This window comes from Enterococcus sp. DIV1444a (assembly GCF_051712125.1).
Taxonomy (GTDB): Bacteria; Bacillota; Bacilli; order Lactobacillales; family Enterococcaceae; genus Enterococcus; species Enterococcus faecalis.
This window is the reverse complement of record NZ_JBIOOG010000001.1, coordinates 2695858-2753528: the sequence shown is the minus strand read 5'-3', so window position 1 is coordinate 2753528 and position 57671 is coordinate 2695858. Positions and strand designations below refer to the sequence as shown.

General features: G+C 38.1%; 42 protein-coding genes, 1 pseudogene and 1 riboswitch (2 of these 44 only partly in view). Of the genes and pseudogenes, 28 read left to right on the top strand and 15 right to left on the bottom strand.

Annotation, left to right across the window (positions count from 1 at the left end):
* The 5 genes from folK to IGI87_RS13180 all read left to right on the top strand — a co-directional run.
* A protein-coding gene (gene folK, locus IGI87_RS13200) for a 2-amino-4-hydroxy-6-hydroxymethyldihydropteridine diphosphokinase (RefSeq protein WP_002365443.1) crosses the window boundary here: on the top strand, positions 1–136 show its 3' portion. The gene continues 350 nt to the left of window position 1, outside the view; the window shows 136 of its 486 coding nt (coding positions 351–486); the start codon falls outside the window, past its left edge; it ends in the stop codon at positions 134–136.
* Positions 130–699 carry a GTP cyclohydrolase I FolE gene (folE, locus tag IGI87_RS13195; protein WP_438737340.1) on the top strand — a complete coding sequence of 190 codons (570 nt, stop codon included), beginning with the start codon at positions 130–132 and terminating at the stop codon, positions 697–699. The genes folK and folE overlap by 7 nt, the downstream gene beginning before the upstream one ends.
* 3 nt (positions 700–702) lie before the next feature.
* A complete protein-coding gene (locus tag IGI87_RS13190) occupies positions 703–1296 on the top strand; it encodes a non-canonical purine NTP pyrophosphatase (RefSeq protein ID WP_242366028.1) in 594 nt (197 codons plus the stop codon).
* Positions 1289–2080: a dihydropteroate synthase gene (folP, locus tag IGI87_RS13185; RefSeq protein WP_242366029.1), complete on the top strand. Its 792-nt coding sequence runs from the start codon at positions 1289–1291 to the stop codon at positions 2078–2080. Before IGI87_RS13190 ends, folP begins: the two co-directional genes overlap by 8 nt.
* Before the next feature lie 252 nt (positions 2081–2332).
* Complete coding sequence (locus IGI87_RS13180) at positions 2333–4411, top strand: MucBP domain-containing protein (protein ID WP_438737337.1); 2079 nt, start codon at positions 2333–2335, stop codon at positions 4409–4411.
* Between the two features lie 1229 nt (positions 4412–5640).
* Here IGI87_RS13180 and IGI87_RS13175 read toward each other — a convergent pair.
* The 4 genes from IGI87_RS13175 to IGI87_RS13160 all read right to left on the bottom strand — a co-directional run bounded on the left by IGI87_RS13175 (position 5641) and on the right by IGI87_RS13160 (position 9820).
* Entirely contained in the window at positions 5641–6627 is a 987-nt protein-coding gene (locus IGI87_RS13175; protein WP_104854356.1) for a polyprenyl synthetase family protein, read from the bottom strand.
* 37 nt (positions 6628–6664) lie between these two features.
* Positions 6665–7222, bottom strand: a complete 558-nt coding sequence (locus tag IGI87_RS13170) for a Gx transporter family protein (RefSeq protein WP_002354743.1) — start codon at positions 7220–7222, stop codon at positions 6665–6667.
* Positions 7223–7233: 11 nt separating this feature from the next.
* Positions 7234–7656, bottom strand: coding sequence for a NusG domain II-containing protein (locus tag IGI87_RS13165; RefSeq protein WP_104884636.1), 423 nt, complete (start codon positions 7654–7656; stop codon positions 7234–7236).
* Positions 7657–7873: 217 nt separating this feature from the next.
* Positions 7874–9820 carry an NAD(P)/FAD-dependent oxidoreductase gene (locus IGI87_RS13160; protein WP_104884637.1) on the bottom strand — a complete coding sequence of 649 codons (1947 nt, stop codon included), beginning with the start codon at positions 9818–9820 and terminating at the stop codon, positions 7874–7876.
* 277 nt (positions 9821–10097) lie between these two features.
* Here IGI87_RS13160 and pplA point away from each other — a divergent pair, with 277 nt between their 5' ends.
* The 6 genes from pplA (at position 10098) to IGI87_RS13130 (ending at position 20507) form a co-directional block, all read left to right on the top strand.
* Entirely contained in the window at positions 10098–11027 is a 930-nt protein-coding gene (gene pplA, locus IGI87_RS13155; RefSeq protein ID WP_047648933.1) for an extracellular electron transfer flavoprotein PplA, read from the top strand.
* A 277-nt stretch (positions 11028–11304) separates the two neighbouring features.
* Positions 11305–12372 (top strand): FAD:protein FMN transferase, encoded by a 1068-nt coding sequence (locus tag IGI87_RS13150; RefSeq protein ID WP_104884639.1) that lies wholly within the window; start codon positions 11305–11307, stop codon positions 12370–12372.
* A 13-nt stretch (positions 12373–12385) separates the two neighbouring features.
* Entirely contained in the window at positions 12386–13333 is a 948-nt protein-coding gene (gene menA, locus IGI87_RS13145; RefSeq protein WP_104854357.1) for a 1,4-dihydroxy-2-naphthoate polyprenyltransferase, read from the top strand.
* A 345-nt stretch (positions 13334–13678) separates the two neighbouring features.
* Complete coding sequence (locus IGI87_RS13140; protein ID WP_438737334.1) at positions 13679–14047, top strand: LPXTG cell wall anchor domain-containing protein; 369 nt, start codon at positions 13679–13681, stop codon at positions 14045–14047.
* A complete protein-coding gene (locus tag IGI87_RS13135) occupies positions 14028–17918 on the top strand; it encodes a WxL domain-containing protein (protein ID WP_104854359.1) in 3891 nt (1296 codons plus the stop codon). The genes IGI87_RS13140 and IGI87_RS13135 overlap by 20 nt, the downstream gene beginning before the upstream one ends.
* A gap of 603 nt (positions 17919–18521) precedes the next feature.
* Complete coding sequence (locus tag IGI87_RS13130; RefSeq protein WP_104854360.1) at positions 18522–20507, top strand: pectate lyase-like adhesive domain-containing protein; 1986 nt, start codon at positions 18522–18524, stop codon at positions 20505–20507.
* A 113-nt stretch (positions 20508–20620) separates the two neighbouring features.
* Here the strand turns inward: IGI87_RS13130 and IGI87_RS13125 are convergent, their stop codons facing one another.
* Positions 20621–21445 carry a hypothetical protein gene (locus IGI87_RS13125; RefSeq protein ID WP_438737332.1) on the bottom strand — a complete coding sequence of 275 codons (825 nt, stop codon included), beginning with the start codon at positions 21443–21445 and terminating at the stop codon, positions 20621–20623.
* 224 nt (positions 21446–21669) lie between these two features.
* Positions 21670–23202, bottom strand: a complete 1533-nt coding sequence (locus IGI87_RS13120) for a helix-turn-helix domain-containing protein (protein ID WP_104854362.1) — start codon at positions 23200–23202, stop codon at positions 21670–21672.
* Positions 23203–23426: 224 nt separating this feature from the next.
* On the opposite strand from IGI87_RS13120, the gene IGI87_RS13115 reads away from it, so the two are divergent.
* Both IGI87_RS13115 and IGI87_RS13110 read left to right on the top strand, forming a co-directional pair.
* Positions 23427–25412 carry a pectate lyase-like adhesive domain-containing protein gene (locus IGI87_RS13115; RefSeq protein ID WP_104884640.1) on the top strand — a complete coding sequence of 662 codons (1986 nt, stop codon included), beginning with the start codon at positions 23427–23429 and terminating at the stop codon, positions 25410–25412.
* 75 nt (positions 25413–25487) lie between these two features.
* Entirely contained in the window at positions 25488–26789 is a 1302-nt protein-coding gene (locus IGI87_RS13110; RefSeq protein WP_438737330.1) for a glycosyltransferase family 2 protein, read from the top strand.
* A gap of 293 nt (positions 26790–27082) precedes the next feature.
* Here the strand turns inward: IGI87_RS13110 and IGI87_RS13105 are convergent, their stop codons facing one another.
* Positions 27083–27526 (bottom strand): thioredoxin family protein, encoded by a 444-nt coding sequence (locus IGI87_RS13105; protein WP_113794720.1) that lies wholly within the window; start codon positions 27524–27526, stop codon positions 27083–27085.
* A 247-nt stretch (positions 27527–27773) separates the two neighbouring features.
* Here IGI87_RS13105 and IGI87_RS13100 point away from each other — a divergent pair, with 247 nt between their 5' ends.
* Positions 27774–29045, top strand: coding sequence for a lytic polysaccharide monooxygenase (locus IGI87_RS13100; protein ID WP_438737328.1), 1272 nt, complete (start codon positions 27774–27776; stop codon positions 29043–29045).
* 164 nt (positions 29046–29209) lie between these two features.
* On the opposite strand, the gene IGI87_RS13095 is transcribed toward IGI87_RS13100, so the two are convergent.
* Together IGI87_RS13095 and IGI87_RS13090 are read right to left on the bottom strand one after the other, a co-directional pair.
* Complete coding sequence (locus tag IGI87_RS13095) at positions 29210–30007, bottom strand: GH25 family lysozyme (protein WP_317095915.1); 798 nt, start codon at positions 30005–30007, stop codon at positions 29210–29212.
* Between the two features lie 226 nt (positions 30008–30233).
* Positions 30234–31850, bottom strand: a complete 1617-nt coding sequence (locus tag IGI87_RS13090) for a phosphatase PAP2/LCP family protein (RefSeq protein WP_104854368.1) — start codon at positions 31848–31850, stop codon at positions 30234–30236.
* Positions 31851–31941: 91 nt separating this feature from the next.
* Positions 31942–32108: riboswitch (M-box (ykoK) riboswitch) on the bottom strand.
* A 428-nt stretch (positions 32109–32536) separates the two neighbouring features.
* Here IGI87_RS13090 and IGI87_RS13085 point away from each other — a divergent pair.
* Positions 32537–33175, top strand: a complete 639-nt coding sequence (locus IGI87_RS13085) for a lytic polysaccharide monooxygenase (protein ID WP_104854369.1) — start codon at positions 32537–32539, stop codon at positions 33173–33175.
* Between the two features lie 263 nt (positions 33176–33438).
* On the opposite strand, the gene IGI87_RS13080 is transcribed toward IGI87_RS13085, so the two are convergent.
* Entirely contained in the window at positions 33439–34431 is a 993-nt protein-coding gene (locus IGI87_RS13080; protein ID WP_438737325.1) for a biotin--[acetyl-CoA-carboxylase] ligase, read from the bottom strand.
* Positions 34432–34569: 138 nt separating this feature from the next.
* Here IGI87_RS13080 and IGI87_RS13075 point away from each other — a divergent pair, with 138 nt between their 5' ends.
* On the top strand, positions 34570–34785 hold the full coding sequence (locus IGI87_RS13075; protein WP_242365863.1) for a zinc ribbon domain-containing protein: 216 nt from the start codon (positions 34570–34572) through the stop codon (positions 34783–34785).
* A 274-nt stretch (positions 34786–35059) separates the two neighbouring features.
* On the opposite strand, the gene IGI87_RS13070 is transcribed toward IGI87_RS13075, so the two are convergent.
* Both IGI87_RS13070 and IGI87_RS13065 read right to left on the bottom strand, forming a co-directional pair.
* Positions 35060–36718, bottom strand: coding sequence for a hypothetical protein (locus tag IGI87_RS13070; protein ID WP_438737323.1), 1659 nt, complete (start codon positions 36716–36718; stop codon positions 35060–35062).
* On the bottom strand, positions 36702–37430 hold the full coding sequence (locus IGI87_RS13065) for an ABC transporter ATP-binding protein (protein WP_104854372.1): 729 nt from the start codon (positions 37428–37430) through the stop codon (positions 36702–36704). The genes IGI87_RS13070 and IGI87_RS13065 overlap by 17 nt, the downstream gene beginning before the upstream one ends.
* A gap of 450 nt (positions 37431–37880) precedes the next feature.
* On the opposite strand from IGI87_RS13065, the gene rpoB reads away from it, so the two are divergent.
* Both rpoB and rpoC read left to right on the top strand, forming a co-directional pair.
* A complete protein-coding gene (gene rpoB, locus IGI87_RS13060) occupies positions 37881–41495 on the top strand; it encodes a DNA-directed RNA polymerase subunit beta (RefSeq protein ID WP_010712913.1) in 3615 nt (1204 codons plus the stop codon).
* 166 nt (positions 41496–41661) lie between these two features.
* A complete protein-coding gene (rpoC, locus tag IGI87_RS13055) occupies positions 41662–45315 on the top strand; it encodes a DNA-directed RNA polymerase subunit beta' (protein WP_104854374.1) in 3654 nt (1217 codons plus the stop codon).
* A gap of 47 nt (positions 45316–45362) precedes the next feature.
* On the opposite strand, the gene IGI87_RS13050 is transcribed toward rpoC, so the two are convergent.
* A complete protein-coding gene (locus IGI87_RS13050) occupies positions 45363–46055 on the bottom strand; it encodes a prepilin peptidase (RefSeq protein ID WP_317095770.1) in 693 nt (230 codons plus the stop codon).
* A gap of 108 nt (positions 46056–46163) precedes the next feature.
* On the opposite strand from IGI87_RS13050, the gene IGI87_RS13045 reads away from it, so the two are divergent.
* From IGI87_RS13045 to rpsI, 5 genes are all read left to right on the top strand, one after another.
* Complete coding sequence (locus IGI87_RS13045; RefSeq protein WP_438737321.1) at positions 46164–47684, top strand: gluconokinase; 1521 nt, start codon at positions 46164–46166, stop codon at positions 47682–47684.
* 83 nt (positions 47685–47767) lie between these two features.
* Complete coding sequence (locus IGI87_RS13040; protein WP_438737319.1) at positions 47768–48487, top strand: DUF5105 domain-containing protein; 720 nt, start codon at positions 47768–47770, stop codon at positions 48485–48487.
* A 127-nt stretch (positions 48488–48614) separates the two neighbouring features.
* A complete protein-coding gene (locus IGI87_RS13035) occupies positions 48615–49082 on the top strand; it encodes a Dps family protein (protein ID WP_002354782.1) in 468 nt (155 codons plus the stop codon).
* Between the two features lie 236 nt (positions 49083–49318).
* Positions 49319–49747, top strand: a complete 429-nt coding sequence (gene rplM, locus IGI87_RS13030) for a 50S ribosomal protein L13 (RefSeq protein ID WP_048670019.1) — start codon at positions 49319–49321, stop codon at positions 49745–49747.
* Positions 49748–49760: 13 nt separating this feature from the next.
* The gene (gene rpsI / locus IGI87_RS13025; protein WP_002354786.1) at positions 49761–50153 is read left to right on the top strand and encodes a 30S ribosomal protein S9; all 393 of its coding nucleotides are present in this window, start codon (positions 49761–49763) and stop codon (positions 50151–50153) included.
* Between the two features lie 51 nt (positions 50154–50204).
* Here the strand turns inward: rpsI and IGI87_RS13020 are convergent.
* Positions 50205–50347: pseudogene (locus tag IGI87_RS13020) on the bottom strand (site-specific integrase); the annotation flags it as partial.
* Positions 50348–50816: 469 nt separating this feature from the next.
* Between IGI87_RS13020 and IGI87_RS13015 the strand changes: the two are divergent.
* The 5 genes from IGI87_RS13015 (at position 50817) to IGI87_RS12995 (ending at position 55557) form a co-directional block, all read left to right on the top strand.
* The gene (locus IGI87_RS13015; RefSeq protein ID WP_438737317.1) at positions 50817–51005 is read left to right on the top strand and encodes a YlcI/YnfO family protein; all 189 of its coding nucleotides are present in this window, start codon (positions 50817–50819) and stop codon (positions 51003–51005) included.
* 140 nt (positions 51006–51145) lie between these two features.
* Entirely contained in the window at positions 51146–52003 is an 858-nt protein-coding gene (locus IGI87_RS13010) for a DNA adenine methylase (RefSeq protein ID WP_438737315.1), read from the top strand.
* Between the two features lies 1 nt (position 52004).
* A complete protein-coding gene (locus IGI87_RS13005) occupies positions 52005–53789 on the top strand; it encodes a hypothetical protein (RefSeq protein ID WP_438737312.1) in 1785 nt (594 codons plus the stop codon).
* Positions 53790–54080: 291 nt separating this feature from the next.
* A complete protein-coding gene (locus IGI87_RS13000) occupies positions 54081–54407 on the top strand; it encodes a hypothetical protein (RefSeq protein ID WP_438737310.1) in 327 nt (108 codons plus the stop codon).
* A gap of 589 nt (positions 54408–54996) precedes the next feature.
* Positions 54997–55557 (top strand): hypothetical protein, encoded by a 561-nt coding sequence (locus IGI87_RS12995; RefSeq protein ID WP_438737308.1) that lies wholly within the window; start codon positions 54997–54999, stop codon positions 55555–55557.
* Positions 55558–55704: 147 nt separating this feature from the next.
* Here the strand turns inward: IGI87_RS12995 and IGI87_RS12990 are convergent, their stop codons facing one another.
* Positions 55705–57671, bottom strand: partial view of a sigma 54-interacting transcriptional regulator gene (locus tag IGI87_RS12990; protein ID WP_438737306.1) — the 3' portion only. Its footprint extends 553 nt past the window's final position; 1967 of the gene's 2520 nt are visible here — the last part of the coding sequence; its start codon lies off the right edge, out of view; its stop codon occupies positions 55705–55707.

Here is a 57671-nt window from a genome sequence, read left to right as displayed (position 1 = left end):
AACAAAACGGTCATTTGTTTTGATTCCCTTAAGTGATGTTTACGCAGAGGAACAACTATTGGGCGCGCCAATAGCTACGTGGATTCAGCGCAGTGGCAATCAAGAAGAAGTGCGAGTAAGCGAAAAGGAATGGTAGAGATGGAGCAGGAAAAACAAGCGCAAATTGAGCAGGCAGTTACCACAATCTTAGAAGCAGTGGGGGAAGATATTCAACGGTCAGGACTCATTGATACACCCAAACGAGTAGCTAAAATGTATGCAGAAGTTTTTAGCGGATTAACCGAACCTGAATTTCAAGATTATAAATTATTTGATAGCTTAAATGAAGGCGAAATGGTTTTAGTAAAAGATATTGCCTTTTATTCAATGTGTGAACACCATTTATTGCCATTTTATGGGAAAGTACATGTCGCTTATCTGCCAGAAGGTGGCAAAGTATTGGGACTAAGCAAGTTACCAAGGTTAGTGGAACATTGTGCCAAACGTCCTACAGTTCAAGAAGATTTAACGGTGACAATTGCCCGCAAACTCCAAGAAAATATTCCCGTCAAAGGCATTGCAGTAGCCATTGAAGCGGAACACATGTGTATGACGATGCGCGGCGTGAAAACACCACAAAGTAGCACCAAAACATTTCAATTTACCGGTTTATTTAAAGAACAAGAGTGGAAAAATCAATTTTTAATGGAGATACGTTAGAAAATGGAAATCATTGTTGGCACGAATAACCAAGGTAAGTTAAAAGAAATGCAATCAGGGCTTAAGGACCCAACTATTCAACTCGTCTCTTATCGAAAGTATACGACCAGTCAAGAACAACCAGCAGAAACTGGCACTACTTATGCAGAAAATGCTTATCTAAAAGCTCGCTTTTTCCAACAATTAATTGGCCGCCCAGTGTTAGGTGATGATGGCGGCTTAACGTTAACTGCTTTTCCTGATTTATTAGGTATTCATACAAGCCGCTTTTTCCATTCAGCCAATCCGGAAGAACAGAACCGCGAACTGTTGCACTTATTTGAAGGGCGACGGTCGACCCGAGAGTTAACCTTATCAGCCACGCTGGTCTATGTACTCGATGACGACAAATTATTGCAAACGAAAGCCACTTTGACTGGTGAATTGGTTGAACCGCGCGGTACAGGCGGTTATGGCTTTGACCCGATTATTTATTTACCAGACCGAGGCAAAACCTTAGCGGAGTTGTCCACGAGTGAACGAATGAAAATAAGTCCTAGAATGCGGGCTTTACGAAAGATGATTCAGCAGATAAAGGAGCAATGTGACAATGATTGATTTAAAAAAGAATTATCAAATTATGGGGATTGTCAACACAACTCCCGACTCTTTTTCTGATGGCGGTAGTTACACAACGGTCGACGTGGCCTATCAACATGCGCTTCATCTACTAGAAGCGGGGGCCGATATTTTAGACATTGGTGGTCAATCCACACGTCCCGGCTACGAAGAAGTTTCTCCGCAAGTTGAGGCAGACCGAGTATTACCGTTAATTAAAAAAATACGTGACACTTCTCTAGCGCCGATTTCTGTGGATACCTACTATCCCGAAGTAGCGGAAGCCGCTATCCAAGCTGGCGCCACAATGATTAATGATATCAAAGGATTAGACACTCCAGGGATGGCAGAAGTCCTCGCACAATATCCTGAAATCCAAGTTGTGATTATGCATTCCAGAAAACGCCAATCTCTTTCTTTAAAAGAAGAGTTGCACCAATTTTATACAGAAAAAATTGAACAATGCCAAAAATATGGGCTTTCCTTAGAAAAAATTTGTTTCGATCCAGGGATTGGCTTTCATAAAACTGTCGCAGAAAACCTTCAACTGTTAAAAGATCCTAACGCCTTTCGCTACCAAGATTATCCGTTACTATACGGCGTTTCTCGCAAACGAACCATTGGCGCTTTAACGAACGAGCCAGAACCAGCCCAGCGTGATTTTGGCTCAGCCGCTGCTTCCCTGTATGCAGCGCAACAAGGCGTAGAAATTTTACGCGTTCATAATGTCCAAGGATTAAAACAAACATTTGATGTCTGGCGCGCGTTGTCGGAGAAAGAATAAGAGACCCGTTTATCAGGTTTTGAGCGTGGAGCAAAAATCCAAAGTGATTTTTGTTCCACGCTTTTCGTGTTTATTATGCTAAGTTGGAACGGAGGAGTCAATTGGTCAAGAAACCTTCGTTTTTTAGGAGTTTTTTAGAAATAATTTAAAATAGATGTAGCATAGGGTTTCTATTATAATCATCTTTGGAATGTAACGATTGTTATTTAATATTTATTTATCTAATTAAAAGCAAGGGGGTTGTAATCTCAGTTGAAAAAACATAACTATTTATTGATTTTGCTATGGCTAATTGGAGGGGTCTTTTTAGGAGTTAAAAAAGTAGAAGCTGCTCCTAGACCGTTAACAGAACTGGGCTATTTCCATTGGGCAAATCAATCGGTTACACCAGCGGCAAACACGTTTATCATGCATTATGGTGAAAATACCTCCGTCCAACCAATTGAAGGTGAAGTGTCTTCAAACTACATCGCAGTTAGTCGAACGACAAATAAAAGTAAAGCATTAGTAAAAAATGTGGGGTTCTATGAAGGAAAAGCAGTTAATTTACTGGTTACACTAGAGCGGAATAAAAGTAATTTGGATGGAGGATCAATTAGTTTTACTGAAAGCTATTTTTTAGGAATTACGATTAAAGGCGAAATGCTGGTTACCTATGATTTTGTTGATAATGATGGTCAGCCCTTAACGATAAAAACAGCGTTTAATTACTATGGGTTAAATTCAAACAAATATGTTGGCTATAAAAACCCCGGAACGGTAATTGATGCCTTATATGCGGAAAATCCCACACATATTCTTTATGATACGTGGGATGGTGGAGCCGATGATTACTGGTTATACCTAAAAAATGTCACTGCAGGAATACCTTGGCGGGATCCTCGCCAGCGTTTTGAAGTGACAACTAAAAGCATTTCTACTATTACATTTGTCGTTCACAACAATGACACAACGCCGTCATCTATTGTTTACTTTACGGATTTTTTGGCAAAACCAGAATTTCCCCCAGCCTACGCAATGGATACCTATTTTGAAAATGCAGAGAAGGCTGTTTGCTTAAATGTGCAACAGACCATCCCCAATATTGATCAGTGGACAAAACCTAGTCAAATGGCTGTAAATATTAACCTGAACCAAGTAAATCAAACAAAGCAATATCAATTTGACAAAGTCTTAGTTACTGACTTTAAAGGAGAAGATTTAACGGATTTATTTACTAGCCAAACAGATGGTGAAAATGTCCAAATTGTGACAAAAAATCTGTCAGATAGCCGTCTTTATGATACCGTATTACAATATAAAGTTTACTTGAAATGGCAAGGCACTCAAAATCCAGTCGACACGGCGCTCATATCAAATGGAAAATTAGACTTGCCGTTTAGTGCGAAAACCCTTTTAGATGGAGAAAATTTAGAGGAAACGACGGCTACATCCAGTGTGAATTATGTGGGGAAAGTAACGACTGTGTTTTTAAATGAACAAGATAATGCTATTCATGAATCAGTCACAAAAGAAGGGCTTTTAACCACGCCTTTTGACTTATCTAATCAGTATCCCGAAATAGCTGGTTATGAGCCAATTAAGACCCAACAAGATCAAGGGTTGTTTCTTCCAGAGGAGCAAACAATTATTCATCGTTATCGTGAAAAGAAGTTATTACAATTCAAATTGATGGATGAAGAAAATCCGCTATTGGTCTCACGTTTTACAAATCAGCGAGAGATTACTTTTTCATTTTCACATGATCCATCAACTAACGTAACTTTAATGGCGCAGTGTGGCACGGAAGAAAAAGAATTAAAAAAATATGTAGATACGCCAGAATCGGTTGTTGATAAAGTTACGTATACTTTTCCTGAACAGTGGTTGAATCGAGAGGTTTTCTTTTATATCAAAGATGAGAACAATCAAGAGTCAGAAAAAGACAGTCGTACTCTTCAAAAAGAAGCTGGGCCCAAGCTCATTTTACCTGATACGATCAATTTTGGTGTGAATGAAATTCCCGCAACAGAGACAATGATTTCTTCTACTACAAATAAAGAAATCCGCATTGAAGATACAAGCAAACTTGATAAAAGTCGGTGGACAATTAAAGTAAAAGAAGAACAACCGTTAAAGAACGAAAATGGCGAGTTGCTCGACAAAAGAATAAGTTATGGCGAGAAGAATCAGCGTGTTCTAATTAATACAGATAGTCAACCTATTTTGCAAGGAAGCGGCAACGCTACCGCTAATTTGACCAAACAACTTCAGTTGACGATTTTTCCTTCTGATCCAGTCGGAAAGTATACTGGAGTGATGCGATGGTCTCTGGAAGATGCACCAGAATAAAAGCTTCGTTTGATAAGTAAAAAGTGTCTCATTATCTAGCAATAGATAATGAGACACTTTTTTCTAGATCGCTTTAGGTCTCCTACTTTTTTAAAGAAAGCGCCTTCTAATAAAGAGTAAATGTGTTATACTACACAAGTAGGAAGTTTATGACGGTGGCAATTTCTCAAAAAAGGGGGACTGCCAATGTTTTTGCTTGTTTGCTCTTTCCCTAGAAAGGAATAGCATTGACTGTCTTTGAAGCATTGATGCTTGCGATTGCTTTCGCAACATTAATTGTCAAAATCAGTAATAAAAACGACAAAAAATAAACCCGTCATAACTTTTAGCGAAGATTGACGGGTTTATTAACCAATAAATTAAAGCTACCGTCTTAAACGGTCTACCCGAGAGCGTATGACTAGTACGCTCTCTTCGTGTTTATTATAGCAAGTTAAAACGGAAAAGTCGAATAGTAAATAAAAAAAGAAAGCGCCTTCTAATAAAGAGTAAATGTGTTATACTACACAAGTAGGAAGTTTATGACGGTGGCAATTTCTCAAAAAAGGGGGGCTGCCAATGTTTTTGCTTGTTTGCTCTTTCCCTAGAAAGGAATAGCAGTGACTGTCTTTGAAGCATTGATGCTTGCGATCGCTTTCGCAACGTTAATTGTTAAAATCAGTAATAAAAACGAAAAAAAATAAACCCGTCATAATCTTTAGCCAGGATTAACGGGTTTATTTCCGTATTAAAATCAAGCTACCGTCTTAAACGGTCTACCAGAGAGCGTATGACTAGTACGCTCTCTTCGTGTTTATTATAGCAAGTTGAAACGGAAAAGTCGAATAGTAAATAAAAAAAGTAAGCGTATTCTAGCAAGGCATAAATGTGTTATACTACACAAGTAGGAAGTTTATGACGGTGGCAATTTCTCAAAAAAGGGGGACTGCCAATGTTTTTGCTTGTTTGCTCTTTCCCTAGAAAGGAATAGCAGTGACTGTCTTTGAAGCATTGATGCTTGCGATCGCTTTCGCAACGTTAATTGTCAAAATCAGTAATAAAAACGACAAAAAATAAACCCGTCATAATCTTTAGCCAGGATTGACGGGTTTATTTCCTAATTAATTCAGCTACCGTCTTAAACGGTCTACCAGAGAGCGTATATCTAGTACGCTCTCTTCGTGTTTATTATACCAAGGTATCACCTAAAAAGCTAGCTGCTAAATCCTCTTGAGGATTTAGCAGCTTCATTAATTCTCTCTTGTTAAAATCGTTTGTGTAATTTCATACAATTGTTCTTTCGCTTGGACCGTTGTTTCAGGAAGTTTGCTGATTTCTTTCAGCGCTTTTTCCGTGTAATGAGTGGCTAATTGTTGGGCCTTTTCTACGCCACCTAGTTCATGGACAAGACGATAAATTTCCTGGGTTTCTTCATCGGTCAAGGCTTCTTTTTTCATTAAAAGTGGCAACAAGACTTCACGATTAGCTTCAAGTGCATAAATCAAGGGCAAGGAATACACGCCTTGACGCACGTCTTCTAACACGGGTTTGCCGATGGCATCGGCGGTTTGTGTATAGTCTAAAATATCATCAATAATTTGAAAAGCCAGTCCGATATTTTCGCCGATTTCACCACAACGTTTGGCAAAACGTTGGGAGGTGCCACTTTCATAGGCACCGACAAAACAACTTAGCGCAAATAATTCCGCTGTTTTCCCGGAAATATTTTTTAAATATTGGTCAATCGTCACCTCGAAATTATAGCGATTGTCCATTTGGCCCAGCTCACCAGTCAGGACTTTTTCCATACTGCGAGAATTTAATTGAATGCTTTTTAATGAAGAAGAATAATCAGATAAGAGCTTGAAACAGCAAACAAAAAGATAATCGCCTGTATACACGGCTGTGCTATTACCAAAGCGCGAACGCAGTGTTGGCAAGCCACGACGCGTATCAGCTTCATCGACAATATCGTCGTGAACTAACGTGGCGGTATGCAGTAATTCAATGGAAGCCGCTAGCGCTGTCGCCTTTTTAGGGTCCCGCTGTTCACCAAAATAAGAGAACAACAGTTGGTAGGCTGGACGTAGCAATTTGCCGCCAGAGTGAATCATGTCATGGACAGCAGATTGAATCTCTTGATTATCGATTTGAACCGCTTGTTCCATCAAGCGAAGAGTAGTTGTTAATTCTTTTGATAACGTAGGATAGGTATTCCACATAGGATGTATATTCATAAGATGACTCCTTTAATTGTGGCGGACAGGTTTTCAATTAGAAAAATTGACTCCACTTATGTTTCGTTGTTTGTTCATAATTCAGTTGGAATTTTCGTAACGTCTGAACATGTTGTAGTAAATAGTTAGCGGCAATCCCAATGGCAATTCCCGAGAGTAACCCAAACAGAGATAAAAATGGTAAGTACAGCATTGGCGCCCACGAATGAGCAAAGAAAGAGGTCGTTAGCAACTGACCAACGTTGTGTAAGAAACCACCAACGGCACTAATCCCAATAATGCTGACCCGTTTTGGCCCCAGCTGCTTGACGAGCAACATGCCGAAATAACTTAATAAGGCTCCGCTGGCACTATAGAAAAAGGTCGAAAGTGTACCGCCTAGTAATGTCGTTAAAATCAAACGTAAACAGACCAGAAAAAAACTATCACGCTTACGCATGGTGAAAATCGCAATAATGGTAATTAAATTTGCTAGACCGAGCTTTGCCCCAGGAGCAAATGCGAAAGGGTACGGAATCATATTTTCGATTAAACCAATAATGACCCCTTGGGCAACGAGCATAGCAATATAGATATTCTTGTGTAATTTGCTCATAGTTGTCGTGCTTAATAAATTAAGCTACCGTCTTCACTCCCATCAGAAGCTTCCACGGTGATAAACAAATTGTGGGGCAGACAGGCAATCGGGGTTTCACCAGGTTTGGAAATCCAGCCTCGCCGAACATCCACTAAGTCAGCACAGTTGGCTTCCTTCACGCGGATACGATCACCATCTACTTCAATCAGGTTGTAATCACCGTCTTTTGCTTCGTATTTATATGTATAATGCGGGCCGTCCTTTTTTAAGTCAAAGACTTTGATTACTTTGTTGTCTACTTTCAAGACTGCTTGATAGGTAGCCGCTTCTTGACCACGGTTTTGCATGGCAAAAACAACAAGGGGCAGAAAAGAACCAAGAACTAAAACAGCAATAATAATAACGTCCCATGTTTTCAAGCGACTTTTTTTAATAAATTCTTTGACCGTCATTTTCTTCTCTCTCCTTTGGTGTTTTTTTCTTGTCTATCATAACATAATGAACGGAAAAGAAGTATTCTTTTCCAGTTGAGCCACCATATTATATAAAAGAAAATATGTGGGACAAAAGTCATGCTTGACTGCTGTCCCACATACTAAATCCTATGATAGTCAGCTGGAGACATGTGTCTCAGCTTTTGCTCGTAGTTGTCAATCGATAATCGATTGCTTACTTACCGCCGTATCTAGCTTTCGGGGTACCATACCACGCTTTACCAAGTTTGCGTTGAATCCATGGAATTACCCAGCGGTCTAAACCGACAGCACGGCCTGAACCGTTCATCAAAGCAAAAGCGACAAAGATAAACCAGATATTTACCCAATAGAACATGCCAGACAAACAGAAGGCAATTGTTAAACCAATTGTAGCAGCACTTGATAACCAAGTGAATAAACCAGCAATCAATGCTAAAGCAATACATACTTCAACGATTGTCATAAATTTTTGCATGAACAAAGCAACTTCTTGGTTTGGCATCATAAATTTCATTACGCTTTCGAACCATTTAGGCATGTGATCAAACACTTGCATTGGTGTTTCGCCGTAAGCGTAGCTTAAACCAAAGTGCGCTGCTTGTGTTGCCGCATCGGCACCACCGCTTGCCGCCGCATCCGCCGCACCACTTGCCGCAGTTGTTGCTGTATCAGTTGCTTGAGAAGCACCTGTTGTTACTTGTTCTTGTAACCAAGGGAATGGGAACACGACTTTATCTGTGAACCAAGAACCATCACCAAACCAAGTGCTTGGTTTCAAGTAATCGCCGTTGCCGACAATTTTCTTCATTGATTCGACTAACCAAACCATACCATAGAAAACACGTAGCGGAACACTCCACAAGACATTGCCGTAACGAGACGTATGTCCGCGAGCAACAGAACGATCATCTTTAATATGGAAGATTTCGTGCATAATGTATTGGAACATGTAGTAACCAGAACGAATATCAAAGAAGTATTTCAAGTTAACGATATGTTTCATAATGATGGCTAAGAAACCACTCAAATGAATTTTATCGAATAAGTTGGCAACGCCCCATTTCGCGCCGATGGAAACCATGAATCCTTGGTAGTTTCCTTTAAAGGCGTGTTTTTCGCCACCTTTAATATCTGCAACGATGTTGGCAGCCGCCGTATGACCTGTTTGTTCAGCTGCTTGAACGATTTGAGGAGTTGGTGTATTTGGTGTTTCTTCGTAATAAACCAAGTCACCAATGATATAAATGTTTTTGTCTTCGTAGCCTTTTGCTTGCATGTATTCATTCGCAACTAAACGACTACCACGTGCTGCTTCTAAACCAAAGTCAGCGGCATCAGAAGTTGCTTTCACACCAGCTGTCCAGATTAACGTATGCGTTGGTACTTCAGAACCATCTTTTAATTTAATGTGATCTGCTGCAACTTCAACGATTGGTGAGTTCAATAATAATTGAACATTTTTCTTTTCTAGATAACGTTCTGCTTTGGCAGCATCGTTACGAGATAACATGTTTAAGATGGTTGGCATTGCTTCAACAACCATTAATGTAATTTCGTCTGGATCAATTTTGGCATCTTTCGCTAAACGATCTTTCCAGTCGATTAATTCGCCGACCATTTCGATCCCAGTAAAACCAGAACCACAGACAACAAATGTTAACATTGCTTTGCGTACTTCAGCATCTGGTTCGATGGCTGCTTTAGCAACAGTTGCTTCAATGTGATGACGAATTTTCACTGCATCATCAAATGACCATAAGGTGAAACCATTTTCTTTCACGCCTGGTGTTCCAAAGTCGTTTGGCTCGCCGCCCATACCCAGAATTAACTGGTCAAATGGATAAGAACCTGCTAAAGTTTTCACAACTTTGTTTTCTTTGTCGATTCCAGTAACAGTATCTGTTACCAATTTTACGTTTTTCTTGCGTGAGAACAAACGTTGTAAGTCGTATTGAATTGCTTCTGGTTCAACACGTCCGCCTGCTACTTCATGCAATTCGGTCATCATAGTGTGGTAAGAATGGCGATCAATCAACGTGATTGTTACGTCCGTATCTTTTTTAAATTTCTTTGCTAGAAATTTAGTAGCTGAAACGCCAGCATACCCAGCACCTACAACGACAATATTTTGCTTTGTCATTGACAATCCGCTCCTTAATATTGTAAGTAGTAAAATAGTGATAATGATTAATAAGTACACAATCGACTAACATTATATAAGTATTTCACGAATTTGTCTAATATAAATTTTAATTGTCAACAAATTTACTCCGACGATGAGTTTTTGATGAAAAAAAGACCGAAATGTAAATATTTTTAAGGGATGGTCTTGACAACGTTTTTAAAACCATTATAATGTGTAATGTATCACAAACTTTTGATGTTTGTGAAAATCATGAAAGAAAAGGTGACTATCAATGAAAGTGAATAAATTTGTTAAAGGTTTTGCAGCAATTGCATTATCAAGTTTAGTATTAGCAGCATGTGGCGCAGACAAGAAAGACAACACAACGAACTCTTCTAGCGCAGCATCTTCAGAAACGAAAAAATCAACGGAATCATCAGCACCAGCGAAAAAAGTTGCCGGTGGCGATTTAAAAGATGGTACGTATAAATTAGAAGAAAAAAATGAAAAAAATGGTTACCGTGCAGTCTTTGAAATGACTGTAAAAGACGGCAAAATCACTGAATCTAAATATGACAACATCAATGCTGACGGCAAATCTAAAACAGAAGACACTAAGTATGAAGAAAGCATGAAAGCAAAATCTGGTGTTGGACCAAAAGAATACATCAAACAATTAAACGATTCTTTTGTTAAAGCACAAAGCGCAAGCGGTGTGGAAGTAGTAACTGGTGCGACTCACTCATCTGAATCATTCCAAAACTACGCACAACAATTAATCCAAGCAGCCCAAGCTGGTAACACAGACACAATCGAAATCGACAATGGGGCAACATTGAAAGATGGTACGTACTCATTGAAAGAAAAAAATGACTCAAACGGCTACCACACAACATTCTCAATGACTGTGAAAGATGGTAAAGTCACTGAATCTAACTACGATAACGTGAACGCTGACGGCAAATCTAAAAAAGATGACACTGAATACGAAAGCAAAATGAAAGACGTTACTGGCGTTGGACCAAAAGAATATATCGAAACATTAAACAAAGAATTTGTTAAAGCAATGGGCGAAGAAGACGGCTCACCTGCAGGTGTTGAAGTGGTAACTGGTGCAACACACAGCACACATTCATTCATCAACTACGCACAACAATTAGTGAACGCTGCTGAAAAAGGCGACACAACTGAAATCGTTGTTGACAACATCGTAACAAAATAATTAATAATAAATCATTAGGCTGAGACAAAAGCGTTTAACTCCGAGAAATAAGAAGGAGTTGCTTTTGTTCAGCGGATTATCATTTGAGGGGTTGGGAAAAAGTCGGTTGGCTGACTTTCCCGCCCCTTTTTCTTCGCTAGTTCTGTCCATCATTTCACAAATTTTTTTCACAGAAATTTGTGAATTTCCAAGAGAAAGACTTTTCATTTTTTCCAAAAAAGGCTACTATGCAAGAGAACTTATTTTTTAATTAAAGAAGGAAAGAAGAGGGAATCCTATGAAAAAGAAACTTCTGCTCATGGTAAGTGTTCTAGCAGTGCTGTTTGTGGCAGCTGCTTGTTCCTCAAAACCAGAAGCGAAAATTAATACAGAACCATACTCTGATCGTCAAACAATGCTAGGCACCTACGTTCAAATTCGTATCTATGATGATGGTAAAGAAGACGTCTTACCGAAAGCCTTTGCTCGTGTCAAAGAACTAGGCGATAAAATCACAGTTAACCAATCAGGTTCAGAAATTGATGAAATCAACCAAGAAGCAGGCGTGAAACCGGTCAAAGTCTCAGATGACCTGTATCCTTTGTTGAAAAAAGCCTATGAATACAGCAAAGACTCCCGCGGTGGTTTCGACATGGCGATTGGCCCAATCACCTCTATGTGGCACATTGGCTTCGATGATGCCCGCAAACCAAGCCAAGCCGAAATTGATCAAGCCTTGAAACTTGTCGATTACACGAAAGTCAAATTCAACGACAAAGAGCAAACCGTTTACCTTGAAGAAAAAGGCATGCAACTAGATTTAGGCGCAATTGCCAAAGGCTTCATCACCGACGAAGTCGTGAAAGTTCTGAAAGACAACGGCGTTACCACCGCTATCGTCGATTTAGGCGGGAATGTTTACGTCTTAGGACACAGCCCACGTGGCAAAGACATGGACTGGACAGTCGGCATTCAAGACCCGAATAAAGCCCGCAACACCGTTTTAGGTCAAGTTAAAGAAAGCAACAAGACTTTAGTCACATCAGGAATTTATGAACGCTACTTAAAAGTCGATGGCAAAACGTACCACCATCTCTTCGATCGTGAAACTGGCTATCCGTTTGATAACGACATCGCAGGTGTCACCATTATCACCGACAAATCTATCGATGGTGATGGTCTCTCAACGGCCGTCTTCTCAATGGGCGTCAAAAAAGGTCTAGAATACGTCGAAAGTCTGAAAGGAACCGATGCCATTTTCGTCACAAAAGACGACAAAGTCTACATCAGTAAAGATATCGAAGGTAACTTTGAAATTGGCAAAGACTCTGGCTATACGATGGGGAATCGGGCCGATTTGAAATAAGGAGCGACTAAAAATGTCTTTAAATGTGTTTTTAAAAGTAGTGGAAATTCAGACGAAGCTTGCCAGTCTCTTTCCCTTTATTATCGGGGTCTTGTTTTCAATGACCTATTTCGGGGAAGTTCAGTGGGGCAACACGCTGATTTTCTTCATTGGCATGGTGGTCTTTGATATGGCCACTACCGCCATTAATAATTACATGGACTTCAAAAAAGCCAAATCGGACGTCTATAAATATGAAGAAAATATTATCGGACAATCAGGCGTTTCACCACAACTAGTTCGCAACATGATTTTCGCCATGATTGCCTTCACTGCCGTCGTGGGTGCGTACTTAACGGTTCAAACCGGCTGGCTCTTCCTCGTGTTAGGGGGGATTTGCTGCTTCATCGGTATTTTCTACACCTATGGACCGATTCCGTTATCTCGCATGCCCTTAGGAGAAATTTTCAGTGGCTTCACGATGGGCTTAGGCATCTTCGTCTTAACGGTTTACTTGAACGTCGTCACCAATCCACCGTTTTACTTAACGGTCGATTTCGCCAGTGGCGCCTTTCGCTTAGACGGCAATTTCTGGGCAGTGCTTGCGATTGTCGTGGCTTCCTTGCCCTTGGTCTGTTCGATTGCTAACATCATGCTTGCCAACAATTTACGGGACTTAGATACGGATATTGAGAACCACCGTTACACGTTAGTCTATTATATTGGTCGGCCAGCGGGGATTGTGCTCTTTCAAGTCTTAGCGTTAGCTGGTTATCTGGTGATTTTATTCGGCTTCATTAGTGGGATTTATCAATGGCCTGTGTTAATTACGTTTGCCACCTTGCCGATTATTTGGCAAAATCTTCAAACATTTAAACAAGAATTGCCACAGCCGAAAAGTTTCCGTCATTCGATTAAAAACTTACTGGTTTTCAATGGCACCTATGCCTTGGGGCTATTAATTAGCGCCTTGATTAGTTAAAAACTTTGATAAGAACGTGTTTTTTTTCAATTGATTTTTTAAATAATTAAAAGAAAAGCTCAAAATGTAAGTGTTTATTACTTATATTTTGAGCTTTTCTCGTTAAAAAGAGAAGATGTTTAACTTTTTATGAAGCAAATTTAGAAAAAATGAGTTAAAAACAGCATATTTTAGCCCTGATTATTAAATAACAGCTGGCTAAACCTTGATAGAACAACAACTTGCAAAATTTTCGCATTGAGTGTGTAAAATTCGTTAATTTCTCTAGAGGCTTTCTTTGTTATTATAGAGGTGTGAAAAAAGGTTGTATGACATGTTGAGCATTAATTAAAAGGAGGTTTTTCAATGAAAAAAAAGCGTTATTTATTTCTTGTGTGCCTACTATTTTCCCCTAGTTTTTTTATAAATGTTGAAGCGTCTGATGGTGGTTCTAGTTCGGTGGGGGTCGAATTTTACAAACAGGCACCCTCGCAAGAAGCTCCGCAAGAGCCCTCACCGAAAACAGACGCACCAGATCCGAGTCCCAAGGGGAAAGCACGGGGACTATCTGGTACCAATCAAGGGCAGCAAGGAGCAACGACTACCGCTGCTAAGCAACTCCCACGAACAGGGAGTTTGCAGCAAGCAAATTTAAGCATTCTCGGCTTAGCCATAATTGGCTTGGTGGGAATGGTACATAGAAAGAGGGGACGACATGAAACAGATCCGATTTAAGCACTTAGCGACCTTGGGTGTCTGTTGCTCCCTATTTAGCAATTCACTGGCGGGCGTTACCGCCGTGGCGGAGACCATGACGATTGAAAGTAGCCCGACTGCGGCTAGTCATGAGCAGACAGCAAGTACCAAAGAGTCGGCAGAAACCGAAGTGAAAGAAACACAGACGACTGAAACGAGTGAAGCACCGACGAAAGAGAGTCAAGAGGAGCAAGAAAACGGTGCGGTAGAGGTGAAGAAAGAGGAACAAAGTAAGGAAGAAGTTGTTGAAGATGGAAAAAAAGAAGCAGAAGAAACACAAGAATCGGAAACAGCGCCTGTTTTAACACAACCAATGCCTTTGAGTGGTATTGGAACAAAAGCTGGGAATATGGATACTTACTATCAGCAAATCGAGACTGTTAGAGCTAGCATTCTTAATAATAAAAGTGCAATCAGTCAAGCTTTCCCTGGTGCTAGGATTGGCTTCAAAATCAAATCTTTAGATGGAATAAACTTGGATATAGCAGATTTTGATTTAGATGTAACGATGAAACTCGGAAGAGAAACAAACGGAACTTGGACTTGGGGAGCGGATTCTGCAGTTCCTACAGAAAAAGCAATAAATAGTTTAGATGTATTAACGCCATCAAAAACTTTATCTGTAGCTGTTAGACCTTCAACGGTAATAAGTGACGCGATTATGTATTTTATGAGAGAACCTCAATTAACGGTACCTAAATATGTAGAATCAGTGGAGTTTGTGGATAATCCTCAATTAATTACACTAGAAGCAGCTTGGAATGGTTTAACAAAACCTCGTGAGATGGATTTTTTAAAAACATCAAAGGTTAATGATACGTTATATAAACTTTCGGCACCGTGGCCTAGCGCTTACGGTGGGATAAAACCTCAACTTTTTAACTATACAACAATTGGCATCGTATATACATCTATGTCAAATTATGCTACTAGTTTCGGCGCAATGTTTCCAAACAAGGATTTTACTTTAGGCATTACTAATCGCAAAGTCACCGAATCCTTCAAAAACCCAGCAGGCGCAATCATTCCGCCGCCACCGAACTTTGAAGAAGGACGGAAAACCAGTATCACCAACAATGACTTTACCTATACCCAAAGTGGCACCTTACCAAAAAGCTACAAAGGTACTGACGGCAAAACTTACGTCTTAAAAGGCTGGTACAAAGGGAAAACCAAACCAGATACGTTAAGCACAGGGACACCAGCCTATAAAGTCACCTATGATGATAACGATGACTTGAATGTGGTGTATGAAGAAGTAAAAACCAAAGCATACACACTGCCAAGTAAAGAAATCTCTTTCGGCTATGTTGGTGAAAAAGGAGAATTAGTCAATCCAGCCGACTTTACTATCGAAGCTGAATTAGGCGAAAGCGATGAAACAGAAACCACTGTTTTATCAAAAATTCATGCTACGGATGATGCGAGTAACATGCTAAAAAAACTTGCCATTCCTGGGAAATCGTACACGATTCCAGAGGGTGGTATTAAAACATATGGCACTCGCTATGTGAATCACACTATTCCTAAATATTATAAAACAATGTCGATTACTCCAACCGCTACTTATACAGGTGATAAGACAAAATATCCTGTAGCAGACGAAGTACGTAAAACTATTGACGTTCCGAATGACATTGCCAGCACAGTTAGTGGCACAACATCTTATCGTTTAACAACAAATGGTATAGTTTTTGGGACTCGGCGATTAGCTTGGGCATGGGATTCGAATAAAACAGCGTATGCAATGGGCATCTATTCTGGAGTGGTTGGCAATAACTACAACTTAGCAACACCAGATAAAACCATTTATTACTATTTAGAAAACCGCCGTGTTACCGAGAACTTCGTCGATAACACGGGTACTAAAATCACGCCACCAACTGGCTTCACCCAAGGCAAACAAACCGTGATTGATAGTAGCACGTACACCTTTAAACAAAGTGGCACCTTACCTGATAGCTACAAAGTTGGCACAAAAACATATAAATTTAAAGGGTGGTATAAAGGCACAGACAAAACCAAAATTCAGACAACGAAAGCACCAAGTTATGCAGTGACGTTTGATGATAAGGATGATCTGAATGTGGTGTATGAGGTGGACACGACTAAAGACTATAATTTCCCAAGTAAGACTGTGAATTTCCAATTTGTCAATGAAGCTGGGACGATTATATCGCCAACACCTTTTACAATTACAACTGATTTACAACAAGAAATTAATTCTACTTATACAAAGCTTGGATCAATTACTGGAGCTAATTCAGGAAATACCAAACAGGTAACGATTCCCGCCAAAACAATCAGAGCAGATGTATCTTTAGGTGGCGTGAATAGTTATGGAACAACCAATACAAGAATCACTATTCCAAAATTTTATGAAAATATCTCTGTCTACACGGGAAGTGCTTATACACAAGCTACGTTGAATCGTTATTCAACTGCAGATAATACATTAATCGGTAACCCAGCCAGTAATGCGCCATTGTATTACGGACTAAACAAAATGACAGCGACACAATTTAAAGTGAATGAGTTTGATACGACTACTACAATTCCAGAACAATCGAAGTATTTGTATAATCGATTGTATGTATCAAGTGCACCCAATTTATTTAATTCCTATTACACACCAGTAGGAACAATTTACTACCAATTAACCAATCGCAAAGTCACCGAAAACTTTGTTGATGCTAGCGGTGCCAAATTACCAAGTGCACCAACTGGCTTCACCCAAGGCAACCAGATTCCGATGACTAGCGACACCTTCAAGTATACGAGCGCAAAAGCTTTACCAGCTAGTTATTCAGCAGGTGGTAAAACCTACGTCTTTCAAGGCTGGTACAAAGGCAAAACGAAACCGAATACGTTGACAACAAGTACTACGCCAACGTATAACACCACTTTTGATGACAATGATGACTTGAATGTGGTCTATGAAGAAGGTACAGCCAGTGTTGCGGCTTCACTAAAAGGAATGGTCACAGTGATGCCAAGTGGTGGCAACCAGATGTGGAATATGACGATTAAGAACACTGGGACAGCCCCGTTAACTGATCTGAAAATCACACCAACCGCGAACTGGTCAAAAGGGCTAGCGAACCCTAAACAATTAAGTGTTCGCTTAGGTTCTGGACCGAATCAACTTGTTTCAGTTACAGCAGAATCATGGGCAAACGGTGCAAATTTAGGTGTTGAGGTGCCTGTAGGTGGGACCTTGACAGTCAGTATGACAACACTTGCTACTGGAAAACCAATGGAAGTACTACAAGCTGAAGTCGCTTTATCAGGCAATATGCCAACGACGACTGTTTCCGATACCGTTCGAATCGAAGGGGCGGATCAAGAAGTGACTGATCCAGTTGGTGAAGGCTTTATCAGCTTACCAACATTTGATTTCGGTCAAGTGGGCATTGCTGGTGCTACGACACAACATGGCTTGAAGAAAGCAGCTGATTATTATGGCAACGGTACCCGTAATCCGTTTGTTCGAATTAAAAAATCACAACCGAATTGGTCACTGACCGCTCAATTATCACAACCGAAGTCAGCGAAAGACAGCTTGCCGACTGCGACAAGGTTATTACTAGGTCAAGCGGCTGTTTCAAAAGTTGATAACTACAACTTAGTAACGGAAATGCTGAATCCAGTGGGCACGACACCAACCCTTAGTTTAACTGCCAATAATTCGGTCACGAATGTGATTACCAATAAACAATTCACAGGCAATGATGTCTATAATTTGGACTTCAATTTCAATAACGTTAAACTCGAAGTTCCTGCTAATCAAGGGACGAAAGGCGAGCAATACAATGCCACTGTTACGTGGAATTTAGTAACAGGGCCGTAATAAGTAGTGACAACTAACAGCAACAACTTTTAATTAGGGATTTTCTGAGGTTGGTTTCATAAGCTTACCAATGAAACCAACCTCAGATTATTTAATAGTTCTTGTTCTTCCTCGGCCCAGACAGCGAGGGGTAGAACAAGAGCGTTGGCTATCTGGTTCCTTGAAATCCAGAAGTACTCTCCTAGAACGAACCAGCTTTCAGAGAGGATAGCCAACCGAACACGCCCCAGAGTGGTTTCCTCTCTGGGGCGTGTTTTTTTAAGGGCATGATTTTACAGGTAACGTCACAATAATGTATGAATTTATTCGTTTTTTGGACAGAGTGTGCTATAACGGAAGCGAAAAGAGAGAGGCACTAACATATCTCTCTAGTATAGAGCCGTTTAAGCCGGTGATCTTTTGAATTATTTTTTATTGTCATTTTTAAATCAGTGTATCGATTTTAAGATAGTCAGAAAAGGCAAATCCTTCAAATTAATTCTAGACCAGAGAAAAAATTAGAACTAATTTGAAGAAATAAGGTATGATACGATTATTTTGAATTAGATTACAACGGTTATTTAACTGAATTGTTTAATAGCGGCGTCAACGGGAGGTTAGAATATGAAGAATCCAACCAAAAAAATTTATAGTGTCATCACTCTTTTACTGTTGGGAGTTATAGGAGGCTACCAAAGTAATAGGGAAGTCGCTTTTGCTGAAGATCACGTACTAACAGTGGCCTCTGATAAAAATGATCAACTGGATAAGACAACCAGCGAAACTGTGGAATCTGGGCAATCTCAACAGAGTTTAACATCATCTGAAAAAGAAACGCCTGCCACAACAAGTACGAAAGAGCCTGCAATAACTGAAAAAGAAGACCAGCAAACTGCTGAAGAGCGTGTAAGTCAGAGTCATACAACTGTCAGCACTTATTCAGAGTTTAAAGCAGCTTTACTCAATGCCGACATTCAACAAATTTCTATAGAGAAAGACATTAAAATCCAGGAATCATTTAATTTTGTGGGGAGTAAAAAAATTATAGGAAATGGTCATACTATTGATGTTAATTTTCAAAGTATTGGGGTGGCTTTAAGTAATGCTGTCTGCGACATCGAAGAAGTTCACTTGATAAATCAGCCGATTTACTCATTCTTTTGGTCTGAGTATCCCGGGGTTATCGTTAATTATAAAAATGTGACTTCTTCGGGGAATCAATTTATTTATTTAGCAGCTGGAACAGCTAATCTTAGCGGAACTATCGAAGCTAGTGCTAGTTTAGAAGAAGTTTTTCAGGGAAAACAGCTGAATATCGCTAAAGATGCTAAGATCATGTTTGAAGATACTGCAAGTGCTGTTGCCATCGCCACGAATGACGGTGTAACTGTAGGAGAAAAGGCAAATTTAACTGTTCACGCGAAAGGTCTAGGACTACTTATGTCGAATAATGACGGGGAAATTGATCTTTATGGCAAAGCGGAAATTACGTCTGCGATGGATTCTGCTATTCGTAGTGTTGCGAATAACGGCACTTTAGTGGTGCAAAATGAGGCTGAATTAAGTGTGAGCTCTAAAAGAACAGAGGAAGAAGCTATTTTGATGTATAACGGTTCTATAATAGTTAAAGCCAACGGCACCTTAGTAGCAACTTCAGAAGGGATACAATCCACAGTGCAAACAGGGAATCAATTGGCTTTACAAGAAGGAGCAAATTTTTTGATAGCAAACAGCAAAGGGAACGCTTTAGGTGCCTGGGCACAAAAAACGGCCGTAACACTTGCCTCTCCTCAAGGAATAAATACTTGGAATCTTGGGAAGAGTGGTTTAGAAAATCCGGATACTAGTTACTCGGGACCTTTATCAGCAAGTTTTTCTTTAGATACGTATACACCCGAACAGCATACATTAGATTTAAAATCAGATAATCTAACATTTAAAAATACTTTTGATTCTGGAAAAATTGGGAAAATCACAGGAGGCAGGTTTTCAAAGAAAAAAGAACTTGCTCCAACAACAATCGACCCATTGACTACGGAAAGTACACAAGTTAGTGGAACCGCCGAACCAGAGGCCGCAATTGATATAAAAGTAGACAATAAGGTTATTGCTAGTGGGAAAGTGGATAAACAAGGCAAGTATCAATTGGCGGTACCCAAGCTAAAAGAAGGAGTAAAAGTTGTTGCTGTAGCGATGCGTTGGAATTTAAGCGCTGTAGCTAGTACAGTCGTTCAATACGCCGGTCCACAGGTCATTCTACCATCTGAAATCAGTTTTGGAACCCAAGAAATTCCAGCTGTAGATGCAGAAGTTAAACCGACGAATGAGCAAGAAATTAAAGTTTTGGATAACAGTAAAAAGGGCTGGTCAATCTGTCTTCGCGAGGAGTTGCCACTGAAAAAAACTGCTGGCGCGTTACTTTTGAATCGATTAAGTATAGAGTATAACGGACATACTTACCGAATTAATTCACAAAATCAACCAGTGTTGAAAGGAGAAGGGGATCTGCAAATGAAACTTGCAGATTGTCTACGGCTGTCCTTGCACCCTATAGATACATGCGGTTTATATAAGGGGGAACTAGTGTGGACTATTATGAGTGGCCCTTAATAATATGGCAAAATGCCCATTAGCCTCAATAGATGTTCGGGTTTATTTTTATAATACGCCAGATTTTAAGCGTGGACCAAAAGTTCATAATGACTTTTGGCCCACGCTTTTTTTTATTTTATGTCATTGGCTTGAATGACAAACAAGGACTCGCCATCCCCCATGTCTGTTGGCGTATTCCATTCACCATCTACTAATTCAATATTTTTGATACCTAATTTTTTAAACGCTTCTAACGTATACGTCCAGCCCACGATTTTTTCATCGGAATATTTTTCATACTTCTTGTCTTGTCCTAAGTTGACAATACTTGGATTAACACCTAATTCTTTAAAAAATTCTGTTTGCCAATTATATCCACGTCGAGCATTCGCTTCATACTCTTTTTGTTCTTCTTTGGTACGTTCTTCCATACCTTCTATCGGCTCAGTGGGATCACCTTCACCACCATGAAACCCAATGATAGAGTCTTTATGCAAGTAAACTTTCTTACCAGCAGTAAAAATATAATTTGCTGCGGATGAAAAAACAGTGCCTGTTACTTCTACGTCTAAATTGTTTTTATGGACAAATTCACCGAAACTCATTCCCAGCAGTGTGACGCCTCCAGGCGATTCTAATTTCAATCTAGTCACTTTGGGATTCTCTTTATAGAGTTTTTCTAATTTCACCAAACCACTATAGTACAAAGCGCCCTTATAAACGAGGGCATCCCCCTCCACCTTTACTTCTGGTCTTTCATAATCGATTTCTTCCATCATTTCATCAATTTCTTTTCCTTCTTGTGCAGTTAATCGTTCGAAACTTTTATCATTTTTCGCATCTTTAGTCGTGCTCGCAGTAGTAGGCGTCGTTGTTTGATTTGTTTCATTTTGTTTCGTGCATGCTGTTAACCCGATGACGAAAAACAACCCCAATAATACAATCGGTTTTTTCATTAAAATTTCCTCCTTGATTGACGGATACCCGAATTAAAAATAGCCATCATGTTCTCTCTGCAAGAGCGTCAGTGTCTCTGTTTTCGTTATAGTGTAAGTATAATATGTTTTGCTTTATTTATAAAAAATAAAAAACTTTCATAAAATTTCTGAATAAAGAAATTTTATGAAAGTCATTTTTAAAACAACTAAAGGGAACGTTGAGAACAAATTTTCAAGGTCGACTAAACGCAATAATCAATATTTAACGTGTGCAGTTTTCCAACCTCACGTTTTTCCCAACGGTACTTATTGATGCAATTAATCAAATCAATCCAAGTATCAGGATTATTTGGTGAATTGAAATAAAATATTTTTGTTTCTGGTAAATCTCCCTCATAGGAATCAGTAATAAGAATATCTATGTCATACGGATCGTTAGAATAGACATAAGCTTTTTCAGGGAAGAAATCTTTTAAAATTTTTTTGATTGCTTGTGATAAATAAAGATTTGTCGATGTTTGGACACATATTTTGACTGGGTCAGGTTGCTCAATCAAATAAAGCATCCAAACCAGTATCTGTATAAATAATTGGTTATTGAAATCAAATTTTAAAAGATCAGATTGTTCTAGGATGAACCTTTTTAGGTTCTCCTTTAAATTGCCATATTTTAAAGAAGTCTCTGTTAATTGTTTTGGGTTGATATTGTAATTTATGATAGCCGATATATCAATTTTTATATGTTTAATGAATATGATTATTAGAGTCAAAATATAATATATTTCAATGTAATCAGAATGGGTCACTTGTAAGTTAAAAAATTTTTTTAAATTAGATATAAAAGTTTTTACCGTTTCCGAAATTTGTAAATCAGAGGCCAAATAATCATTTACGACTTTTTCTTTATATTTAAAAGAATAGGCATCATACAATAAGATTTTTAAAAAAAAATCGATAAAGACTTTTTCTTTAGACAGTACATTGGAATCAAATTTTTCTTCAATCTCTTTAGCAAAAGTTAAATTATTTTGATACAAAAATTTGGTATCTATGTAGAATTTATCTGGTAAATCAACTGGTTTTCTGTCTAGTAATATACGTTTTAAGTTAATGTATTGAATTATTTTTAGTCGTATTTCCACGGATCGGGTTGTTTGAATAGGTAAATTTAGAGAATTTTTCAAGGCTGTAGTATCAAAATAGATTTCTGGAACAGAAGTAAATTTTTTTAACGTGTGTTTTTTTCTGAATAAAGACCAGCCTAAAAAATAAATAGCTATTCTGATCCCTTGTTCATCACCGATAAAATTATCTAAAGATTTTCCAAATTTTATTTTAACATTGTACGGTTTAAGCGTTAGATTGATTTTATTTATTATTGTATATAAGTTTGAAGAACTCATGTTTAGTTTTAGCGCTAACTGATTCGCTGAATAGAATTTATTTTGTAACAATTCGAAAAGAACGCTATAGGCATTACTTTCTTCGATATACTTATTTCGAATAGAGTCTATGATGTAATCCACAGCATAGTTTTTTTTGTTTTCTATTGTATAAATTTCAGATTGAGCAACTTCTTGAATATTGATAACTTCCTTTGGAAAAATATCGTGGAGATCTTCCTCTAAGTCATTTATATATCGTAGTAAGGTTCTTCTGGTTCTGGGTTGGTCATTCAGAATTTTATTCAAAGGAAGCCCTTCAGCAGAAAATAATAAATTTTTTAAGATAGTTAGTTTATTCATACTTCTTTTTGATAAAAAAATATTTCCCATAATTTATTATGTTCCTTTCTATATATATAAAATTTAGTTTTATTAAAGTGCTCGTTCATACTAACACAATTGTTATTTTTTGAGAACGGATTTTATATCGATTTTTTACAAACTTATGGCTGTAAAAAAGCCATTAATTAATAAAAAAATGCTTACATATTTGTTATTATTTCATTGTAAATGTTTACTTAAAAAATTTTTATATGGAAAGGGAGAGGTTTTTTATGAAAAAGGTTAGGCTATTTTGTGCGACAGCTATGTTAGCGCTAATGGTAAATTCATCGGTAAGTTATGCACAGGAGAATATGAATGTCGGAGTTGACGATAGACAAGTTGAGAACGTGACGCAACGGTTGGTTGTAAGTACTTTTGAGGAATTGAAAGCGGCGTTGTCAGAGAATAATGGCATTACACAAGTAGAATTGGGAGCGGATATTGAAATTACAAACGGAATTTCTATTAATCCAAACAAAAAATCTGTCATTATTGATGGAGCGGGTCACACATTAAAAGAGAAAAGAAAAGGGGCCCATGGCACGATTTATATTTCCAAAAATAATACTACAAATGATGTTTCTTTAAAAAATTTGGTTATAGAAGGACTTAATTATTACGGACCGGTGAATGTTGATGACGCAGTTAAAGGTGTTACTCTTAACTATGAAAATGTTATTTATAGAGGCCCTCAATTGGTTCATAACGTTCATGGATATGCGAAATTCACAGGGAATAACACTATTAATATTCACAAAAATTCAACTAATTCAGATGTAGCCCAAGAATTATTTGAAGGGTTAGGTTTTGATATTTCGGGTGAATTTACGTTAGTTCACGAAGGAAAAACGGATTCAGCCTTTTGGTTTGGATTAGGAAATGACCATCGACCATACTTAAATATTGCAGATAATGCTAAAGTGCAGATGGATATCCTATATAACACCTTATTTTATGTCGATCATGCTGCTACGAAACCTTTGGATATTACTATCGGAAAAGATGCTAAGTTTGATGTTAACACTCAAAGAGAATTGTTTAGGTTAGGCCATGCTGGTAATGTAAAATTCCTTGAAAATTCTATGACAAATATTTTAAGAAATTATAGCAATAATAAAATAGCTACTCTTAAATTAAACAATAGTAGTTTTGACGTAGAGCCAACTGCAAGCTTAAATATTTTACATGAAGCGAATGTACAAGCTCCTATCTTCAAATCAGAAAATAATTCTTCAATAATGTTCAATAAAGCTAAAAATATAGAATTAAAAACTTCACCAGGATACAAGGTTTTTGATGCTAAGAAAACAACATTAGATGTGGTTACTGACAATTTGAAGTCTTGGTATAACAATGCTACTGAAGTTCCAGATTATCAAAATACGAATCTGTTAGAAGCAACTATTGCTATTAATGGCAATACAACAGAATTAGTGCAAAGTAACCAATTAGACATTTTGGACCATTGGAATATTCCGGCAACTAATCACTTAGTATTAAATGGTTCAGAAGAAAAGATTGAAACACCTATTTTAAATTCAATTACGGATCAAGATGTGCAGTTGACTGGAACAGGAATTCCTGGAAATAAAATTATTCTTTCTGTTGCAGGTGTTCAAATAGGTGAAACAGTCGTGGATTCTGTCGGTAAATGGGTATGCCCTTTGAAGGATAAATTGACGGCAGGGGCAATTGTAGAAGCGGTTCAAACAGATGGCCATTTAGTTTCAGAGGCGGTGAAACAAGAAGTTCAACATTTAGATGCAAAAACTGAAAACATGTTTGCCCTAGGCTATTGGCAAGATTATGGAATGATTCTAGAAGGATTAATAGATAATAAAGAGTGGGACTTGTCAAATACAGACAATATTCACAAATTTATAAACCTAATTGCAGAAAACGGCGACACAGCGTTAAAAGTAGATGCTGCAAATACTAATTGGTTTGGCGATCCATCAAGATTTAACGGCTACCAAGCTATTTTAACCAATGAAAGTTTAGCCTCTCTTCCAGAGGGAAAATACAAAGTTCAAGTAGGGATTACAGGACCGTCTATTGATGAGAAACAAGATCTGATTTCCCAAAGTAATCAAGAAGTTAAGAGAGAAACGACACCGTACAGAAATAAATTTGATGAAATAGATGCCCGAACAGTTTCTGGGAAAAATATTTCAACTGCAGTTCAAGATGGTCAGTGCTTTATTGTGATTGAGTAACCGCAGTATTGTTTAGTGCGAAAGGTGCGGGTGCCTTCAAAAGCTGCCGCGCCTTTTGAATTTAGGGGGAGTAATATGTTTGTTTTACCTGATTTTATTTTTTTGCCGATGAAATGGCTAACGTTATTTTTGGTAACCATTGTTTTTGCTAATTTAATTTATTTTACAACGTTATCTATCTTCGGCTTAAAAAAACCAAAACGTGATTATAAAATTATGCCAGACCAAAAAAAGTTCGTTATCGTTATACCTGCGCATAATGAAGAAGCGGTGATTGGTGCAACAATACAGAGCTTAATTGATCAAGACTATGACTATCGACTATTCGACATTGTTGTTATTGCAGATAACTGTACTGATAATACAGAAAGTATTGCAGCCTCCTATTCAAAAGTTATTCTATTTAAAAATTCATCTCAAAAAGATGAGCCTAGAGGCAAGCCACATGCAATCGCTAAATACGTTCAGACTAATCATTGGCGTAAATACGATTATGTCGTATTTATTGATGCAGACAATATTGTGAATTCAAGTTATTTAAAAGAAATGAATTCGCAAAGTATTGCTCATCCTAATTTAACTGTTATTCAAGGCTATTTAGGAATGAAAAATGTTCGTTCTTCATTTACAGCTTCAGGATATGCTGCAGTATATTTTATAACCAATCGCGCCGTACAAGCCGCTAACTATTTTTTAGGTTGGAACGCAGCGATTGGCGGTACAGGTTTTATGTTAGACACGGGCTATTTAGCCGAACATGGTTGGAACCCACGTAGTTATACAGAAGATTTTGAACTGCAAGTTGAACTTTCTATTGAAGGAAAACAAAGTGGCTGGAATCATTTTGCAATAGTTTATGATGAAAAACCAGATTCTTTATTAACTAGTCATAGGCAAAGAACGCGTTGGGCTCAAGGGCACTGGTATGTTGCATTTAGTACAACTAAACGTCAGCTAATCTCGTTATTTAAGTCCAAAAACATTACCGAACTATTAAGTAAAATAGAAACGATATTTTACTCGTATTCAATGGTGAGACCAGTAGCGATTTTGATTATATTATTATTAAGCGTAATAGATAAACGTCTCTTTGATTATTTACCAAATCTTTTTTCGGTATTAATTTTCTGGGCAAGTATGGAATTTTTTAACTTCTTAATTATACCTACGATTTATTTTCTGCAAGAAGCGGAGGAGTATTTTCGTGATGAACGTACATTTTGGAAGAAAGTCCTTTTTTTTATAAGGCTAGTATTCGCTTTTGTTTATAATTCTCTGACATATATGGTCGCTCAAATTGTTGGGTTCTTTACATGGTTTAAACCACAAAACAACTGGAATAAAACAGAACATAAAGCTGTGTTTGATCGAAAGTAAGGGAGGATAGTTATGAAAAAATTGGAAAACTGGAAATTTATTATAGTGTTTACTTTAATATTACTATTTTTTTATGTTTCAGTTTAAAAAGGTATTATTTATTAAATTACTAAAACAATTGCTTGGTGAAGAAGGTCTTGTTCAGCAAGTACTTTGTTCCCACCGCTTATCAGTTTTTGAGCCTGAGACGAAAATCCAAAGTGATTTTTGTCTCAGGCTCACTTTTTTTGTTTTAAAGTCAAGCACGTTCTATGGAGTTTGCTTTCCGCCTGCTTCAATCTTTCGCTGTTATATTAGTTTAAAGGATCTTTGACGTGTCTATTCAACCATTCTGCTAAAGATTCATCATTATTAAATGTAAACTTTTCTAGTGTGTCTTTATTTTTGAAAAGGATTAATGTAGGTATATAACTTATTTTATATTGCGCACAAATTTTTTGTGTGTTCAAATTATTTTCATAGTCCTCGGTATCTAGGTAATAGACATCAGAACGATACTTTAGTAATTTGTTGATTTCAACTTTGGATTCTTGGCAATATTTGCAACTAGCTCTTCCTACATATAATAAAGAACCTTTTGGTAACTGTTTGTTCAATAAATGGTCTGGTTCTACTGGATTGAATTGGCTAACGACTTGTTCATAGGATAGTTGGTCATTTACTAAAGAATCCTGGGGCTTACAGGATGCGAGAAAGGCACCAAAGACAATAAGCAGTAAAATTTTTTTGATGTTCATAGAAATCACCTCTTTCTAAAACACTATATTATTTATTTGTTTAATAATCAAATGATATTTAAAAGTGCACGTTTTTTATATATAAAGAGTTTAGGTAGTTGTAAACTTCTTTTATATATTGTTTTATTCAGTTTTTTGGATAATTTATTTTTTGTATTTTTGAAAATAATATTATTTGAAATATAAAAAAGAGTGTGTTATGTTCTTTGTGGGTAAACGTTTACCAATTTTGAAGGGAGGAATATTTATGAAAATTAGTTTGTTAAAAAGTACACTAGCTTTTGTGGCAGTTGCAATCGGGTTTATGGGAGGAGCAGCTATCTCTGACGCTCATGGGTATGTAAGTACACCTAAGAGTAGAGCGTATCAGTGTAATTTAGGAAACAACAGTGCATGTGGAGCTGTGACAGTTGAACCTCAAAGTGTCGAAGGCGTTAAAGGTTTCCCTTGGAATGGGCCAGATGATGGCAAGATTGCCAGTGGTGGCGGGAAATTTGCTGAATTAGATGAACAGACTTTTGACAGATGGGCCAAAGAACCTATAAAAGCAGGCCCCAATCATTTTAAGTGGACCATTACAATGGATCATGCAACAGCGGGATATCAATATTTTATTACCAAAGAACATTGGAATCCTGATAAACCGTTAACAAGAGATCAATTTGAATTGACTCCATTTGCTAATGTAGCGACTTCTGATGAAATAATCAATGTTCCTGAAAGAAAAGGTTATCAAGTGATTCTAGCTGTTTGGAATATTGGTGATGGCAATAATGCCTTTTATCAAGCGATTGATGTTGATTTTGGTGGGGAAAATGAAGTGGATACGGAACCGCCAACCACGCCTCGAAACTTGTTGGTTTCCAACATTACGAACAATAGCGCTGCTTTGACGTGGGATCCGTCTACAGATAACTATGGTGTTTCTCGTTATGATATTTATGCTAATGGAAAACTATTCATGTCCACATTGGATCATCAGCCAAAAGCTTTATTAAGCGGTTTAACGGCAGATACAGAATACGACTTAACGGTTCAGGCTGTTGATACAGTTGGCAACAAATCTGATATGAGTGAATCCGTTCATATTAGAACATTACCAGTAGATGGTGAACCGCCAGTCGCTCCTGCTTTACAGATTATTGGGACACCAACATTTTCAAGTGTCTACTTGGGCTGGAATAACCCTGCAGGTGCGGTTGCTTACCAAATTTTCAAAAATGATGAGTATTTAACCACCACCACCACTGTTCCTTATAACGTAACTGATTTAAACGAGAAGACAACTTATCAGTTTTATGTTAAAGCGGTAGACATGGATGGTAGAGTATCAGCTGCTAGTAACATTGTGAGTGTCACAACACCAGAGAAAGCACCTGATTGGCAAGTAGGCTACCACTATCAAGTGGGGGATGAAGTGACTTACAATAATCGCGTGTATGTATGCATGGTTGCGCATGTTTCTAACCCCGGTTGGACACCAGATAGTGCACAAACAATATGGAGAATGAAAATTTAAGTCTTAGCACAGAGTCATATTTAAAGCCATTGGCAAGGGCACTTTTTGATGAGGTTGGGATAAATGTCATTTTGACTGTTATCCCAATCCTTTTTTTGTCCAAACAAACGAAGGTATCCCAAGCACTAGTGCTTGGGATACCTTCGTTCTAGTTTTATAACTGACTAATTTGTTGTAAAACGTCCTAAGTAATCCACGTTGAAATCAAAGTTAATTCCAGGAACGAAATCAAAAGAGCCTTGACTACTCCATTGCCAAGCAGCTGTGTCTGTGTGTAGTAAGTTATTGGCACTTGGATTTGCCGGCCATTCTGCTACCCAACTATTTTCTTTACCTAAAACGTCATATTCCATCCAATTATTATTGAACCAACTAGCGCTAGAATAATGGACAACATTTTTGAAGCCACGTTTTGCTAATTGATCTCTAAAGTAAACAGAAACTTTTGTGGCATCCGCGTTAATCATTGGCGTGGTTTCTGCGTCATTAACCATGACGCTATTTGGGGATAGCCCTAATTCTTCTGCGTAATCCGCATAGTAATTGGCTTGATCAATTGCTTCTTGTTGATTTTCAAACCAAGAAAAATGATACGTTGAAACAGTTAGACCTGCTTTTTTAGCATTGGTAATTTGACTAGGGGCTAACGGGTTTTTGTAGGTTGTTCCTTCAGTTAATTTGACTACTACGCCTTTAATTCCCATGTTTTTCATCTTTTGAAATTGTTCTACAGAAATCTCTCCATTGTGAGAGGAAATATCGATAAAATCCACTCTCGGAGGTGTTTCACTGAGACTACGTTTACTTCTTAGCAAGGGTTGATTGACAGGGTCATTTTGAGCAAAACTTCCTAATTCATAGTTACTCGTCACAATATTTTTTGCTTCTGCTGGAACACTCGTTATAAGACCTCCAAAAGTTAGTCCTATTCCTAAAATAAATAACTTAGCTGAACGTTTCATTTAACCATTCCCTTCTTTTTTTGTTGTATACTAGGTACATTAACAGGATAGATCATTAATGAAAAATAATAAATGTTTTTTAATACGAGTCGCATAATCTTTCTCAAAAACAACGCTGTCTTGTAAAAACGGACTTAAGAGCTGACTTTCTGTATGCATTTATCTATTTATAAAAACAGCCACCTCGGTGTTTTAAAAAGAGGTGACTGTTTTTTATGAAAGAAATTTAGTTTTCTTCTGTTTGGGTAGTTGTACGAATCCCCATTTGTTCTTTAATAGCATTTTCGACACGCTCGCGTTCGCTTTCTTCGACAAGCTGATAAGATATACCTTCAATTCCTGTCACACCATCGCCAGTATAATCGTAGCCTTTTAATTGATCGGTTTCGATCGTTTTTAGTGCGGGGGTGTATTTTTTTAGCATTGCCATCATTTGGTCAAAGGACAAGTCGGTTTCGCCATGTTCGCCGATTACGTCCAGAATTTCTTGATATTTTAGCAAGCTGTTAAAAGAAAGTAGCTTGTTGGTCAATTCGATTAAAACTTCTCGTTGGCGGCGTTGACGCCCATAGTCGCCTTCAGGGTCTTCATAACGCATGCGCGCGTATTGTAAAGCTTCCCAGCCACCTAAATGCTGTTTGCCTTTCGGATAATGAATGCCTTCAGCGTCAAAAGCAAAGGCGTTGTCAACAGTGACGCCACCCACTGCATCGCCAAGGTCCTTCATAGCATCCATATCAATTGAAAAGTAATGATTGATTGGAATATTTAGGACGTTTTCAACAGTTTTGATTTGCATATCGGCACCACCGAAAACGTGGGCCGCATTGATTTTATTGTATTCCCCATTAGTACCAGCCATCTCCACATAGTAGTCGCGCGGGATACTGGTGATGGTAGTTTTTTCTAATTGATTATTCACTGTGACCACCATTAAGGCGTTGGAGCGATAATCGGTTTTACGTTTTGAGTCATTCGCAATTCCCATAATTAAGAAACTAACAGGTTCCCCTTTGGCTAAATCGGGACTCTTCGTGGAAGATTTTCTTGGTTTATACATGGTGTTCGCCGTTTTTTGCAAATTACGATACATGCTGATACCGTAGGCCGAAACAGAAAGTGTGCCTAAAAATAACAGGGTTAAACTGAAGACTACGAATAAACTTTTTCTTTTACGAGAATGGCGGCTCCGGCGTTGTGTCGGTACTTCTGCTTCCTCTGGTTCAGGTGCCGGCAAATAACGTTGCACAATTTGAAATGAAAAGTTGATCCAACTATAACTTAGGAGCATCCCAGCGATGACATCACTAGGATAATGAACGCGTAAGATTAAGCGGCCCATCACAATTAAAACTAAATAAGTTAGTAAGAAAATTTTGATGCCTTTGGTTTTTTCAACATGTAGATAGGCCAAAATGATGAAAATCGTACAGACCAGCGCCATCGCTAACAATGAATGTCCGCTGGGAAAGCTGGCAGAGCTTCGATCAGCTAAAGCGCCTAGGTTTGGTCGAGCCCGACCCACCGCATGTTTAAAAACGCTGCCTAAAAAGCCGACAGCTAATAGATTACTGACAGCCCAAAAAGCTAGGATTTTTTCTTTTTTACGTAAAAGGTACACCATTAATAATAAGAAGAATAGTAACATTGGTCCAATCGTAGCTGTTTTTGCCAACAGATTGACCGCTGTTAAAAGCGGGGCATTTAATTGCCATTTGATGTGATAGATAGCTTCGTCCATTTGTTGAAACCAATTTGGACTAGCCGCCACTAACAAAGTGAGGAAAGTAAAACCAAGCGTTGTTAGGGCATAAAGTGGAAATTTTTTATTCGATGTTTGCATGAGAATCCCTTTCTTTTTCCCTTGAAAGAGTAGACTAAGCCAGCATCGATTGTAAATAAGCGCTTGCGACTAATTAGGACACAGCAAGCCAATCGGTTCTCATCGTCTGAGCTTTAGCACTATCCAACGTAAAGATTTCTCTTAGCTATTTTTAGAAGAGCCTTAATTCGACCATTCCTGTTTTACACATTGGTGTCTTTCGACATTTCTGCGCAATAGCCTATGTTTGGATAGGAGCCTCACCTAACAAGGTTATTTTATCTAACGCTAGAAGTATAGAATTTATGCAGAGGTTCTCACAATAAAGTTTAAGAAAATTTATTGTTTTTTAAATAAATTTAAAGGTGTGGGGAAGTGAAGCAGTTAAAAAAACAGTACTTGAGCATTCTAAAGAAAAGAGTGGGCAAGGATGTTCTCGGTTAATCGCTATAAATAGTTGGTGTTCAATAATGATAAATTAAAAAACAAACATTTTTTATAAGAGTGATATAAGTTTTTTTCAGTAAAAAAGGCGAACAGTTGCTATTGAATTACTAGTTCATTTAAAATAAATATGTCGACAATAATTGTGCACAAAGTTGATGGTCGCTATCAAAAAAGTAAAATGATGTTGTGGAGATTTTACGTTTCAGTTGATTAAGATTACATGTTTTTTGAAGGGTTTTGCTTATAAGGGAGCGATATACATGAAAAAAATGATGTTATTCATAATTGCAGTAGGCGCAACGATGATCAGTGTTTTTGCTTTAGGAGATGCACAGCAGAGTTATGCACACGGCTATGTTGATAGCCCAGTCAGTCGAGTCAAAAATGCGGAAGCAAACGGATTTGGATGGGGACCTGGTCAAGACAGCTCCCAGCCAGAAATTATCACGACACCCCAAGGAATAGAAGCGCCAACTAAATTATTAGACACGGGTCAATTAAATGGAAGGTTGCCTTCAGCTGGATTAGCAAGCTATTCCAAACTAGATGAACAAACAGCCACTCGTTGGGTAAAAAGTAATATAACAACAGGAGAGAATAATTTTAAATGGGTGATGACGGCAAAGCATAAGACCAATCGTTTTAGATACTATATGACGAAACCTGGATGGAATCCTAATGCACCATTAACGATGGACGAAATGGAACTGATTGGCGTAGTAGGGCAACCGATCGGTCAAGATTTACCTCCTGGCCAAGGATTTATGGTCAATGATACGGAAACACACAGAATAAAGATTCCTGCTGATAGGAAAGGATACCATGTTATTTATGCCGTTTGGGATATCAATGACACGATTAATTCATTTTATCAAGCGATAGATGTTAATGTTCAATAATCAGGTATCAAGATAATGTGGCTGAGACAAAAGTGTTTAGCGCCAAGAACCAAGTAGGTACTGTTCGTCATCGAATCACTACGTTCTTCGTGATTCTCAACACTTGGAAGGATTAAGATACGCCGAACACTTGTGTGAGAAAGTCGATTTCGGCTTATTTCCGAAGGGGCTGCTTTTGTTCAGCTGATTATCTTCAGAAGTAGAAAGCGGGGCATCAGTCAAAACGACTGATGTCCCGCTTTCTTTTTTCTAAACTTCCCCACTTATCCTCGACGCCATTCCCCAATCTGGTCCAAACTAATTTCTCCAGAAGACAACGTTTTGGCCGTGCCATCAGGCAACTGGACAATCAATTCTCCATTTCCATTAATGGTTGTCGCAACGCCGCGGAAGTCTTGCCCGTTTTGGGTAAAAGCGACGTCTTTGCCAATCACAAAGGAGCGTTGTCGGTATTCTTCTAAAAAGTCTTTCGTTGAACGTTCGTCTAAAATTTGGTAAAAATGATTCCAAATGTTGGCGACTAATTCATTTCGCGTCGCCGTCGGTTCACCATCTGGGAAAAGGGAAGTCACTTTCTGCCGGATGTCCTCAGGAAATTCGGTTTCTGTAATTGAAAAATTAATCCCCATGCCGATAATGACATTGGAAATCTGTCCTGTTTCCACATTGCTCATGGCTTCCGATAAAATTCCGCAAACTTTTTTGCCGTTTAAATAAAGATCGTTGACCCATTTAATTTCTGTCTGAACGCCTGCCAGAGCATCCATTGCTCGAGCGGCCGCTACGGCCATAATCACGGTATATTGGGCGATTTCTTCAAAATTTTGGTTCGGTTGAAGCACCATGCTCATGTAAATCCCTTTACCTGGCGTAGCGAAAAACGGCCGACCGAACCTGCCCCGCGGCATTTCTTGCATGTCAGCAACAATCAAAGTATTGTCGGGCGTCTGGTCTAAAATCGCCCGCTTGGCATCGGTCATGGTAGATTCAGATGTTTCTAGGACGGTAATTGTTAAAGGTGGCGTTTGAGGCCATAACGCCAATTGAATGCCTTCTGCAGAAAGGACATCTGATTTTTCAAGGCGATACCCTTTGTTTTGCACGCTAGTAATTTGATAGCCATCTTTTTTCAATTCATTAATCGCTTTCCAAATAGCTGTGCGGGACAAGGACAGACGTTGTGCCATTTCTTCGCCAGAAAGGAATGCGGGCGTTTGTTTCATCAATAAAGTTAGGACTTGGCTTTTTGTCGACATATTTTTTCCTCCGATTCGTTATGCTTATTGTAGCGGAAAGGAAAAGGCTTGGTCAACTAGTGAAAAAATCCATCTTAGGATGGAGGAAAATGAAGTAGGCGTTTGCTATACTTATTTTATTGAGAAGGAGTGAGGGGAATGGAAAAGCAACAATATGTTTGTGAGAAATGTGGCAACATGCGCTATGTGTCGGACCAATTTCAAGCAACAGGTGGGAACTTTGCGAAAATTTTTGATGTTCAAAATAAAAAATTTATTACAATTAGCTGTACCCAATGCGGCTACACCGAACTTTATCGCAGCCAAACAAGCGGCGGCATGAATGTCCTAGACTTTTTATTAGGTGGCGGTTAGTCAAAAACGAATGCAAAGATGCATTCGTTTTTTTGTTGGTGAATAGGAAGATAGGGGAAAAGAGGTCGGGACAGAATCGTTTAGCTCCGAGAAATAAGAAGAAATTTCCGAAAATTGCTCTTTAATTTTTGGGGAATTTCGGCTTATTTCCGAAGGAGTTGGTTCTGTTCCCGCCGTTTATCAGTTTTTGAGCTTGGAACAAAAATTCAAAGTAATTTTTGTCTCAGGCTCTTTTTTCAATAGTTTTTGTAGGGAAATCACTAATAAAAGAATCCTATTCTTTTATTTTAAAAGTTTTCGGGGCTTTATGGTAGATGATTAGCAACCCGATAGCGACATATAAAATGCTAAGAATGGATACGCAAATGACATAGAAAAAACCTGTAAATTTAACGTACGTATTCATATAAGCAAAAAAGTAAAAAATCCACGTGATGACTTTATATAGCGGGTTTTTTACGGTCATATCCACCGTAAAAGGTTGAAGTAGATAGTAAATAAACAACTCGTGAAAAGAAAAGAGAAAGCTTAGGGCTACTAATAATAACAATAAGGTACCAAAAAATTGCCAACTTAAATAAAAATCATTCAGTATTTGTAACAAGAGGAATAATAGAAAAATTCCCAAAACAACCAAACTGTTATATTTAAATATTTGCCTTAATCGATAGACGAAGCCACTTAAAATAGTTCTTTGTTCTCGATAAAAAGGATAATAGAGCATGGAAGAATCACAATTGACAAACAACATTTGCACGACTTGTTTACCAAAAGAAAGAAAATACATTAATATAAATAGTAATGGTAAAAGTTGGATTGTTTCAGTTTCACTGATGTACCCACGAATGTTCGCTAGTCGCAGACCGATAAGACTGATAACCAGCAAAGTAAAGCCGATGGACAAATAGCGAATTTTTTTATTAAACACTTGACGGTAACGGCTAAACAACAGGGCGTTTAAATATTCCGTACCAACTAACTTATCCACTTGTTGATCCTTGTTCACTTGTAGCTGTTTTTGCATTTTGAGACCTTGACCAATATACTGGTCTTGCTCAGGTTTTTTAGTTGTGAGCGCATCGTAAAAGGATAACGATTGTATAATTATTTTGTCAATAAATGCCGTCTGTTTAGGGTAGGTCCACGCAGCTTTCATGCCCCAGAAAGCTAAAACTAACCAGATGGGTAAGGAAAGCCAACTGGTGTAGAGTTTGGTCAAAGGAGCCATGAGGCCAAAATAGTATAAACTAAAGAGGAGCATTAAAAATAACCCGGTAGCAATTCCGCCAATCCAACGGCGAGTAGCTTTGCTGTGATTGAACATATAGAGCCATCGACAGAAAATAAATAACCAAAAGTTACCGGCTAAATAGGAAAGTGGAAGAATTAGGGTTAGGGACAAATTGCCAGCTATTAAGCTGTACAGTAAGCCAGCCAAAAAATAAAAGCACGTATTTTTAAAAAGCGCAATAAATTTTTGACCTAAGATAAATCGATGACGTGATAAGCCAAATTCTGTATAAAAATCAATGGCGGTTTTATTAAGAGTCGCTGAAAAATGATTGTAAAAGCCTAAAATGAGGACGACGAAGACAAACCACAGAAACGCACTTTGCGCCAACATCGGTTGATTAATTTGAGAAAAAAGATTGGCAGACTGACTTCCTTTAAAAAAATTCATTAGGAATATCTGAAGCAGGGCGACTGCTACAAAAATGACAATCTTCATAAAAAAAGAAGTGGAAACTTTCAGAACGGTTAGGAAAATGCCTAAAACATTTTTCAAATCATAGGCAGAGTAAACCCGTTCGCTAATCCATTTTTTTATGCCAGGTAGTTTTCGCAAAAAGTAGAGGAACCCGTTCAGCGTTTTAATTAATTTGTAATTGAAAAATTGCCAATCTTCTTTGAAGAAACTAACGAATTGGTTCATCGCTTAATGCCTCCTTGTCCAACAATAACTGTACAACTTCCTGCTCAAAATCAGGTTCATGAATGCGATTAGCTGGCAGGGCCTGTAATTTTCCATGATGCAACAATACGACTTCGTCACATAAATCCTGTGCTAATTGGAGAATATGTGTTGAAAAAATAATCACTGAGTTAGATTTCATACGAATTATCAGTTCCTTCATTTCGTGAGCTGCTACTACATCAAAGGATGTTAACGGTTCGTCCAATAATAATACGGGCGGCTGGACCATCAAAGAAACCAACATTTGGACCTTATTTTGCATACCGTGTGAAAAATCTTTTAACAAACGATGGTGATCTTCACTAGCAATCCCAATAGTTAGTAAGTACTCTTCTGGCAGCTGTAAGTCATTGATTTTTTCACGGTTAATGTCTATGAAGAAACGAACAAACTCATAAGCCGTCATAAACGCTGGTAAATGGGGCGTTGTATAAACAAACCCAATTTCGGTATTATCGTAGTTTAGATTCTGTCTGCCGTCCTCTTCCAAATAAATTTGACCACTGTCGAGTGAAAGATTTCGAGAAATACAGTTAAATAAAGTTGTCTTACCTGCGCCGTTCCGGCCGAGTAGTCCATAAATCTTCCCTTTTTGAAATTGAAAACTAGCCCCATCGAAAATAACCTTTTCTTCAAACTTTTTTGTAATCGTTTCAATTACTAAGTTCATTTTCTCACCTCCTATTAATAATAAGTTTACTAAACCCTAACTTTTTTTGATAGCTAAAATATTAAAAAGTTGCTTATTTTAATTTTGATGGTCAAGTCCAGAAAAATCAGCTTATAGCTGCTAGAAACCCTTTACAAAAAAACTCCTTTTTATGAAAAAGAAAACCTTAAAGAAACCCTTGACTTTTCTAGACAAAGGTAGTAGACTCTATAGAGCAAAAACTATCTGAAAGTGACGAAGCAGGAGCGAAATATTGTCCGTTCCGGTTTTTTATAGGAAAACAAAAGTAGAAACGCCAGAAAATTTTTCGGAAGCAGGTTCTATTTTTGGTTTTTTTTTGCTTAAAAACTGCAAAAAATGCTTTTTGTTACATATATTTAATATATGTAACGTAAATGTAATTTTTCGGATCGGTGTTTTGATAGACTTATAACTAGAGGGGTGAAGAGCTTGGCTGGACACGTAGTAAAATACGGAAAGCATCGCGAACGTAGAAGTTTCGCACGTATCAGTGAAGTATTGGAATTACCAAATTTAATTGAAATCCAAACAGACTCTTATCAATGGTTTTTAGATGAGGGACTTCGTGAAATGTTTGAAGACATTTTACCAATTGACGATTTCCAAGGAAACTTATCCTTAGAATTTGTTGACTATGAATTAAAAGAACCGAAGTACACAGTAGAAGAAGCTCGCGCACATGATGCCAACTATTCTGCGCCATTACATGTAACCTTACGTTTAACCAACCGTGAAACAGGTGAAATTAAATCCCAAGAAGTCTTCTTCGGCGATTTCCCATTAATGACAGAAATGGGGACCTTCATCATCAACGGGGCAGAACGTGTTATCGTTTCCCAATTAGTTCGTTCTCCAGGTGTTTACTTCCATGGAAAAGTGGACAAAAACGGCAAAGAAGGCTTTGGCTCAACAGTCATTCCTAACCGTGGTGCATGGTTAGAAATGGAAACAGATGCGAAAGACATTTCTTATGTTCGGATTGACCGCACACGTAAAATTCCCTTAACTGTGTTAGTTCGTGCTTTAGGTTTCGGTTCAGATGATACCATTTTCGAAATTTTCGGCGACAGCGAAAGCTTACGCAACACAATTGAAAAAGATTTACACAAAAATGCAAGTGATTCTCGTACAGAAGAAGGCTTGAAAGACATTTATGAACGTCTTCGCCCGGGCGAACCAAAAACAGCAGATAGCTCACGTAGCTTGTTAACTGCTCGTTTCTTTGATCCAAAACGTTATGATTTGGCAAACGTTGGTCGCTACAAAGTTAACAAAAAATTAGACTTAAAAACACGTCTATTAAACTTAACCTTAGCTGAAACGCTAGTTGATCCAGAAACTGGTGAAATCATTGTCGAAAAAGGCACGGTTTTAACACACCAAATCATGGAAACATTAGGCGAATACATTGACAACGGCTTAAACAGCGTAACTTACTATCCAAGCGAAGATGCGGTAGTAACTGAACCAATGACGATCCAAGTGATTCAAGTTCTTTCACCAAAAGATCCTGAACGTATCGTAAATGTGATTGGTAACGGCTATCCAGACGACAGTGTCAAAACAGTTCGTCCAGCAGATATCGTTGCTTCAATGAGCTACTTCTTCAACTTAATGGAAGATATCGGCAATGTCGATGACATCGACCACTTAGGTAATCGTCGTATCCGTTCAGTGGGCGAATTATTACAAAACCAATTCCGTATTGGCTTAGCCCGTATGGAACGTGTGGTTCGTGAAAGAATGTCTATTCAAGACACAGAAACATTGACACCACAACAATTAATCAACATCCGTCCAGTGGTAGCAAGTATCAAAGAATTCTTTGGTTCTTCACAGTTATCACAGTTCATGGACCAAACAAACCCATTAGGTGAGTTAACCCATAAACGTCGTCTATCAGCCTTAGGGCCTGGTGGTTTGACTCGTGACCGTGCCGGTTATGAAGTTCGTGACGTTCACTATTCTCACTATGGTCGTATGTGTCCGATTGAAACGCCTGAGGGACCAAATATCGGGTTGATCAATAGCTTATCTAGTTATGCGAAAGTGAATAAATTTGGTTTCATCGAAACGCCTTATCGCCGTGTTGATCGTGCGACAGGCCGTGTTACTGATCAAGTAGATTACTTAACAGCAGACATCGAAGACCATTATATCGTAGCGCAAGCGAACTCAGTTTTAAATGAAGATGGCACATTTGCCAATGATGTTGTTATGGCGCGTCTACAAAGTGAAAACTTAGAAGTTGCCGTAGACAAAGTTGACTACATGGACGTTTCACCAAAACAAGTAGTCGCAGTCGCAACAGCATGTATTCCTTTCTTAGAAAACGATGACTCCAACCGTGCCTTGATGGGTGCCAACATGCAGCGTCAAGCGGTGCCGTTAATTCAACCACGCTCTCCGTGGGTAGGTACAGGTATGGAATATAAATCAGCCCATGACTCAGGTGCTGCTTTACTATGTAAACATGACGGTGTCGTAGAATTCGTCGATGCCAAAGAAATTCGCGTTCGTCGCGACAATGGCGCATTAGACAAATATATGGTTACAAAATTCCGTCGTTCTAACTCAGGAACAAGCTACAACCAACGTCCAATTGTTCACTTAGGTGAAAAAGTTGAAAAAGGCGATACTTTAGCGGATGGACCTTCTATGGAAGAAGGCGAAATGGCTTTAGGGCAAAACGTCTTAGTTGCCTTCATGACATGGGAAGGTTACAACTACGAGGATGCCATTATCATGAGCCGTCGTTTAGTTAAAGACGATGTCTACACTTCTGTGCATATTGAAGAATATGAATCAGAAGCGCGTGATACAAAATTAGGACCTGAAGAAATTACCCGTGAAATTCCAAACGTTGGGGAAGACGCATTGAAAGACTTAGACGAAATGGGGATTATCCGCATTGGTGCTGAAGTTCAAGATGGCGACTTACTAGTTGGGAAAGTCACACCTAAAGGGGTTACAGAATTATCTGCAGAAGAACGTTTATTACACGCAATCTTCGGGGAAAAAGCCCGCGAAGTTCGTGATACGTCTCTCCGTGTACCTCACGGTGGCGGCGGTATCGTTCATGATGTGAAAATCTTTACTCGTGAAGCTGGCGATGAATTATCACCAGGTGTCAACATGTTAGTTCGTGTCTATATCGTTCAAAAACGTAAAATTCACGAAGGAGATAAAATGGCGGGACGTCACGGAAATAAAGGGGTTGTTTCCCGTATTATGCCGGAAGAAGATATGCCATTCTTACCTGACGGAACACCTGTTGATATCATGTTGAACCCATTAGGGGTGCCTTCTCGTATGAATATCGGACAAGTACTTGAATTACACTTAGGTATGGCTGCTCGCCAATTAGGCATTCACGTCGCAACACCTGTTTTCGATGGGGCAACCGATGAAGACGTTTGGGAAACGGTTCGTGAAGCTGGTATGGCTAGCGATGCTAAAACGGTTCTTTACGATGGACGTACAGGTGAACCATTCGATAACCGTATTTCCGTTGGTGTCATGTATATGATTAAATTAGCCCACATGGTTGATGACAAATTGCATGCTCGTTCAATCGGACCTTACTCTCTTGTTACGCAACAACCGTTGGGTGGTAAAGCTCAATTCGGTGGACAACGTTTCGGGGAAATGGAAGTTTGGGCACTGGAAGCTTACGGTGCTGCTTACACATTACAAGAAATCTTAACTTACAAATCTGATGACGTTGTCGGACGTGTGAAAACATACGAAGCCATCGTTAAAGGTGAACCAATTCCAAAACCAGGTGTGCCTGAATCATTCCGCGTATTAGTGAAAGAATTACAATCACTTGGTTTAGACATGCGTGTCTTGGACATTGAGGAAGCTGAGATTGAGTTACGCGATATGGACGATGACGATGATGATTTAATCACTGTTGACGCACTAACCAAATTTGCGGAACAACAATCAGCGAAACAGCTGGAAAAAGAAGCAGAATCAGTCGTGAAAGAAGAAGCACAAGACGTTGTTCAAGAAATTGAAACAGCCGAAGACAGAGACTAATTTGTCGCTACCACTCTGATGAGTTGATTCAACTGCGACTTTGTTGCAACTGCGCAAGCCATTACTTGTTCCAAGTGTCGTTAGACCTTCTTTCAAGTGATGCTTGCCATTTGCTAACAAGTTGATGACTCAGCTTCTCTAAATAAGGAAATGGAGGGAATTCCTTTTGATCGATGTAAATAAATTCGAAAGTATGCAAATAGGGCTTGCTTCACCAGAAAAGATCAGAAGTTGGTCTTATGGGGAAGTTAAAAAACCCGAAACAATTAACTACCGTACATTAAAACCCGAACGTGAAGGGTTATTCTGTGAACGCATTTTTGGTCCAACCAAAGACTGGGAATGTGCTTGTGGTAAATATAAACGTATCCGTTATAAAGGTATTGTCTGTGACCGTTGTGGCGTTGAAGTCACTCGTTCAAAAGTACGTCGTGAACGTATGGGACATATTGAATTAGCCGCACCAGTTTCACATATCTGGTACTTTAAAGGAATTCCATCTCGGATGGGTCTTGTTTTAGACATGAGCCCTCGTGCATTGGAAGAAGTCATTTATTTTGCTTCATACGTTGTCATCGAACCAGGTGACACAACCTTAGAGAAAAAACAATTGTTAACGGAACGCGAATATCGTGAAAAACGTGAACAATATGGCCAAGCCTTCAAAGCTGCTATGGGTGCCGAAGCCGTGAAACAATTATTAGATAACGTCGATTTAGATGGCGAAGTTGCGCAATTAAAAGAAGAATTGAAAACAGCTTCTGGTCAAAAACGGACACGTGCCATCCGTCGTTTAGACATCTTAGAAGCATTCCGTGCTTCTGGTAACCAACCAAGCTGGATGGTAATGGATGTTATCCCAGTTATTCCACCAGATTTACGTCCGATGGTTCAATTGGAAGGTGGTCGTTTTGCAACAAGTGACTTAAACGACTTATACCGCCGTGTGATCAACCGTAACAACCGTCTAAAACGTTTATTAGACTTAAATGCGCCAAGCATCATCGTTCAAAACGAAAAACGGATGTTACAAGAAGCGGTCGATGCTTTAATCGATAATGGTCGTCGTGGCCGTCCAGTTACTGGACCAGGTAACCGTCCATTGAAATCTCTTTCTCACATGTTGAAAGGGAAACAAGGTCGTTTCCGTCAAAACTTACTAGGTAAACGTGTTGACTATTCTGGTCGTTCCGTAATCGTCGTTGGTCCGTTCTTAAAAATGTACCAATGTGGTTTACCAAAAGAAATGGCGATTGAATTATTCAAACCATTTGTAATGCGTGAATTAGTACAACGTGAAATTGCGACAAACATTAAAAATGCGAAACGTAAAATCGAACGTGGCGAAGATGAAGTTTGGGATATCTTAGAAGAAGTTATCCAAGAACACCCAGTTTTACTTAACCGGGCACCTACGTTGCATAGATTAGGGATCCAAGCTTTCGAACCTGTTCTTGTTGAAGGTCGTGCCATCCGTCTTCACCCATTAGTATGTGAAGCCTACAATGCCGATTTCGATGGAGACCAAATGGCGGTTCACGTGCCTCTAAACGAAGAAGCACAAGCCGAAGCTCGTATGTTAATGCTTGCTGCCCAAAATATCTTGAACCCGAAAGATGGTAAACCAGTTGTTACACCATCTCAAGATATGGTCTTAGGTAACTACTACCTAACAATGGAAGAAGAAGGCCGTGAAGGGGAAGGTATGATCTTCCGCGACATGAACGAAGCTGTTTTAGCATGGCAAAATGGCTACGTACATTTACACTCACGGATTGGGGTTCAAACAACACTTTTAGGTGACAAACCATTTACTGATTGGCAAAAAGAACGAATCTTAATCACCACAGTTGGTAAGATCATCTTTAACGAAATCATGCCTGTTGAGTTCCCTTACTTGAACGAACCAACAGACTATAACTTAACTGTTCAAACACCAGATAAATACTTCGTAGAAGCTGGTACAGACATTCCTGCACACATTAAAGAGCAAGAATTAGTTTTACCATTCAAGAAGAAAAATCTTGGAAATATCATTGCTGAAGTCTTCAAGAGATTCCACATTACGGAAACCTCTAAAATGCTTGACCGCATGAAAGACTTAGGTTACAAACACTCAACGTATGCTGGGATGACGGTAGGGATTGCCGATATCATGGTTCTTCATGAAAAACAAGCAATCATTGATGCTGCCCACAAACAAGTTGAAACAATTACCAAACAATTCCGTCGTGGTTTAATTACTGATGACGAACGTTATGAACGTGTAATCGGCGTTTGGAACGGTGCCAAAGACGAAATCCAACAAAAACTGATCGAAAGTATGGAAGCTCGTAACCCAATCTTCATGATGTCTGACTCTGGAGCCCGTGGTAACATCTCCAACTTTACACAGTTAGCTGGTATGCGTGGTTTGATGGCCGCTCCGAATGGACGAATCATGGAATTACCAATCATCTCAAACTTCCGTGAAGGACTTTCTGTCTTAGAAATGTTTATCTCAACTCACGGGGCTCGTAAAGGGATGACCGATACGGCCTTGAAGACAGCCGATTCAGGTTACTTAACACGTCGTTTAGTTGACGTTGCCCAAGACGTAATCATTCGTGAAGACGACTGTGGCACTGACCGTGGTCTTGAAATCGAAGCCATTCGTGAAGGTAACGAAATTATCGAACCATTAGACGAACGTCTATTAGGTCGTTATACACGTAAATCAGTTGTTCATCCAGAAACTGGTGCAATCATCATTGGTGCAGATCAATTAATCACTGAAGATCTTGCAAGAGAAATCGTGGACGCTGGTATTGAAAAAGTAACCATCCGTTCTGTCTTTACATGTAACACAAAACATGGTGTATGTAAGCACTGTTACGGACGTAACCTAGCAACTGGTTCTGACGTTGAAGTCGGAGAAGCAGTTGGTACAATCGCCGCTCAATCAATCGGGGAACCTGGTACACAGTTAACCATGCGTACGTTCCATACCGGTGGGGTTGCCGGTGACGATATCACTCAAGGTTTACCTCGTATCCAAGAAATCTTTGAAGCACGTAATCCGAAAGGGCAAGCAGTGATTACAGAAGTAACCGGTGAAGTTATCGATATTTCTGAAGATCCTGCCACACGTCAAAAAGAAGTAACCATCAAAGGAAAAACAGATACACGTACCTATACTGTCCCTTACACTGCACGTATGAAAGTTGCTGAAGGCGACATCATCCACCGTGGTGCACCGTTGACAGAAGGTTCAATCGATCCAAAACAATTATTACAAGTTCGTGATGTTTTATCTGTTGAAAACTACCTATTACGTGAAGTACAACGTGTTTACCGTATGCAAGGGGTAGAAATCGGCGACAAACATATCGAAGTAATGGTTCGTCAAATGTTACGTAAAATCCGCGTAATGGATCCAGGTGACACTGAAATCCTTCCAGGAACATTAATGGACATCGCAGAATTTAAAGACCGTAACTACGACACATTAGTTGCTGGTGGCGTCCCTGCTACTAGTCGTCCAGTCTTACTTGGTATTACCAAAGCGTCATTGGAAACAAACAGCTTCTTATCTGCTGCATCCTTCCAAGAAACAACACGCGTGTTAACAGATGCTGCTATCCGTGGCAAAAAAGATCCATTACTTGGATTGAAAGAAAATGTTATCATTGGTAAAATCATCCCAGCTGGTACTGGTATGGCTCGTTACCGTAACATGGAACCAAAAGAAGTTGGCGTAGCTAGCGAAAACGTTTATAGTATTTCAGACATTGAAGCACAAATGGCTGCTGAAGATGCGTTGAAAAACATCAATAAATAAACCCTAAAAAGCCGCAAGGAGCATGCTCCTTGCGGCTTTTTTATTTGCTATAACCAACTGATTGTGAGTAAGCCCAAACTTAAAAAGGGGACAAAGGGAAGTTTCTGTTCAACTGGATATCCCAAAAGTTTACAACTGTAGCCATAGATTAGGCCATAACTACTGGCAAAAAATAGTAGCATCAGCAACTGAGGTACCTGTAAAAAACAGCCCCACAAACCCAGTAACAAAAGATCCCCTCGCCCCATGGCTTCTGGAAAATAGTGTAGGACGGCTCGGAAAAAACAAAAACAAAAAATGCCAGTCAGTAAGTAAAACGAATGCTGACCCGCCACTTTCAGCAAGCAAAGTACAAGAAAACTAGGATAAAGAATCTTCGGCTCGACTACTAAATACCAATAATCAATCAAAGCTAATGTAAAAGCGCTCGTCAGCCACCACCAGAGAATCAAAGTATCAATCGTCAGGCCAGCTGAAAAACAGCTTGCGGTTAACCCGCCCACGACAAGTTCTGCTAAAAGATAACTCTTAGCTACTGGCTGCTGACACTTTCGACAACGAAAGCGCTGCAGCAAAATCGAAACAACTGGAATTAATTCATAGATTTGTAAAGACTGGTGGCAGCCTTGGCAGTGGGAAGGGGGCCACCACAAAGAACGCCCTACTGGTAAGCGCTCCGCCACCAAGCATAAAAAAGAACCGAAACAGGCACCAATCAAAAAGAGACTCAAGAAAAACATAGGTTACCTCCTTAAAAATAAACTACGCTTTTTTTAAACTTTTTCGTTTGACTAGACAAATCTTTTTTTGTTAGGAATAATAAAAGAAACAAGAAATGAGGGAATCAAATGGAAAAATTAGCGATTGGTGTCGACGTTGGCACCACGCAAGCCAAAGCAGTGGCTTTTCAAGCAAATGGCACAGTCGTAGCTTCTAGCTATGTGCGTTATCCATTAATTCAAGAGACTGAAGGAATGGCGGAGCAAGACCCAGAAACGCTGTTCCAAGCTGTGGTGAACTGTATTCGAACCGTCACACAACAAGTGAAGAATCAACCAATTGGGCTCATTTCTTTTGCTTCAGCGATGCATGGCTTAATTGCCATGGATGCGCAAGGACGCCCATTGACCCAAGTGATTACTTGGGCTGACACACGAGCATCTGATTATGCGGCAGCGTTAAAAGAAACGCCAGCGGCCCAATTGTTTTATCAATTGACAGGCATGCCAGTTCATCCAATGGCGCCTTTGTACAAGATTCGCTGGCTGCAGGAAAATCAGCCAGCCGTTGCGCAGAGCGCGGCCAAGTTTATTGGGATTAAGGACTACATTTTTTACCGTTTCTTTGGCGAATACTGGACAGATTATAGTAGTGCTTCGGGGATGGGTTTATTTAATATTCACACGCGACAATGGGAATCGTCGATTTTAGCGTATTTATCTATTGAGGAGGAACAGTTGCCAAAAGTTGCCCCGTCAACGTTCATTTTTCCAGCGTTAGCGCCTTCTTGGCAAGAGATGCTTGGTGTTGAAGAAGAAACGGTTTTAGTTCTTGGTGGCGCGGATGGCCCGTTGTCTAATTTAGGTTTGGGAGCGCTAGGAACGGGTGTAGCAACTTTGACCGTTGGTACGAGTGGTGCACTTCGGTATATTGTCGAAGAACCTTTTTTACATCCACATGGTGAAACGTTTTGTTTTGCTCTAGATGAACAGCATTGGGTGATTGGTGGCGCAAGTAGTAATGGTGCAGTTGCGTTAGATTGGGCGAGCCAAACGATTTTTGCAGAAGAACGTCAGCAAGCTATCCAAGACGGGACCAATCTCTATGACCCAATTATGGCCAAAATTGCCACCGTGCCAGCCGGAGCAAATGGCTTACTGTTTCATCCTTATTTGCTAGGTGAACGAGCACCGCTGTGGAATGCAGAGGCGAGCGCAAGTTTTATTGGCTTGCGCAAAAATCACCACGCCGGACATTTAGCTCGAGCGGTGGTGGAAGGAATCTGTTTCAATTTAAAAACTATTTTAGAGGATTTGAAACAACTCGGTGGACCCGTTCAGGAGATTCGGGCGACAGGCGGCTTTGCTGATTCCCCTGTGTTCCGTCAAATCATGGCTGATGTGCTGGGAGAAACGTTATCGTTCACTGATAGCACCGAAGCTTCGGCATTAGGCGCTGTTTTGCTAGGCTGGCAAGGCTTAGGGCAGTTACCAAATTTACAAGCAGCGGCGCAACAGGTATTGATTCATGAAACGGTCACGCCACGAGCGGATCAATTGCTAGTTTATCAAGAGCTGTATCCTGTTTTTCAAGAAACCCAACAAGTTTTAGCACAAAGTTATCAAAAATTAGCAGAATTCCGAAAATAATTGATAGTAAATAGCTTTGACAAATGGCTGAGAAGTTGCTTAACTAGAAGAGAGACGAAGACTTGAGGAAATGAGGATGAGGAATGAAGAAACAGCTACTACCACTATTTCTGTTATTCATTGGGGCATTAGCAAGTTGCAGTTCGCCGTCTCGTTCCGGCGAAAAAGCAGCGCAACAGTTGGTAGATTACTTTATTTATCAAGAAAAGACAGCGACATTCTCTCAAACTTTTCGTGAACCGAAAGTCTTGGCGGAGCATTTGCAGACGAGCCGTCAACAGTTCCAGAAGCAGTTTTTCAATAGCTTAAAAGAAATGAACGCTGAAGTCACCGAGACTGAAGCCCAGAAACTTAGCGAAGAATTACTGGCTCAAGTAAAGAAAAAAGCCTCATATCAACTAGTAGCCACGAAAGAATTGAATGGACAAGCGACAATCACTTTTCAGATTAAGGGCTTAGATTTTGTGACGGCGATTGAAGACACCACCACTGCTCTTCTTCAGCAAACGCAACAGGCGACACAAGCGCTAGATATGCAGCACACGTTAGCCGTTTTAAAAAAAGAAATCCAACAAATCAATGTCAGCCATGAGCCAGTTGAACAGCCATTAACGGTTAAGCAAGTAGAAGGACAATGGTATTTACCGGCAACGGAGCAACTGAGACTGAATCAGTTTTTTTTAGCTTTCGTCACAGGAAAAGAAGATACTGACGAGTTGACAGAGGCGCTCGATACGACCCTTACTCAAGCGGAACAAAAAGTTGTCGCTGAGGATGAAGGAACAGTCGTTTCAGGAAATTAATTAGATTCTTAATTGTAGTTATTATAATTTGATAATAATTTTAAAAAAGAAAGGTTTTCAGTGTACTTTTTTCACAATTCATATTACACTAAGAGTGTAGAAATAATATTTAGGAGGATGACAAAGAATGAAATTTGAAAAAACAAAAGAAATTTTGAACCAACTCGTTGCAGATTTAAGCCAATTTTCCGTGGTAATTCATCAAACACATTGGTATATGCGTGGACCTGAATTTTTAACACTTCACCCACAAATGGATGAATACATGGATCAAATCAATGAGCAATTAGATGTTGTTTCAGAACGTTTAATCACATTGGACGGCTCTCCATTCTCAACATTGCGTGAATTCGCAGAAAATACAAAAATTGAAGATGAAATTGGTAACTGGGACCGTACTATACCAGAACGTATGGAAAAATTAGTAGCAGGCTACCGTTACTTAGCAGACCTTTACGCAAAAGGAATCGAAGTTTCTGGTGAAGAAGGCGACGACTGCACACAAGACATTTTCATCGCCAACAAAACAGACATCGAAAAAAATATTTGGATGTTACAAGCCAAACTTGGCAAAGCACCTGGTATTGACGCATAATTTAAAACGACTCGCAAAGCCGCTGACGTTGACGTTGGCGGTTTTTTTCTGTTTAAAAGGCACCAAAAAATAAGTGAAAATCTATTTTCTGAAAGCGCAGAAAAACATTGACTTTATCAGTGATTGAAGGTAAAATATTAAATGGTATTGTTTGCCCCACAATGAGCCCCGGAAACTCAAGTGTATGTCAAACATCGAAAACAAAATTGGAGGAAAGAAACGTGCGTACAACATATATGGCCAAAGCTGGCGAAGTAGAACGTAAATGGTACGTAGTAGATGCAACAGATGTTCCTTTAGGACGTCTATCAGCAGTTGTTGCTTCTGTACTACGTGGTAAAAATAAACCAACATTCACACCACATGTGGATACTGGAGATTTCGTAATCGTAATTAACGCTGATAAAGTAAAATTAACAGGTAAAAAAGCTACAGACAAAATTTACTACCGTCACTCAATGTATCCTGGAGGATTAAAATCAGTGACAGCTGGTGAATTACGCGACAAAAACTCTCGCCGTCTTATCGAAACTTCTGTAAAAGGTATGCTACCTAAAAACACTTTAGGACGTAAACAATTTACTAAATTGAACGTATACGGTGGAGCTGAGCATCCACATGCTGCACAGCAACCAGAAGTATTAGATATCACGAACTTAATTTAAGGAGGGAAATTCATTGGCACAAGTACAATATAGCGGCACAGGCCGTCGTAAAAATGCAGTTGCCCGCGTACGCTTAGTACCAGGTACTGGTAAAATTACTGTAAACAAAAAAGACGTAGAAGAATATATTCCACATGCTGACTTGCGTGAAGTTATCAACCAACCATTTGGCGTAACTGAAACAAAAGGCGCTTACGATGTAATCGTAAACGTAAACGGTGGTGGCTATGCTGGACAATCAGGAGCTATCCGTCACGGAATCGCTCGTGCATTGTTACAAGTAGATCCTGACTTCCGTTCTGCTTTAAAACGCGCTGGGTTACTTACTCGTGACGCACGTATGGTTGAACGTAAAAAACCAGGTCTTAAAAAAGCTCGTAAAGCTTCACAGTTTTCAAAACGTTAATCGTTATTGTATCAACGTTTACAAGAGATTTTTGGTTCAAGTTGGTTCAAATCAACTCGATAAAGAATTTAATAAGTTTAAAGCATCAGCATTTTGCTGGTGCTTTTTTTTGGCATTAATTCAAGATAGTAGTTTTGTGTTGTTTGGACATTAATATGACTTAAGCGTTTTGATACAAAGGTATTATCATAATCTACTTACTTGTCATCTATAGACGATAGAAATTATTTATCATTAGTTGTGCTAATCATCCTAAATTTGAGTAAAGATCGCCATCATATTTAGCAACTTTTTAAATGCATAAATTTCGCTAACAGATGTATCTTTCCTGAAATCTTGAATAACCTCATTTACATAAAACCAAATTTGGAAATTTTCATTAGATTTTAAAAATTCACTTAATATGAATTGTTTCTTAGTTGTTGATGTGTATTTATTTTTACATTTCTTCATTGATGTTTTGAGTACAACTAATTAACAATGTATATGCAATAACTATAACTAAACTAAGCTTTTTTTCATGTTTACCACCCTTTATTTTTTAGTTACAATTTATTGTATCAAGTGTACAAGTTTTTTTGCAATTCAATATGTAATGCAAATAGCAATGTTTCTTTTTTGTGCAAAACGAAATACAATTAACAGTGACTGGAGGCATTGCAAATGACAAATTTTAAACTTAAGCCTAACCGAAAAGAAACCGAAAATAAAACAATCAGATTTCCTGTACCATTAATAGAAAAAATTGAGGAAGTCATTACAGAAAATGATACAACTTTTTCCAGTTTTGTAATTCAAGCGTGTGAGTTTGCATTAGAGAATATGGAAGATTGCAAAGAAAAAAAACAGTGATTATTGTTTTATATTTCCAGGATTTTGATTAAAGAAAAATAGTATATATGGTATGATATAGCTGATAACAAGTTGATCCATATTATTATTTATCGAGACTATTTAAAGAGAATGGAAAATTTACTATAGGAGGTATTTGAATGAATCCTTCCCCATTAAGATACCCAGGCGGAAAACATAAAATGTATAAATACACCAAAGAATTGGTTTTAAACAATAAGATAGATACCTATATTGAACCATTTTGTGGAGGTGCAGGACTTGCTTTGGAGCTATTACTAAAAAAAGATGTAAAAAAAATTATTATCAATGATTATGATTATAGTATTTATTGTTTTTGGAAAAGTGTTATTGAGTACACTGAGGAATTGATAAAAAAAATAGAATCTACTGATATTACAATTGATGAGTGGTATAAGCAAAAAAAGATAAGGGAAAATATATATGATTATTCAATCTTAGACGTAGGTTTTTCTACACTTTTTCTTAATAGAACTAATAGGTCAGGGATTATAGATAAAGCAGGCCCTATTGGAGGTTACAATCAAAACGGTAATTATCTAATTGATTGTAGATTCAATAAAAATACACTAATTGATAAAATTTTAAAGATATCTTGCAATAAGGATAAAATAGAAGTGTACAATATGGAAGCAATGGATTTTATTGATGATGTCATAAAAAAAGAAAAAAAGGCATTTACTTTTTTTGATCCACCATATTTCAACAAGGGAAAAGGATTATATACTAATTTCTATAGCACAGGTGATCATCGAACTCTTTCTTCTAAAATAGTTGGTGAGTTACAAAATAAAAAATGGATAGTTACGTATGATTTAGCACCTGAAATTGCAATTATGTATCATAAAATAGATAAAATTAGTTTTACATTATCGTATACTTTACAAGATAAAAAAAGAGGAGCTGAGTATCTCTTTTTTTCAAAAAAAGTAAAGAGGGTTGAAGAAAAAAAATATTTACAGCTTTTGGAGGAGTAAAATGGGAATAAAAAATATTTCGATAAAGAGAATTGATAATTATTTTGAAAATCCTAGACATGAGGTCGGTTTGGCCGAAGAAGATACATTGGTTAAACTTTTTGACGAAGTGGGATTTCAATATATGTTTAACTTAGCTCAAGATATATATGTGAATGGTTTTGTAAATGCTAGTCTAATTACAGTCGTTGAACAAGAAGATAGTGGTAGATATATAGTTTATGAAGGAAATAGACGAATAGCTTGTGTAAAATTGATTCAATATCCAGAAAAATTTAGATTTCTAACTAAGAATCAAATTGATAGGATAAAAAAAATGAAAACCGAAGGACCGCCGAAAATTCCTTTAGATAAGATTACTTGTTTAGTAACAGATGAAGAAGATGCCTTTTTTATAATGCAGAGGTTACATTCAGGTGAGGACAAAGGACGTGGCGTAAAAGCGTGGAATTCTAAAGAGAAAGATAATTTTGTATATAGAACATCTCCTCAAAAAGGAATGAAAATATCAAAAATTATTAGTGATAAATATTATGAATATTTTAGAAAAGATATTCGAGATAGAATAGCATATACAAATATTCAGAGGCTTTTTAGTAATTTAGCAGTAAAAAGTGCTTTAAGTATTGATAATAACAACTTGGATACTTTCACTAAAGATAAGATGGAAATTATTAGTGGCGTAATTGATGAAGTAAATAAAATTGTTGAAGAAGAAAATTCTTCAATTTCGCGTGAGTTTAATAAACGGCAAAAAATTGAGGATATATTACTTCCAATTATTGATAACTTAAAGAATGAGCACCATGCAAATGAAGATAATAATAATCCTGATAATCAACCAGAATCTATAGAATATAGAAAAAGTATTTTTATTGGGAATAAAATTGATTTGACTTTGGATGGCAAAAAGATAGTAGAATACAAACATAATGATGTAGTCTATGAGGAAATAAATACAGATATCGAAGGATTATGGGAAATAAAATATGACAATGGAGATATCTGCTATTTAACTATATTAGAAAAGCCAGATCCTATGGCGAATCAATTAGTAAATACATTTGATTTAGGCACTCTTTATAATTTCGATGAAATATTTACATTATCTGATTGTGAAGGTGGTACTAAAGTGAGACCATTTAATGTACAAGTTCTTCCGGAAAGAAATAGGGTACTTAAAGAGGGAAAAGTGACATTTAGTGTTTCAGGAAAAGTTATCTTTAAATTTTCAGTAAAAGATAAAATAACAGAAAAGAAACGTGACTTTGAATTTCATGGAGAAGTGAAGTCTGCAGTTCAGAATCCATCTACAAAATATCAACCTTCTATTATAAATAGCTTGGTTAAAACATCAGAGTACGTGGAGCAAGACATTATAACTTTTAAAAATGAGCTAAATAGGATTTATTATGATAGCGAATACAACTTAGTATTTGTATCATCAGTTAGAACTTTTGTTGAATTGATAATTAATGATATTGTTGATCAATTGGGGAAAAGTAAAAGTAAGGATCTATCAATTAATTATAAAACAATCAGTAAACCAGAATATATAAAGGATAAGTTTTTAAATTTGATACCAGATCAGCGAGAACAGGCAGGAGTAGCCACTATTTACAAAGAGTTAGTTAATAGTGGTCGTTATAATAGCATACTTCGATTTTTAAATTTGACGACTCATGGTGCACAAAGGCTAATCACCAAAGAGCGACTAATATCTGAGTTTGATGTGATAAATTTACTTTATTCATATTTATGTGTTTTATGTGAAAGTAATAAGTAAAATCAGGTAAGTTGAAAAAATTATGTATTACTGTGAGAAGAAGCCTATGATGAACTATTTTCAAAACTTAATTATAAGTTTAAATTTAATGGAGATATTGATACGAAAACCTTATTCGTCATAGATACTAACTACTTGCTGTATGTTTTTCAAAGTTATTCATTTTTCTGAAGCTTTAGAAAATCAAAAAGAAAATATTTACATTCCATTTATTTCTTTCATTGAGTTTTTTTAAAGCTGGATAAGACCATTTATAATGTAATTGGAGACTTTAAGAAAATCAATATTTACATGGAACAAATAAGTATTAATGAAGAACTAATTGAGATAAATAATTTGAAAAATCTTGTTATTGAAAAAAATTTTCGTCAATTCTCAAATTATGATAAATTAAACAGATTTGTGCAGGATAAAGTACAAAAAGAATTAGATGAGTATGCCAATGATGTTTTTGGCACTATTCTTTCTAAAATAGTAGAGATCAATAAAATAATCAATGAGAAAAAAGGTGCTTTTTCTTATAAAATTAAGAATATTCCTCAAATTTCTGAATATGAATTAGCAGTTGAAGAGCTAAAAAAAGGTTTGATATACTTTTTTCTGAGAAGCAAATTTTAGGAAAAGCATACACTCAAGATCAAATCAATATTTTTTTAAATAATGTTGAATTTTATAATAAGGACCGAGCGATTGAAGGCATAGAGGTAATAAAAATTACTCAATCATTAATAAACACTGAACTTAGTCATGTAGATACGGCAGATCGTGATTACTAAAAGAAATTGACGATATACTAAACAATGTCTATTTTATAGATACTGCCAATATAATTATTGAAATTGATTGGATATAGTAAATTTGTATTCAACTAGCATCTATGGTTCAAATGCTATCAATAAACATCCGATTTTATCCATTTCAATCCATATTATAAACTCCCAAGGCATTTATATAAAAGGATTTTTATGGATTGAAATTCTTAATCAATAGTAAGTTCTGTTCTCAAAACGTTAATTATTTGGAGTCGCTACGAACATGTTCGCTTACGAATCAATTACAATGTTTCAAGACACTTTCTCGCAATGAGAAAGTGTCTTTTTTATCAATCTCTCTAACCCAACCCAACCCAACCCAACCCAATCCAAAAAATGGTATCATTAAGCAATGAAACATAACCATAAAAAATAACAAATATCGGAGGCAGAAAATGAGTAGTGTGGTTTGTCAAAGTTGTGGGGCGAATGCGTTTAGATGGTACGATACCGCTGATCAAGTGGTGGAATGTAAGTATTGTCATTCCAAGCAAGCTTTTATAAAAGGTATGGGCGTCGAGTCAGTCATAAAAGTTGTTGGGGGAAAAGAAGAAGCGGAGACGGATTCTGAATACCAAGAACGGATTATTCATCAATTTGGTTTGAAAGATCAAGTGATTGAAGTGAAGAATTATTCATTAATCGATATTCCGTTAACATTTATTGTTTGGTTGTATTTGGATATTTTATTAGGAGCGTTGTTTATCTGTGGTGGTTTTCTTTCTAAAAACTATCGAGCTTGGTACGCCAATTTACTGCGTTGGCACTTTTATGGTTGGCGTTATACAAAGTCAGCGACTGAAAAAGAGAAGGCAAGTCAACGGATTAGGGGCAGTCTGTTGATTAAATGGCTACTTCAAGAGGACCCCAACAAAACGAAAAAATTAATAATGGTTGGCGTGTCCATCCTGTTCACTGTCCTGTTCGTTTACACTACAGGAAATGGCGCTGCCTAAACGAAATATTTATTGAAACATTTTCTGTTGATAGGAAGTGTTTTAATACAAACTAAAAAAAGTGGGCCGTAAGTCGAAATGACTTAAGGCCCATTAGCTATATTTTAAGATAATCATCTGAACAAAAGAGACTCTCCCCATCCCCTCTCACCGAGAAGACAAAATTTCATAAATCACATAGAGTTCCCAGTTGGAAATTTCTATTCGATAAAACTGTTCTAGGGTATAGAAAATGTTTTTAGCATTTTGGAAAAATGGTTTTTGGTTAATGGTTAGTTCCTCTAGGTTAGCAGGGATTTCATAGTCTTCAACGCCGAGCATTGTCCGTTCTACCATGAGCGCGTTGTGCATCATTAAGTTAAATTTCATTTTGCCGCTGAGTGTGAGGTCGAAGCGTTTTTCAATGTTTTTTGTAACGTTTTCGACTTGTTTAATGATGACGTCAGGATTTAGAAATTCTAGTTTTTCTGACAAGCCCTCTTTCGAGAAGAAGTGAACAAATTCGTTAATCATGTTATCAATGTTATTGGGATGCATCAAGTTTTGGAAAGGTTCCATCAACTGGGTTCCTGCATCTTCGTCTAACATGTCTAAGAGATTCACGCTAGCAACATTTGTATGGTTGTCTAAGTAGGACGTCGTCAAAATGAGCGAGGTTTCTTTTAAATAATTTTCTTCGGCGTTGGCAATGTCTAATGTGTTCACCAAATCTTTGTATTTTAGGGTAATGACTTTAATGTCAGTATACAGGTATTTTTGACAGATTTGTTTGATTTGCTTGGCAATATCCAGACCTGAAATACTAGAGACAATGATATTTTTTTCCACTGAAAAGCCTTCAAAGTACTGTACATCGGTTTTAAATTTTTTTTCAGCGGTTTTAGCAATACCATAGAAAAGTTGTTCGTTCATTAATTGATGACCAATTTCCAACGCATAGGCAGTGGTCAGGTTATTGATCACCAAGAGTTCTCCAAGAATTTGTGGTTTCAAGCTTTTATAAAGTTGTGTCAGAGAACCCATATCGACGAGCATAATGACGCCTTGTGATGTGTCCCGCTGAGAAAGCCAGTCTTTAACTTCGGCGACGATATCTCGGACGGAGGAGGTTAAGGGCATGTTAATCGCATCGAAAATATAGGTACCACATAATTTGTTGGCAACGGCTTGAATACTTGTGGCAGTCGATTCACCATGCGCTACGAGGAGCGCTTGGTAAGGAATCGTTTCAGAAATTTCCCCGCTGAGTAATACAGATAAGAGTACCTCTGTCAAGAAACGGTATTCTTCTGGCAGCGGACTGACTAAGTTTTTCACGAGGGAAACCGTTCGCGGATAGTGTTCTTTTAACTGTGTTTGGACTGGAAGGAGCACTGTTTCGTTAAATGTTGGCGGTAAAATTTTCAGCAATTTGGCAACATCTTTCATCGGTTTTTCAGTTTGTTCAGGTTGGTTAATAATTAGTTTGTTTTTGGTTTGGACTTCCGTGACTAGGTTTTGTAAAAAGTAATCATTTTCTAAGGTTATTTCATCGTCTAAACAATATTTAATGAATTGTGTCAGTTCAGTTTTTAAGTGGGCCAGTGTTTTTTCTTTTGTAAATAAGGCTTCAAATGTTGCGAAAATATCGGAAGAAAGTGTGTCTTCTTCTAACACTTCTTTGTCTAAAGGAATCGCAATCATTGGTTGAGTCGCATCGCCAATGACGACGGGTTGATTGGGCAAAGTTTTTCGTAATTGCGACGCGCAAAGGAGCTGCACTTTGTTGGATAAACTCCCCACGTTGCCAGGTTCGTCATTTTCTAATAATGCCGTAAAGATTTCTTCGTCCACGTTGATGTCTTTGGTCATTCGTTTCGCTTCTCGGTGGAATAAGTTTTTCAAAATCGCAATCCGTTCTCGAATGGGGCGCTCTTTGAAGTTCGGAAGTGAGACGATTACGGAAATTCGGCGATAAAAGGTTGGTAATAAGACTTTTTTCGGGTTTTCGGTGGTCGCAAATAGTAGCCGAACCTTGGAATGCACCATTTTTCCTTCTTCACCAATGGGGCGGAAGGTTCCTGTATCCATAAACTGAAAGAGTTTTTCTTGGTTTTCATTGGATAATCGATGTA

Bases quoted from the DNA above. Each gene is read 5' to 3' on its own strand.
- folE (WP_438737340.1), top strand. From the start codon at position 130: ATGGTAGAGATGGAGCAGGAAAAACAAGCGCAAATTGAGCAGGCAGTT.
- IGI87_RS13190 (WP_242366028.1), top strand. From the start codon at position 703: ATGGAAATCATTGTTGGCACGAATAACCAAGGTAAGTTAAAAGAAATG.
- folP (WP_242366029.1), top strand. From the start codon at position 1,289: ATGATTGATTTAAAAAAGAATTATCAAATTATGGGGATTGTCAACACA.
- IGI87_RS13175 (WP_104854356.1), bottom strand. From the start codon at position 6,627: ATGAATATACATCCTATGTGGAATACCTATCCTACGTTATCAAAAGAA.
- IGI87_RS13170 (WP_002354743.1), bottom strand. From the start codon at position 7,222: ATGAGCAAATTACACAAGAATATCTATATTGCTATGCTCGTTGCCCAA.
- IGI87_RS13165 (WP_104884636.1), bottom strand. From the start codon at position 7,656: ATGACGGTCAAAGAATTTATTAAAAAAAGTCGCTTGAAAACATGGGAC.
- IGI87_RS13160 (WP_104884637.1), bottom strand. From the start codon at position 9,820: ATGACAAAGCAAAATATTGTCGTTGTAGGTGCTGGGTATGCTGGCGTT.
- pplA (WP_047648933.1), top strand. From the start codon at position 10,098: ATGAAAGTGAATAAATTTGTTAAAGGTTTTGCAGCAATTGCATTATCA.
- IGI87_RS13150 (WP_104884639.1), top strand. From the start codon at position 11,305: ATGAAAAAGAAACTTCTGCTCATGGTAAGTGTTCTAGCAGTGCTGTTT.
- menA (WP_104854357.1), top strand. From the start codon at position 12,386: ATGTCTTTAAATGTGTTTTTAAAAGTAGTGGAAATTCAGACGAAGCTT.
- IGI87_RS13140 (WP_438737334.1), top strand. From the start codon at position 13,679: ATGAAAAAAAAGCGTTATTTATTTCTTGTGTGCCTACTATTTTCCCCT.
- IGI87_RS13135 (WP_104854359.1), top strand. From the start codon at position 14,028: ATGAAACAGATCCGATTTAAGCACTTAGCGACCTTGGGTGTCTGTTGC.
- IGI87_RS13130 (WP_104854360.1), top strand. From the start codon at position 18,522: ATGAAGAATCCAACCAAAAAAATTTATAGTGTCATCACTCTTTTACTG.
- IGI87_RS13125 (WP_438737332.1), bottom strand. From the start codon at position 21,445: ATGAAAAAACCGATTGTATTATTGGGGTTGTTTTTCGTCATCGGGTTA.
- IGI87_RS13120 (WP_104854362.1), bottom strand. From the start codon at position 23,202: ATGGGAAATATTTTTTTATCAAAAAGAAGTATGAATAAACTAACTATC.
- IGI87_RS13115 (WP_104884640.1), top strand. From the start codon at position 23,427: ATGAAAAAGGTTAGGCTATTTTGTGCGACAGCTATGTTAGCGCTAATG.
- IGI87_RS13110 (WP_438737330.1), top strand. From the start codon at position 25,488: ATGTTTGTTTTACCTGATTTTATTTTTTTGCCGATGAAATGGCTAACG.
- IGI87_RS13105 (WP_113794720.1), bottom strand. From the start codon at position 27,526: ATGAACATCAAAAAAATTTTACTGCTTATTGTCTTTGGTGCCTTTCTC.
- IGI87_RS13100 (WP_438737328.1), top strand. From the start codon at position 27,774: ATGAAAATTAGTTTGTTAAAAAGTACACTAGCTTTTGTGGCAGTTGCA.
- IGI87_RS13095 (WP_317095915.1), bottom strand. From the start codon at position 30,007: ATGAAACGTTCAGCTAAGTTATTTATTTTAGGAATAGGACTAACTTTT.
- IGI87_RS13090 (WP_104854368.1), bottom strand. From the start codon at position 31,850: ATGCAAACATCGAATAAAAAATTTCCACTTTATGCCCTAACAACGCTT.
- IGI87_RS13085 (WP_104854369.1), top strand. From the start codon at position 32,537: ATGAAAAAAATGATGTTATTCATAATTGCAGTAGGCGCAACGATGATC.
- IGI87_RS13080 (WP_438737325.1), bottom strand. From the start codon at position 34,431: ATGTCGACAAAAAGCCAAGTCCTAACTTTATTGATGAAACAAACGCCC.
- IGI87_RS13075 (WP_242365863.1), top strand. From the start codon at position 34,570: ATGGAAAAGCAACAATATGTTTGTGAGAAATGTGGCAACATGCGCTAT.
- IGI87_RS13070 (WP_438737323.1), bottom strand. From the start codon at position 36,718: ATGAACCAATTCGTTAGTTTCTTCAAAGAAGATTGGCAATTTTTCAAT.
- IGI87_RS13065 (WP_104854372.1), bottom strand. From the start codon at position 37,430: ATGAACTTAGTAATTGAAACGATTACAAAAAAGTTTGAAGAAAAGGTT.
- IGI87_RS13050 (WP_317095770.1), bottom strand. From the start codon at position 46,055: ATGTTTTTCTTGAGTCTCTTTTTGATTGGTGCCTGTTTCGGTTCTTTT.
- IGI87_RS13045 (WP_438737321.1), top strand. From the start codon at position 46,164: ATGGAAAAATTAGCGATTGGTGTCGACGTTGGCACCACGCAAGCCAAA.
- IGI87_RS13040 (WP_438737319.1), top strand. From the start codon at position 47,768: ATGAAGAAACAGCTACTACCACTATTTCTGTTATTCATTGGGGCATTA.
- IGI87_RS13035 (WP_002354782.1), top strand. From the start codon at position 48,615: ATGAAATTTGAAAAAACAAAAGAAATTTTGAACCAACTCGTTGCAGAT.
- rplM (WP_048670019.1), top strand. From the start codon at position 49,319: ATGGCCAAAGCTGGCGAAGTAGAACGTAAATGGTACGTAGTAGATGCA.
- IGI87_RS13015 (WP_438737317.1), top strand. From the start codon at position 50,817: ATGACAAATTTTAAACTTAAGCCTAACCGAAAAGAAACCGAAAATAAA.
- IGI87_RS13010 (WP_438737315.1), top strand. From the start codon at position 51,146: ATGAATCCTTCCCCATTAAGATACCCAGGCGGAAAACATAAAATGTAT.
- IGI87_RS13005 (WP_438737312.1), top strand. From the start codon at position 52,005: ATGGGAATAAAAAATATTTCGATAAAGAGAATTGATAATTATTTTGAA.
- IGI87_RS13000 (WP_438737310.1), top strand. From the start codon at position 54,081: ATGGAACAAATAAGTATTAATGAAGAACTAATTGAGATAAATAATTTG.
- IGI87_RS12995 (WP_438737308.1), top strand. From the start codon at position 54,997: ATGAGTAGTGTGGTTTGTCAAAGTTGTGGGGCGAATGCGTTTAGATGG.